Annotated in this window: 45 protein-coding genes and 1 tRNA gene (2 of these 46 only partly in view); 20 read left to right on the top strand and 26 right to left on the bottom strand. The window is 69.2% G+C overall.

Translation table 11 applies throughout. The features are described 5' to 3' along the window. Together xdhB and AC5WS7_RS25685 are read right to left on the bottom strand one after the other, a co-directional pair. Positions 1-1007 carry the beginning of a xanthine dehydrogenase molybdopterin binding subunit gene (gene xdhB, locus AC5WS7_RS25680; protein ID WP_495957123.1) on the bottom strand. Its footprint begins 1477 nt before the window's first position, so only the first 1007 of its 2484 coding nucleotides appear in the window; it begins with the start codon at positions 1005-1007; the stop codon falls past the left edge of the window. Positions 1008-1068: 61 nt separating this feature from the next. Beyond that, complete coding sequence (locus AC5WS7_RS25685; RefSeq protein ID WP_495957124.1) at positions 1069-2505, bottom strand: xanthine dehydrogenase small subunit; 1437 nt, start codon at positions 2503-2505, stop codon at positions 1069-1071. Between the two features lie 354 nt (positions 2506-2859). On the opposite strand from AC5WS7_RS25685, the gene AC5WS7_RS25690 reads away from it, so the two are divergent. Both AC5WS7_RS25690 and AC5WS7_RS25695 read left to right on the top strand, forming a co-directional pair. Then, on the top strand, positions 2860-4230 hold the full coding sequence (locus tag AC5WS7_RS25690) for a nucleobase:cation symporter-2 family protein (protein ID WP_495957125.1): 1371 nt from the start codon (positions 2860-2862) through the stop codon (positions 4228-4230). 131 nt (positions 4231-4361) lie between these two features. Beyond that, a complete protein-coding gene (locus AC5WS7_RS25695; RefSeq protein ID WP_495957126.1) occupies positions 4362-5246 on the top strand; it encodes a sterol desaturase family protein in 885 nt (294 codons plus the stop codon). 15 nt (positions 5247-5261) lie between these two features. Here AC5WS7_RS25695 and AC5WS7_RS25700 read toward each other — a convergent pair whose 3' ends face one another. The 3 genes from AC5WS7_RS25700 to AC5WS7_RS25710 form a co-directional block, all read right to left on the bottom strand. Then, on the bottom strand, positions 5262-5483 hold the full coding sequence (locus AC5WS7_RS25700) for a hypothetical protein (protein WP_495957127.1): 222 nt from the start codon (positions 5481-5483) through the stop codon (positions 5262-5264). Between the two features lie 20 nt (positions 5484-5503). Beyond that, a complete protein-coding gene (locus AC5WS7_RS25705; protein WP_495957128.1) occupies positions 5504-5968 on the bottom strand; it encodes a CinA family protein in 465 nt (154 codons plus the stop codon). A gap of 159 nt (positions 5969-6127) precedes the next feature. Next, positions 6128-6201: transfer RNA gene (locus tag AC5WS7_RS25710), tRNA-Met, on the bottom strand. Positions 6202-6739: 538 nt separating this feature from the next. Here AC5WS7_RS25710 and AC5WS7_RS25715 point away from each other — a divergent pair. Continuing rightward, a complete protein-coding gene (locus tag AC5WS7_RS25715; RefSeq protein ID WP_495957129.1) occupies positions 6740-7291 on the top strand; it encodes a transglycosylase family protein in 552 nt (183 codons plus the stop codon). Positions 7292-7380: 89 nt separating this feature from the next. Here AC5WS7_RS25715 and AC5WS7_RS25720 read toward each other — a convergent pair whose 3' ends face one another. Then, positions 7381-10383, bottom strand: coding sequence for a UPF0182 family protein (locus tag AC5WS7_RS25720; protein WP_495957130.1), 3003 nt, complete (start codon positions 10381-10383; stop codon positions 7381-7383). 323 nt (positions 10384-10706) lie between these two features. Here AC5WS7_RS25720 and AC5WS7_RS25725 point away from each other — a divergent pair, with 323 nt between their 5' ends. Then, on the top strand, positions 10707-11300 hold the full coding sequence (locus tag AC5WS7_RS25725) for a PPA1309 family protein (RefSeq protein ID WP_495957131.1): 594 nt from the start codon (positions 10707-10709) through the stop codon (positions 11298-11300). Between the two features lie 464 nt (positions 11301-11764). Here AC5WS7_RS25725 and AC5WS7_RS25730 read toward each other — a convergent pair whose 3' ends face one another. Then, complete coding sequence (locus AC5WS7_RS25730) at positions 11765-12790, bottom strand: YlbL family protein (RefSeq protein WP_495957132.1); 1026 nt, start codon at positions 12788-12790, stop codon at positions 11765-11767. 50 nt (positions 12791-12840) lie between these two features. Between AC5WS7_RS25730 and AC5WS7_RS25735 the strand changes: the two genes are divergently transcribed. Next, on the top strand, positions 12841-14244 hold the full coding sequence (locus AC5WS7_RS25735) for a zinc-dependent metalloprotease (RefSeq protein WP_495957133.1): 1404 nt from the start codon (positions 12841-12843) through the stop codon (positions 14242-14244). A gap of 14 nt (positions 14245-14258) precedes the next feature. On the opposite strand, the gene AC5WS7_RS25740 is transcribed toward AC5WS7_RS25735, so the two are convergent. Further along, entirely contained in the window at positions 14259-15704 is a 1446-nt protein-coding gene (locus AC5WS7_RS25740) for a carboxylesterase/lipase family protein (protein ID WP_495957134.1), read from the bottom strand. Between the two features lie 988 nt (positions 15705-16692). Here AC5WS7_RS25740 and AC5WS7_RS25745 point away from each other — a divergent pair. Further along, positions 16693-17775 carry a hypothetical protein gene (locus AC5WS7_RS25745; protein ID WP_495957135.1) on the top strand — a complete coding sequence of 361 codons (1083 nt, stop codon included), beginning with the start codon at positions 16693-16695 and terminating at the stop codon, positions 17773-17775. A gap of 320 nt (positions 17776-18095) precedes the next feature. Then, the gene (locus AC5WS7_RS25750) at positions 18096-19439 is read left to right on the top strand and encodes an ABC1 kinase family protein (RefSeq protein ID WP_495957136.1); all 1344 of its coding nucleotides are present in this window, start codon (positions 18096-18098) and stop codon (positions 19437-19439) included. An 87-nt stretch (positions 19440-19526) separates the two neighbouring features. On the opposite strand, the gene AC5WS7_RS25755 is transcribed toward AC5WS7_RS25750, so the two are convergent. The 3 genes from AC5WS7_RS25755 to AC5WS7_RS25765 all read right to left on the bottom strand — a co-directional run bounded on the left by AC5WS7_RS25755 (position 19527) and on the right by AC5WS7_RS25765 (position 22633). Further along, positions 19527-19811, bottom strand: coding sequence for a WhiB family transcriptional regulator (locus AC5WS7_RS25755; RefSeq protein WP_495957137.1), 285 nt, complete (start codon positions 19809-19811; stop codon positions 19527-19529). A 175-nt stretch (positions 19812-19986) separates the two neighbouring features. Beyond that, entirely contained in the window at positions 19987-20307 is a 321-nt protein-coding gene (locus AC5WS7_RS25760; RefSeq protein WP_495957138.1) for a hypothetical protein, read from the bottom strand. A 172-nt stretch (positions 20308-20479) separates the two neighbouring features. Next, positions 20480-22633, bottom strand: coding sequence for an ATP-dependent DNA helicase UvrD2 (locus AC5WS7_RS25765; RefSeq protein WP_495957192.1), 2154 nt, complete (start codon positions 22631-22633; stop codon positions 20480-20482). Between the two features lie 264 nt (positions 22634-22897). On the opposite strand from AC5WS7_RS25765, the gene AC5WS7_RS25770 reads away from it, so the two are divergent. Then, positions 22898-23917, top strand: a complete 1020-nt coding sequence (locus tag AC5WS7_RS25770; protein ID WP_495957139.1) for a DUF4189 domain-containing protein — start codon at positions 22898-22900, stop codon at positions 23915-23917. Positions 23918-23925: 8 nt separating this feature from the next. Here AC5WS7_RS25770 and AC5WS7_RS25775 read toward each other — a convergent pair whose 3' ends face one another. Continuing rightward, on the bottom strand, positions 23926-24378 hold the full coding sequence (locus AC5WS7_RS25775; protein WP_495957140.1) for a MarR family winged helix-turn-helix transcriptional regulator: 453 nt from the start codon (positions 24376-24378) through the stop codon (positions 23926-23928). Continuing rightward, entirely contained in the window at positions 24375-24857 is a 483-nt protein-coding gene (locus AC5WS7_RS25780; protein WP_495957141.1) for an EVE domain-containing protein, read from the bottom strand. Before AC5WS7_RS25780 ends, AC5WS7_RS25775 begins: the two co-directional genes overlap by 4 nt. A gap of 78 nt (positions 24858-24935) precedes the next feature. Between AC5WS7_RS25780 and AC5WS7_RS25785 the strand changes: the two genes are divergently transcribed. Continuing rightward, complete coding sequence (locus AC5WS7_RS25785; RefSeq protein WP_495957142.1) at positions 24936-25187, top strand: mycoredoxin; 252 nt, start codon at positions 24936-24938, stop codon at positions 25185-25187. Between the two features lie 46 nt (positions 25188-25233). Here the strand turns inward: AC5WS7_RS25785 and nudC are convergent, their stop codons facing one another. Continuing rightward, positions 25234-26163 carry an NAD(+) diphosphatase gene (gene nudC / locus AC5WS7_RS25790; protein WP_495957143.1) on the bottom strand — a complete coding sequence of 310 codons (930 nt, stop codon included), beginning with the start codon at positions 26161-26163 and terminating at the stop codon, positions 25234-25236. A 62-nt stretch (positions 26164-26225) separates the two neighbouring features. Further along, positions 26226-27287, bottom strand: a complete 1062-nt coding sequence (locus AC5WS7_RS25795) for a potassium channel family protein (protein ID WP_495957144.1) — start codon at positions 27285-27287, stop codon at positions 26226-26228. A 97-nt stretch (positions 27288-27384) separates the two neighbouring features. Here AC5WS7_RS25795 and AC5WS7_RS25800 point away from each other — a divergent pair, with 97 nt between their 5' ends. Further along, entirely contained in the window at positions 27385-27774 is a 390-nt protein-coding gene (locus tag AC5WS7_RS25800; protein ID WP_495957145.1) for a DoxX family protein, read from the top strand. A 178-nt stretch (positions 27775-27952) separates the two neighbouring features. On the opposite strand, the gene AC5WS7_RS25805 is transcribed toward AC5WS7_RS25800, so the two are convergent. Together AC5WS7_RS25805 and AC5WS7_RS25810 are read right to left on the bottom strand one after the other, a co-directional pair. Then, positions 27953-31729, bottom strand: coding sequence for an ATP-dependent helicase (locus AC5WS7_RS25805; RefSeq protein ID WP_495957146.1), 3777 nt, complete (start codon positions 31727-31729; stop codon positions 27953-27955). Then, positions 31726-35340, bottom strand: a complete 3615-nt coding sequence (locus tag AC5WS7_RS25810) for an ATP-dependent helicase (protein WP_495957193.1) — start codon at positions 35338-35340, stop codon at positions 31726-31728. Before AC5WS7_RS25810 ends, AC5WS7_RS25805 begins: the two co-directional genes overlap by 4 nt. A 534-nt stretch (positions 35341-35874) precedes the next feature. Between AC5WS7_RS25810 and AC5WS7_RS25815 the strand changes: the two genes are divergently transcribed. From AC5WS7_RS25815 to AC5WS7_RS25835, 5 genes are all read left to right on the top strand, one after another. Further along, complete coding sequence (locus tag AC5WS7_RS25815; protein WP_495957147.1) at positions 35875-36174, top strand: MGMT family protein; 300 nt, start codon at positions 35875-35877, stop codon at positions 36172-36174. A 73-nt stretch (positions 36175-36247) separates the two neighbouring features. Continuing rightward, positions 36248-36982, top strand: a complete 735-nt coding sequence (locus tag AC5WS7_RS25820) for a VOC family protein (protein WP_495957148.1) — start codon at positions 36248-36250, stop codon at positions 36980-36982. 264 nt (positions 36983-37246) lie between these two features. Further along, positions 37247-38980 (top strand): NTP transferase domain-containing protein, encoded by a 1734-nt coding sequence (locus AC5WS7_RS25825; RefSeq protein WP_495957149.1) that lies wholly within the window; start codon positions 37247-37249, stop codon positions 38978-38980. 97 nt (positions 38981-39077) lie between these two features. Then, entirely contained in the window at positions 39078-39959 is an 882-nt protein-coding gene (locus AC5WS7_RS25830) for a TIGR03854 family LLM class F420-dependent oxidoreductase (RefSeq protein ID WP_495957150.1), read from the top strand. Between the two features lie 81 nt (positions 39960-40040). Next, positions 40041-40544 carry an anthrone oxygenase family protein gene (locus AC5WS7_RS25835; protein WP_495957151.1) on the top strand — a complete coding sequence of 168 codons (504 nt, stop codon included), beginning with the start codon at positions 40041-40043 and terminating at the stop codon, positions 40542-40544. A 1-nt stretch (position 40545) separates the two neighbouring features. Here the strand turns inward: AC5WS7_RS25835 and casG are convergent, their stop codons facing one another. From casG to AC5WS7_RS25880, 9 genes are all read right to left on the bottom strand, one after another. Then, the gene (gene casG, locus AC5WS7_RS25840) at positions 40546-42195 is read right to left on the bottom strand and encodes a steroid-24-oyl-CoA synthetase (RefSeq protein WP_495957152.1); all 1650 of its coding nucleotides are present in this window, start codon (positions 42193-42195) and stop codon (positions 40546-40548) included. 35 nt (positions 42196-42230) lie between these two features. Next, positions 42231-43274, bottom strand: coding sequence for an NAD(P)-dependent alcohol dehydrogenase (locus AC5WS7_RS25845; protein ID WP_495957153.1), 1044 nt, complete (start codon positions 43272-43274; stop codon positions 42231-42233). 199 nt (positions 43275-43473) lie between these two features. After that, the gene (locus tag AC5WS7_RS25850) at positions 43474-43806 is read right to left on the bottom strand and encodes a TfoX/Sxy family protein (RefSeq protein ID WP_495957154.1); all 333 of its coding nucleotides are present in this window, start codon (positions 43804-43806) and stop codon (positions 43474-43476) included. Between the two features lie 43 nt (positions 43807-43849). Next, positions 43850-44755 carry a 2-hydroxyacid dehydrogenase gene (locus AC5WS7_RS25855; RefSeq protein WP_495957155.1) on the bottom strand — a complete coding sequence of 302 codons (906 nt, stop codon included), beginning with the start codon at positions 44753-44755 and terminating at the stop codon, positions 43850-43852. 20 nt (positions 44756-44775) lie between these two features. Further along, positions 44776-45714 carry an alpha/beta hydrolase gene (locus AC5WS7_RS25860; protein WP_495957156.1) on the bottom strand — a complete coding sequence of 313 codons (939 nt, stop codon included), beginning with the start codon at positions 45712-45714 and terminating at the stop codon, positions 44776-44778. 78 nt (positions 45715-45792) lie between these two features. Further along, a complete protein-coding gene (locus AC5WS7_RS25865; RefSeq protein ID WP_495957157.1) occupies positions 45793-46491 on the bottom strand; it encodes a DUF6875 domain-containing protein in 699 nt (232 codons plus the stop codon). A 71-nt stretch (positions 46492-46562) separates the two neighbouring features. After that, a complete protein-coding gene (locus AC5WS7_RS25870; RefSeq protein ID WP_495957158.1) occupies positions 46563-50453 on the bottom strand; it encodes an amino acid adenylation domain-containing protein in 3891 nt (1296 codons plus the stop codon). 161 nt (positions 50454-50614) lie between these two features. Beyond that, on the bottom strand, positions 50615-51061 hold the full coding sequence (locus tag AC5WS7_RS25875) for a VOC family protein (protein WP_495957159.1): 447 nt from the start codon (positions 51059-51061) through the stop codon (positions 50615-50617). A 10-nt stretch (positions 51062-51071) separates the two neighbouring features. Next, on the bottom strand, positions 51072-51905 hold the full coding sequence (locus AC5WS7_RS25880) for a helix-turn-helix transcriptional regulator (RefSeq protein ID WP_495957160.1): 834 nt from the start codon (positions 51903-51905) through the stop codon (positions 51072-51074). A 119-nt stretch (positions 51906-52024) separates the two neighbouring features. Here AC5WS7_RS25880 and AC5WS7_RS25885 point away from each other — a divergent pair, with 119 nt between their 5' ends. The 5 genes from AC5WS7_RS25885 to AC5WS7_RS25905 all read left to right on the top strand — a co-directional run. Then, positions 52025-53089, top strand: coding sequence for an aldo/keto reductase (locus AC5WS7_RS25885; protein ID WP_495957161.1), 1065 nt, complete (start codon positions 52025-52027; stop codon positions 53087-53089). Between the two features lie 341 nt (positions 53090-53430). After that, entirely contained in the window at positions 53431-54489 is a 1059-nt protein-coding gene (locus AC5WS7_RS25890; protein WP_495957162.1) for a GNAT family N-acetyltransferase, read from the top strand. Beyond that, a complete protein-coding gene (locus tag AC5WS7_RS25895; protein ID WP_495957163.1) occupies positions 54479-55762 on the top strand; it encodes an MFS transporter in 1284 nt (427 codons plus the stop codon). Before AC5WS7_RS25890 ends, AC5WS7_RS25895 begins: the two co-directional genes overlap by 11 nt. Next, entirely contained in the window at positions 55741-56940 is a 1200-nt protein-coding gene (locus tag AC5WS7_RS25900; RefSeq protein ID WP_495957164.1) for an ATP-grasp domain-containing protein, read from the top strand. The genes AC5WS7_RS25895 and AC5WS7_RS25900 overlap by 22 nt, the downstream gene beginning before the upstream one ends. Continuing rightward, a protein-coding gene (locus AC5WS7_RS25905) for a KamA family radical SAM protein (RefSeq protein ID WP_495957165.1) crosses the window boundary here: on the top strand, positions 56937-57671 show its 5' portion. It continues 555 nt past the right edge of the window; only the first 735 of its 1290 coding nucleotides appear in the window; the start codon lies at positions 56937-56939; its stop codon lies off the right edge, out of view. Before AC5WS7_RS25900 ends, AC5WS7_RS25905 begins: the two co-directional genes overlap by 4 nt.

Raw genomic sequence — 57671 nt, forward strand, 5'->3', positions numbered from 1 at the left:
CTGATCCGGGCGTTCGGAATCCAGTACAGGTTGTCGACGTGGCACAGCGCCCGGGCCAGCACCGGTTCGGACAGGTCCAGGCTCCAGCCGCCGTCCGCGGTGAGGGTCGTGTCCAGCGCGCGCAACCGGCCGTCGGCGTCGAATCCGGCCCGCCACGCGGCGTGGAAGCCGTGCCGTTTACCGGACATGGTCAGATCCTGAGTCCGGTTGAGCCGCAGTCGAACCGGACGGCCGGTGAGGGTCGCGCCGAGCGCCGCGACGGCCGCGAAACCGTGCGGCTGCATCTCCTTGCCGCCGAAACCGCCGCCCATCCGCAGGCACTGCACCGTCACCTCGTGGCTGCGCAACCCGAGCACGTGCGCGACGATCTCCTGCGTCTCGGCGGGGTGCTGGGTGCTGCACTGCACGAAGATCTGCCCGGACTCGTCCACCACGGCCAGCGACGCATGCGTCTCCAGATAGAAGTGCTCCTGCCCGGAGAACTCCAGTTCGCCGTCGAAGATCCGCGTCGACTCGGCGAATCCGGCCTCGATATCGCCGCAGCGTATCTGCGGCTGGGCCCCCTGGAAACTGCCCGCCCGAATCGCATCGGCGATGGTGATCAACGCCGGGAGCGGTTCGAACTCGACCTCGACGGCCGCCGCGCCGAGCCGGGCCGCCTCGAGCGTCTCCCCGAGCACCCAGCACACCGCGTGCCCGTGGAACATGACCTCGTTCGGGAACAGCGGTTCGTCCTGCTTCGTCCCGGCGTCGTTGACACCCGGCACGTCCTCGGCGGTCAGTACCCGGACCACACCGGGCACCGCCAACGCCGGCGCGGTGCGCAGCGCGAGGATTCGCGCGTGCGCGCACATGACCTGCACCGGATAGGCGTGTAGCACGTCCTTGGCGCGATATACCAGGTCATCGGTGTACAGCGCGGCCCCGGTAACGTGCAGAGCCGCGCTTTCGTGCGGCATCGGCAAGCCCACCGACGGCTTCTCGGGTCGCTGCGACAGCGCGCTCATCCGGCACCGCCGAGGTGCCGGGAACGAGCCGAAGCGGTTGCGGCCGAGGCGAATACCCGTGTCATACCGCCACCTCCTCGACACCTCGCGCGAACAGCTCCCGCAGGCTCTGCCCGAGCATCGCGCGGCGATACCCCGCGCTGGCGCGGTGGTCGTCCAGGGGTGTGCCCTCGCCTTCGAGCACTCGCGCGGCCGCCTCGACGGTCTCCGGCGACCACGAGCGGCCCCGCAGCGCGGCTTCGGCGGCATGGGCACGGAGGGGGGTCGCGGCCACTCCACCGAGTCCGATCCGCGCCGAACGCACCGTACCGCCGTCCACATCGATCGCGAAAGCGACTGCGACACTGGAGATATCGTCGAAACGCCGCTTGGCGACCTTGTGGAAGCCGGTCAGCGGGGCGAGCGGGCGGGGAATGCGCACGGCGCGGATCACCTCGTCGGGGCGGCGGACGCTGCGCCGGTACCCGGTGAAGTAGCCGGCCAACTCCACCTCGCGTTCTCCCGCCGGGCCGGCCAGCAGGACCGTCGCGTCCAGGGCCAGCAGCGCGGGGGCGGCATCGCCGATCGGAGAACCGGTGCCGAGATTGCCGCCGAGGGTCGCGCTGTTGCGGATCAGCCGGGAACCGAACTGCGGGAACAGCTCCGCCAGCAGCGGCACGCCGCCTGCCAGCCGTCGTTCGAGTTCGGTGAGGGTCAGGGCCGCGCCCACTTCGAAGTGATCGGGTTCGACCCGCAGAATCCGCAGTTCGGGCAGCCGATCGATGGCGATCACGTGGTCCGCGCGGCGGGCGCCGATATTCACTTCCACGCCCCAATCGGTGCACCCCGCGACGAGGGCGGCGTCGGGATGCGAGCGCAGCAGAGTCAGCGCGGCGGGAAGCGTCGCGGGCCGGACGAAGGTGCGACCGTCCCGCTCGAGCACGGTCGGGACCGGTTCGGGCGGCGCGGCCGCCAGGCGCCGGGCGAGCGGATCGTCGGGGGCCGGTGTGCCGATCGCGAAGGCGGCATCGCGGATCGGGCGGTAACCGGTGCAGCGGCAGAGGTTTCCGCTCAGCGCGTGCAGGTCGAATCCGTTCCGGCCGTGCTCGGGCTCGGCCGGACCATCGGTCGCCGCGCGGTCGGGGCGATAGTATTCCGCGGCCATACTGCATACGAAACCCGGTGTGCAGTAACCACATTGGGAGCCACCGCGGATCGCCAGCGCGCGCTGCACCGGATGGAGAGCCGCGGGCCCGCCCAGTCCCTCGGCGGTGACGACCTCCTGCCCGTCCAGCGCGGCGACCGGAATCAGGCAGGAATTCACCGCGGTCCATTCGGTGCGCCCGACGACGCCGGGACGGGCGAGCAGAACCGAGCACGCACCGCATTCACCCTCGGCGCAGCCCTCCTTACTGCCGGTGAATCCGCATCCGCGCAGGAATTCCAGCAGAGTCGTCGTCGGCGCGGCCGGAGAAATCGGCAGGAGTTCTCCGTTGACCGTTATCCGCGCCGCAACCATGGCAAACCCTCTTTTCACTGTCGATCGAACGAGCGTGCAGTCGGGTCGAGAACGACGATCACCATTTTAGGCAACTTTCCGCAACGCGTGCGCGAGGCGCACGACCACCGCATACCTTCGGGATGATCCTCCCAACGACACAACACATTTCATCGCTCCGATCGGATTATCCGCCGAACCGGCGCATCGGAAGTGTTACCTCCGGTAAACATATCGTTGCGGCACAACCGGGCATCGGCTTCCGACATTTACGCTTGCGCCGCGGGAGGTTCGCACCCGAATTCCCGCGACACTTTCGTGCCGGGAGTTCCGGTCGTCGTCGGCCGGTATATCCGCTCGCCCAGGAGGCTTGCCATGCCATTGCGCTTCCCGCGTCCCTCGCGCAATCCACACGCCGGGCCGGCCCACCCGGTCGACGAGGTGCCGCCTCCGGCCCGGCTCACCCTGCTGGGGCTGCAGCACCTGGCGATCATGTACGCTGGCGCGGTCGCGGTGCCGCTGCTGGTCGGGGGCGCGCTGAAATTGCCGCAGCATACGATCGGCGTCCTGGTGAACGCCGATCTGCTGGTCTCGGGGATCGTCACGATCGTGCAGTCGGCCGGGATCGGCAAGATCCTGGGCGTTCGGCTGCCGCTCGTGGCGGGTGCGACGTTCACGGTCGTCTCGCCGATGATTCTCATCGCCGAACAATTCGGCGGCGGCGAGGCGGGCCTGCCCGCGGTCTACGGCGCGATTCTGGTATCGGGTGTTTTCGGTCTGATCATCGCCCGCTTCTTCGCCACGGTGGTTCGTTTCTTCCCGCCGCTGGTGTCCGGTTGTGTGATCTGTGTGATCGGGCTGTCGCTGATCGGCGCGGACGCCGGACTGATCGCCGGTAACGACCCGAAATCGCCCGAGTACGGCCAGATTTCGCATATCGCCCTGGCCGGACTCGTGATTCTGATCATCGTATTGATCCACAGATTCTCCCGCGGCCTGATCAGTCAGCTGGCGGTCCTGCTGAGCATCGTGCTCGGGACGATTGTCGCGATACCGATGGGCCTGGTGGATCTGTCCGGGGTCGGCACGGCGGGCTGGTTCGGCATCTCGCGGCCGTTCCTCTTCGGTGCGCCCCAATTCCACGTCGCCGCAATCATTTCCATGTGTGTGGTGATGCTGGTGACGTTCACCGAGTCGACCGCGGACATCGTCGCGGTGGCCGAGATGGTCGACAAGCCGCTGCAACCGGGCGATCTGGCGCGCGGCCTGGCCGCCGACGGCCTGTCCGGGGTACTGGCCGGAGTGATGAACTCCTTCCCCGACACCGCGTTCGCCGAGAACGTCGGACTGGTCGGGCTCACCGGCGTGCGCAGCCGATGGGTGGTGTCGGTGTGCGGTGTGCTGCTGGTGGCGCTCGGGCTGGTGCCCAAAGTCGGGAGTCTCGTTGCGGCACTTCCGAATCCGGTGATCGGCGGGGCGGCGACGGTGATGTTCGCGATGGTCACCGCGGTCGGTCTGCGCGTACTGCACAAGGTGCGGTTCGACGGCACGCACAACATGCTCATCATCGCGGTGACCCTGTCGGTGGCGCTGTTGCCCTCGGTCGCCCCGAACTTCTACGCGAAGTTCCCCACCGACTTCCAGATGATCGCGAGCAGTCCGATCACCTCCGCGGTGATCGTGGTGTTCGTGCTGAATCTGTTGTTCAACCACTGGCGCAGCGATACCCGGGTCCCCGTGGGCTGAGCCGCGGTGCGGACGTCCCCTGTCCGGGGGACGGTCGATCACCTGTCGAGGTGACGATTTCACCCCCGGATCTTCCTACCGTGATCGGTACGGCAGCGCGTTCGCCGCCGCCGCTTCGCCAGGAGGTAGGGATGTCCAGCGGTCTGTTCCTGTACGCGTTACCCGCGTTCGTCGTGCTGATGCTCGTGGAGTGGGCGGGCTACCGGTTCGATCCGGATCGCCGGGGCGGCACGGTCCGCGATTCGGCCACCAGCATCTCGATCTATCTGCTGGGCCGGTTGGCCAAGGCGGTCGAGCGTTTCCTGGTGCCCTTCTCCATCCTCGGCGTGGCGGTCGCGCTGACGCCGTGGCACCTGAACCCGCACGATTGGTGGGTGTGGGCGCTGGGCCTGGTGGTCACCGACTTCTGTTACTACTGGGCGCATCGGGCCGATCACCGGATCCGGCTGCTGTGGGCCGGGCACAGCGTGCACCACTCCAGTCAGCAGTTCAATCTGACCACCGCGGTGCGCCTGCCGTGGCTGATCCCCGGGACGTTCATCCGCTCGGCCGCGTGGATTCCCGCGGCGGTGATCGGCCTGCCGCTGTGGATGATCTTCCTGTTGCAGTCGATCGGCCTGCTCTACCAGTTCCCGATCCACACGCAGCGGATCGGCACACTCCCCGCCCCGATCGAATACCTCTTCAACACACCGTCCCACCACCGGGTGCACCACGGCGCCAACAACCCGTACCTGGACAAGAACTACGCCGGCATCCTGATCATCTGGGACCGCATGTTCGGCAGTTACGCCGAGGAACTCGAACCCGTCCGCTACGGGCTCACCACGAACATCGACACGTACAACCCGCTCGTGGTGAACTATCACGAATTCGCCCGGATGATCTCCGACGTCCGCCACGCCCGCACCTGGCGGGCCCGGGTCGGCCACGTCTTCGCCCCTCCGGGCTGGACCCCCGAGCCCGCGGTGACCGGTCCGGCCCTCGAACGCGAACCCGTCCGGATCTCCGAGTAGCCGGGCCGGAGCGGGTCAGTCGGGTGCGTCGTCGCCGGTGTCGATCGGCTCCATCGCCTCGCGCTCGGCGCGGTTGCCCGGTACGCCCTTCGAGACTCGTTCCGCTTCGAGGTCCTCCTCGATATCGTCCACCAGCGCCGCGGTTTCCTCGCGATCGTCCAGGTCTTCCGGCGTTTGCCGGAAGGCCTGCTCTCGGCTCTCGGACCTGGGATCGCCGTTTCCAGAGTGGGAACTCATCGCTGTACTCCTTCGGGTGTTCACTCCGTGCGGGACCGGGCCGCCGACAGCAACAACTCGACCGCGTGCCGCACCGTTCGGTCGAGGACCTCGGCCGGCTCACCGTCGAACCGGCGATGCTCGGCCCGCGCGTCCCGGCGGGAGGCGACGGCGAACCACACCGAACCGGGCTCTTCGCCGTCCTGGGGACCGGGGCCTCCGACACCGGTGGTCGCCACGGCGAAGTCCGCGTCCATCAGCGAACGCACGCCCTGGGCCATGGCGATCGCCGCGTCCTCGGACACGACCGGAATATCGGGAACGCCGAGCACTCGCCGCTTGACCTCGGTGGAGTAGGCGACGACACCCCCGCGAAACCATTGCGCGGAATCCGCCGCGGCTCCCAATGCGGCCGCGAGGTTGCCCGCGGTCAGCGATTCCGCGACCGCCACCGTCAGTGTCCGGCGTTTGGCCAGCTCGGCGAGCTGCGTCACGATCTCGGCCATGATCTCCTCTCACCCTCGGCGGCGCGTTCGGGATGCCCGGGAAGGACGAGCCCAAACCCGGGACCAGCCCGAAGACCGTCGGCGACCGAAAGTGATCGCACCGATGCGGCGCAAACAGAAGAACGGCCCGGAACATATGTTCCGGGCCGTTCTTCGTAGTAGCGGGGACAGGATTTGAACCTGCGACCTCTGGGTTATGAGCCCAGCGAGCTACCGAGCTGCTCCACCCCGCGTCGGTGAACACAACATTACACACGGGTGGTTGACGATCGCAAATCGCCTGGTCGATAGCGGTTTTCGACGTTCCGGTCGGCAGCGTCGGATGATCTTGCGGCGCGAGCGCTGCTGTGACTGTGATCACATAGCGCTGTGTGCAGCCGGGCGGGACGGCCATTACTTCGCGCACGCACGCGTGCGTTTCCAGCGCAAGGGAAAAATAACGTGACTCACGACACAAATTGCCGGTGATTCGAGTCACAGCGCCACCGAATAACAGACCGACCGGAATTCATCATTACGGCATTGCCCACCTGCGCGGACAGCGATTTTCCAGTTATTCGCTTCATGCAATTCCGGTTGTTATCAAGACGTGATCTGCTGAGATTTGTTCGTTATGGTCGTCGACGACCCGGATCGACACCGTGACGGGCACCCATCCGAACCGCTGCACACCGGCAACCCTGCCCCGCGGTCCGGGAAACCCCGACCACCTGGGGGCAGGGACTCGGCGGATATTCGCCGCGCCGGCGGGCACGGGGAGGGACAAACCACATGAACAAGAACCGGAAGATCAGCAGTCGCGCCCTCGGCCTCGCCGCCGTGACCGGCGCCCTTGTTGCCGTCCCGTTCGGAATCGCCGGCTCCGCCTCGGCCGCGCCGACCCACGACTGGGACGGCGTCGCCCAGTGCGAGAGCGGCGGAAACTGGCACACCAACACCGGCAACGGCTACTACGGCGGCCTGCAGTTCACGCAGAGCACCTGGCGAGCCAACGGCGGATCCGGCCTGGCGAGCCAGGCCAGCAAGGAGGAGCAGGTCCGCGTCGCGGAGAACGTGCTCAACTCCCAGGGTGCGGGCGCCTGGCCCGTCTGCGGCAAGTACCTGCGCTGGGGCGCCACCACCTCACCCGAGGCCGTCGCCCCCAAGCCCGCCCCCGCGCCGGCCGCCCCCGCGCCCGCCGCACCGGCCCCCGGCAGCCGCGAGGCGATGATCGCCCAGGCCGAGGACACCGCATCCCAGGTCGCGAAGAAGCTCGGCTTCGATTCGCAGTACCAGCAGGTGCTGCAGCAGAACAGCGGGCTGATCCAGTCGCTGGGCCGCTGATCGGCGAAGACTCCTCCATACCGGAGACGCGAACGGCGTCGCCATCGTGAGTGATGGCGACGCCGTTCGCGTTTCGCGAGCCGGGCGGGCTACCCGCCGGACTTGTTGTAATCGTCGATGGCCTTCTGCAGATCCTGGAAGGCCGAGCCCAGCTTCCCGAGATCGCCGGACTTCTGAGCGTCCTGCACGCTCTTGAGCGCGGTGTTGAGCTCCTGCACCGCCGCGTCTCGCGCGGCCGGGGAACCGGTCGGCGGGATCACCGGCGGCGGCTGGGTGGCGCCCTGGTTCGGCGTGGTGCTCTGACTGGGCGACGGACTCGTCGCGGCCTGACCGGGTTGCTGTGTCGCGGCCGTGCCCAGGCCCGGTTGCATGCTGTTGAGCGCGTCACCGAGCGTGGCCTCGTAGCCCACATTGCCGCCGTAACTGGCCAGCACCTTCACCAACTGCGGGAACGACGCCGCACTGGCACTGTTGCGTTCCAGGTACCAGGGCTCGACGTACAGGATGCCGCCGTTGCCGATGGGCAGGGTCAGCAGATTCCCATATCTGATCTTGTTGGTATTGCCACCGGTCAACGTGGTCCGCTCGTTCGATACGCGGGCATCGGTCGTCATCGACGTCTGCACCTGCTGCGGCCCCTGGGTCTGCGAATCGGTCGGCAGTTGCAACACCGTGAACTTGCCGTAATCGGCCGGGTCCGAACTCACCGAGATGTACGCGGCCAGGAACTGACGTTTGTAACCGACCATCGCACTGGTCAGATCGAAGGACGGCTGCCCGGTGGCCGGATTGCCCTTCAACACGTAGTACGGCGGCTGATTGGCACTGGTCGGAGTGTCCGATGTCGGATCGCTGGGCACCGACCAGAACGCGTTGTTGGTGAAGAACTCGCGCGGATCATCGACGTGGTACCGGCCCAGCATGTCGCGCTGCACCTTGAACAGATCCTCCGGATAGCGGAAGTGCGCGCGCAGCTCCGGGGTGATCGCGCCGGCGGGCTTCACCGTGCCCGGGAACACGCCCTGCCACGCCTTCAACACCGGGTCGGCCGGATCGACGGCGTAGAGATTGACCGTGCCGTCGTAGGCGTCGACGGTCGCCTTGACCGAGTTGCGGATGTAGCTGACCTCCTTGCGCGGCAGCACCCGCCCGGTGTTCTGGTCGATGCTGTCCTGGGTCAGCCCGTCCAGCGAGGAATGCTGTGCGTAGGGGTAGTTGTCCAGCGTGGTGTAGGCGTCCACGATCCACTGGATGCGGCCGTCCACCACCGCCGGATAGACATCGTTGTCGGTGGTCAGCCACGGGGCCACCTGCTGTACCCGGTCGCGGGGATCGCGGTTGTAGATGATCTTCGAATCCGACCCGATCGCACCGGAGAACAGAATGTTGCGCTGGGCGTACTTGGCGGCGAAGGCCAGGCGGTTGAACCAGTTGCCGATCGGCACACCGCCCTTGCCGTCGTAGGTGAATTGCTTTGTGCCGGTGTCATATTCGCGCGCCGGCTGGTTGTTGCCGCCGACGATGGCGTAATCGTCGTCGGATTTGGCGATCATCTCGCCGTAGTAGATCCGGGGCTGATCGACCTGGATCGCTTCCTTGTCCTTCTGCGAGAACAGGTCGCTGACGGTCGACTTGTCACCGACGTTGAACACCGGATAGCCGTAGGTGCCCGAACTCGTGTTGGTCCCGTTGGCCACGCCCGTGGCCGCCTGCGAGGTCTCCTTGGGCGGCGCGACGTTGACGCGGTTGGCCGGGGAGGCGACGAATCCGTCGCCGTGGGTGTAGACGGTGTGCTTGTTGATCCAGTCGGTCTGGTTGCCGGACAGGTTCTGCGGCACCAACTCTCGCGCGGCGACGATGTAGTCCTGGACCTGGCCGTCGATCGTGTAGCGGTCGATGTCGAGCGGATCCGGGAAGCCGTAGAAGTTCTGCAGCTGCTGCTTCTGGATGAACGTCTGGGTCAGCAGATTCGGGTCCAGCAGCCGGATGTTCGAGATGGTCTGCTGATCGGCCGGGATGGTGGTCGGATCCTTGGTCTGGTTGCCGGAGTAGTCGACGTAATGGACCTTGTCGCCGTCCAGACCGTACGCGTGCCGGGTGGCCTGGATATTGCGCTCGATGTAGGCGGACTCCTTGGTGGCCGCGTTCGGCCGCACCTCGAACTGCTCCACGATCAGCGGCCACACCGCGCCGACCAGAATCGAAGACAGCACCAGCAGCGCCGCGGCCATCGCCGGAACGCGCAAGTCCCGCAACACGACTCCGGCGAAGAAGGCCAGCGCGCAGATGATCGCAATGGACAGCAGGATCAGTTTGGCGGGCAGCACCGCGTTGATATCGGTGTACGAGCCGCCGGTGAACGTGGGCTCCTTACGAGTGCTGGACAGCAGCGAGTACCGGTCGAACCAGTAGGCGATCGCCTTGAGCAGCACGAAGACTCCGGCGATGATCGCGAGCTGGATGCGCGCCGGGCGGGTCAGCGTGCCCTCGCGCCCGGCCAGGCGCAGGCCGCCGAAGATGTAGTGCGTCACCAGATTCGCGAAGAACGCGATCACCGTGGCGACGAACAGCCAGTTCAGCATCATCTTGTAGAAGGGCAGATTGAACGCGTAGAAGCTGACGTCCAGATGGAACTGCGGATCCTTGATGCCGAACGCACCGCCGTGCAGGAACAGCTGCACCGTCACCCAGCTCGACTGCGCCACCAGCCCGCACAGCAGGCCCACCAGCAGCGGCAGGCCGATGCCGAACAGCCGCAGCCGGCCCATCACCGTCGTGCGGTACCGCGCGATCGGATCGTTGGGGCCCGAGACCGGGACGAACACCGGCCGGGCCCGGTAGGCCCCGAGCAGCGCCAGCCAGATGATCAGGCCTACCACCAGGGCCACCACCACGAACAACATGATCCGGGTGAACAGCACGGTGGTGTACACGTTGCGGAACCCCACCTCGCCGAACCACAGCCAGTTGGTATAGGCGTCGGTCAGCCTCGGCCCCACCAGGAGCAGTGCCGCTATGACGAGGGCCGTCACCAGCAGCACGCGGCTGCGGCGGGACAGCGAAGGTAAGCCTGTCGGGGGGCGCACGCCCACGATGCCACTCTCCCAGGTCCGGCGGAGGCGCGGACCCGAGTTCGAGACCGGCGCACCGCAGTTGCTTGCGTTGCATGTGGTCCTTACGGACCATTCGGGCCCCACTCTACGTAAATCCTGTGTTCTTTGGCCTCCGCCCGCTGCGGCGGGTGTTGGCCTTGTCGAGCCTTTCGCTTCGCGGGCGACTCCCAGCCGGACGCCGGACGCTTCGCCGCTGGGCGCGATCGAGATGGTTGCGGTTCGGAAGACGCGAGACGTGGGTGCGTTCCGGCTGTTCGGGCCGACTCGTGGGGGCGTTCCGGTCCCACCTAGACTCAGCGCGCGTGACCGTAGACAACCCGGCCTCCGCCCTCTACCGCTGTATTCGCGAAGTGGCGGAGTTCGCCGATGCCGAGGGGTGGGACCGGCCGCCACAGATGTTCGCCCTGGTGCCGACCGCGGATCTGGTGGCGGCCGAACCGGCCCTGCAGGATCAGCTCGACGACGGCGCGGAGCTGACCCCCATCGCACAGGAACCGCTTCCCGACGATGTGACGGGTGAACTGGCCCTCGACGAATTCCTGGCCACCACGAGCTGGCCCGAGGCCGTGCGGGGTTGTGTGCTGGTGCAGCAGATCGTGGTGCTGCCGCCCGATGCCGAGAAGACCCTGGACGACGCGATCGCCCCGCTGCTGGCCGACCGCGACGCGGCCGACCGCGCCGGTCGCGACGCCGCCATCACCCACCCGGGCCGCCGCGACGCGCGCCTGTTCGCCGGCGTGCTGCGCGAGGGCGTCTCGCTGTGCCTGCTGCAGGTCCGCCCCGACGAGGACGACGAAGACGACCCCTTCGGCACCGACCTCGACCTCCGCACCGCCCCCAACCTCGCCCCGAACCTGGTCGAGGCCCTGGCCCACACCTTGGAGAACGAGAACTGAGCTGTGTTTTGGCCTCCGCTTCGCTGCGGCGGGTTTTCGGCGCTGTAAGGCTCGTCGTTCAGCCCTCGAGACTCGGCTGTGTCTTTGGCCTCCGCTTCGCTCCGGCGGGTTTTCGGCGCTTTAAGGCTCGTCGTTCAGCCCTCGAGACTCGGCCTTCGGCCATGCGCTTCGAGGGCTGAACGACGAGCCCGCGCCGAAAACCTTCGGGGTTGGCGTTGCTGAACCTATCGCTTCGCGGGCGACTCCCAGCCATATAGAGACGCTTCGCCGCTGGGCACGTTGGTCGTGGCCTCGCTCCGCTTCGGCGGTCGTTCGTGTGATTCGCGCCGGAACGCGCGTTGGGGTTGGTGCTGCGGAACCTATCGCTTCGCGGGCGACTCCCAGCGAGACAGAGACGCTTCGCCGCTGGGCACGTCGCGAAGTGGACGCGCCAGGTGGTGGTGGGTTACTGCACTTGGCTGCCCTCACCCGCAGCTCGGGGCCGGCTTTCCCGCGTTGAGGTCGTTGAGGGCTTCGACTGCGGTGGTGAGGGTGTCGACCTTGATCAGTTGCAGGCCCTTCGGGGTGCGCTGCCGGGCCTCGTTGCAGTTGTCGGCGGGGACCAGGAAGGTCTGCGCGCCCGCGTTGTGTGCGGCGATCATCTTGTACTGGATGCCGCCGATCGGGCCGACCTTGCCGTCCGGCTCGATGGTGCCGGTGCCCGCGACGAACTTGCCGCCGTTGAGTTTTCCGGTGCTGAGCTTGTCCACCAGACCGAGGCTGAACATCAGCCCGGCCGACGGGCCACCGATATCGGCCAGATTGAAGTCGACCTGGATCGGCCCCTGGGCGACCTCGCTGGGCGTCACGCCGAGATAACCCTTGGCCGAATCGTCCGGCCGCGCGGCCAATTTCACCTCTACGGTCTGCTCGGCCCCGCCGCGCCGCACCACGATCGGCACCACCGCACCTGGCTTGGCGCCTTGGATCGCACTGATCACATCCGCTGAGGTGGCGACCGGCTTACCACCGATGGTGACGATCCGATCGCCCTTGTTCAGCAGACCTTTCGCCGGGCCGTTGTCGGCGACGCCGCCCACTTCCACCTCGGTCGGATACCTCAGGAAGTGCAGTGCGGCCAGTTCCGCGTTGTCCTCGGAGTTCTTGAAATCCTGCTGATTGGACTTGTCGACTTGATCACGCGGCACGCCCGGGGGATAGACCTCCGCACGCGGCACCAGACCGTAGTTCCCATCGGCCCACAGCCCGAACGCCTCGAAGATATTCAGCCCGTCGCGAACGGACACGGTGGTCATGTTGAGGTTGCCCGACGTCGGATTCACCGCCGCACCACGCACGTCGACGACCTGTTTGCCCTCCACGACGCCCAGCGTGTTGAAGGTGGGACCAGGGCCGAGTGCGACGAAGGGCACCGTCACGGCGCTGCCGACGATACCGAGCACCAGAACGGGTATCAGGGCGGCCAACAGGGTGAGGATCCGACGATTCACCCGGCCCACAGTAGCGGCTCGGCTTCCAGCACCCGCGTAGCCTTGGGGGCATGAGCGACGTGCCCTTCGGATTCTCGAACCGCGATGACGACGACGACCGCAAACGCGGCGACGAGCATGGCGGCGCCGGGGCGAACAACCCGTTCGAATTCGCCATGGGCGGTTCGGGCGCGGCCTTCGATCCGTCGCAGCTCGGACAGATGCTGACCTCGCTCGGTCAGATGTTCTCCAATATGGGTCAGCCCGGCTCGCCGCAGGACGGCCCGGTGAACTACGAGATCGCCAAACGCCTGGCCCGCCAGCAGCTCGGTTCGAGTGTGCCGCCGGTGTCCGCGGGCTCGCAGAGCGCCGTGAACGATGCCGCGCACCTGGCCGAACTGTGGCTCGACGCGGCGACCACATTCCCGGCCGGCGCGACCCGGACCGTGGCCTGGACGGCGAACGACTGGATCGAGCAGACGGTGCCGACCTGGAAGCGGCTGTGCGATCCGGTGGCCGAGCAGGTCTCGGGCATGTGGACCACGACGATGCCCGAGGAGGCACGCGAGTTCGCCGGCCCGATGCTCGGCATGCTGGGGCAGATGGGCGGGCTGGCGTTCGGCTCGCAGCTCGGTCAGGCCCTCGGCCAGCTCGCCGGTGAGGTGCTGACCTCCACCGATATCGGCCTGCCGCTGGGTCCGGACGGCACCGCGGCGCTGCTGCCCGCCGCGATCACCGAGTTCAGCAAGGGGCTGGAGCGTCCCGAGAGCGAGATCCTGGTCTATCTGGCCGCCCGTGAGGCCGCCCATCAGCGGTTGTTCGCGCATGTGCCGTGGCTGCGCCAGCAGGTGCTCGGCGCGGTCGAGGACTACGCACGCGGTATCCGGATGGACTTCTCGGCCATCGAGGAGGCCGCGCAGGACATCGATCCGATGATGCTGGCCGATCCGTCCAAACTCGAAGAGCTGCTGTCGCAGGGGACGTTCGAGCCGCAGACCACGCCGGAGCAGAAGGCCGCGCTCGAGCGGCTGGAGACGATGCTCGCGCTGATCGAGGGCTGGGTTCAGGTGGTCGTCGCCGACGCGGTCGGTGATCGGCTGCCCGGTGCGGGCGCGCTGGCCGAAACGCTGCGCCGCCGCCGCGCGACCGGCGGACCGGCCGAACAGACCTTCGCCACGCTGGTCGGCCTGGAGCTGCGCCCGCGCAAGCTGCGCGAGGCGGCCGAACTGTGGCGCCGGTTGACCACCGACGCCGGGATGCAGCCCCGCGACGCGGTCTGGGCCCACCCGGATCTGCTGCCCGGCTCCACCGACCTGGACAATCCGGCAGCTTTCATCGACGGCGTGATCGGCGGTGGCACAGGCGAATTCGACGATCCGCTGGCGCAGCTCGCCGAGACCGAGGCGCGTGAACGGCAGGAGCGCGAGGGTGGGCCGGACAAGCCCGGGTCCGGAGCGGACGGCACCGGCAAGTAGCCGGCTCGACGAGTTCAGCGGGTCCACACCGGCCGTTGCGCGGCGAACGGGTCCGCCGCCACGTACGACGCGTCGTTCCAGATCCGCACCTGCCGGGTGGCCGGGTCGTAGCGCGGCCACTTCGGTCCCGGATCGCCGTCGCGCACGAACGCCACCCAGGCCGAATGCATTTCGGAGGCCAGGGCCTGCGGCGGATTGTCGCCCTCGACGTCGGTGACGCCCTTCGCGTCCAGCAGGTCGAAGGCGAACGGAATGTCCAGGCAGTGCGCGGCCATTCCGCGATAGCCGCCGGAAGCCGTTGACATGCGGTCGAATTCGTACAGCCAGGTCGGGCGTCCGCGTCGGGCGTGCTCCTCCGCGAGCCGGTAGGACGGAGCGCGGATGGCCAGATCGCTGGCGATCTGGCCGACCAGGTGCGCGGCGGTGCAGCCGGGATAGGCTGCGCGATAAGCCTTTTCGGCGATCGCATCGATGTTCATCCGCGCCAGGGCGGCGGGGGCGGTCGCATCGGTCACCTTCGCCGAGCCCATGGTGAACTCGTCCCGGGTGAATCCGATCAGCAGCGGGATATCGGCACTGTGCCCCGAAACCAGCAGTTGCGCGGAGGATTCCGGGATGAGCGTGCCATCCGCGACCGGAGCGAGGTGCAGCACAGCGGGATCGGCGGTGCCGGGCCCCGGTTTGGGCACCATGTTCTGGAGCTTGTGCAGGCGCTCGGGGGACAGATCCCGCAGTGCCGCAACGGTTGCGGGCACCCCGGTCCGTTTCGTGAACACCTCGGCGCCCGCCTCGGCGGCGGCACGGTCGTGCGGCTGGGCGACCACGCCGGACTGGCAGATTCCGGCCCGGAACAGCGAGCGCGCGGACGGTGCGGCCATGAGCGCCCACACCGCGCCGCCGCCCGCGGACTGCCCGGCCACGGTCACCCGGGCCGGATCGCCGCCGAAGGCCGCGATATTGTCCCGGACCCAGGTCAGTCCGGCGATCCAGTCGAGTACCGCACGGTTGTCGGGTGCGCCGTCCAGGTGCAGGAAGCCCTCGACGCCCAGCCGATAGCCGAGCGAGACCAGCACCACGCCGTCGCGGTTGAACGCCGCACCGTCGTACCACGGGCTGGCCGGGGAGCCGCCGACGAATCCGCCGCCGTGAATCCATACCAGCACAGGCAATTTCGCGTTCGGCGACGGGTCGGGCGTGAAGACGTTCAGGTTCAGGTAATCCGTGCCGGCGATACTCGGCTCCGGAATCGTGGTCACCGCCGCGACCGGGTGCAGCTGCGCCGTGGGCCCGTACGCGGTGCAGTCCCGGACCTCGGTCCACGGCGCGGGCGGGACCGGCGCGGCGAACCGCAGCTCGCCCACCGGCGGCCGGGCGTACGGAATCCCCAGGAAGGCGAATCCGGTCGGCCGGCGGGCCCCGCGCACCGGTCCGAGTGCGGTGCGAACGGTATCGTGCGGCATCGACTCAGAATGCCCGGCCGAACAAGCACCCGCCAACGCCAGGGCTCCCGCCCCGAGAATCAGCGATCGGCGAGTGAGTCGGTCCGCGGGCACGGCGATCGAGCCTAGCGCGGCCACCGCCCGCAACGTCCCACCGGAACCGGATCGGCGACCGATCGTCCCCGCCGCCGCTACTGTGACGCGACTCACTCGATGGGCCGGGACATGCGCGGAGCACCGAACCATGCCGACACGCGGCCGCCGACCCCGGAATGGACTGCGTACTCAGCGTGCGGCTGCCGGCCCCGGAGCGCCACTGCCGGGCTCACAGCGCGAGCCAGAACCGGAGGGCCACTGCCGTACTCGGAGAACGCCCACCAGAACCGGAGCGCGGCGCACTCACCTCACGCGGTCGCGCGCTGAGCGCGGCCGCATGAGGTGTGTGCGGTCGGCCGGCACAGTGTGCCGCTGCGGGACGCAATGGTCGTCTACTCGACTCGGAGTGCACACGGCTCCGCGCGTGGGTCCCCGCATCAATCATCCGGCGGTACGCCGGGATCGGCTGGCACAGGACGCTGCGGCGAGACGCAATTGATCACCTGGCCGACACCGAGTGCACACGGCTACGCGTGGGTTCCCGCATCAATCATCCGGCGGTACGCCGGGATCGGCTGGCACAGGACGCTGCGGCGAGACGCAATTGATCACCTGGCCGACGCGGAGTGCGAACGGGCTTTCGCGCGTCACGTTTTCCCGCATCGGGCATCGGGTGCGCGACGGGGCGAATCGAATCGGTCGAAGGCGTCATTTCGGGGTGCGCAAGGGGGTGGTGAAAAAGTTTGGGGTCCTGGGGATATCGCACGTGACCGAGGTGCGATAGGACAGGGGTGAGCGGGGTGGGGACACGGGGTCGTCCTGGGTGGATGTCCTGTGGATCAGTGCTCGATTCTGTGGATAACCAGGGGTTTCGGCGATCTCGGCGCAGAGCCGTGCCGGGACACTGGTGCGCATGAACGTCTTTCGCCCACGCGGGCCGATGCTGCATCCGCGAGTGACGGTGCTGCGCCGGCCGTCGGGGACGGTGCAGTTGGGCTGGGATCCGGAGCATGCCGTGGTGCTCGAGCCGCCGGATGTCGCCGCCGATACCGTCGCGGAGTTCCTGCGCTTGCTGGACGGGCTGCGCAGTCATCCGCACATCGTCTGGCAGGCCGACGGTTTGGGGATCGGCGCGGACGAAACCCTCCGGATGCTGGCCGAACTCGATGCAGCCGGGTTGCTCGTGCACCCGCGATCGCTGCCCGCGCGGGTGCACCGGATCCATGTGCACGGCCGCGGGCCGCTGTCCGAGGCCGTCGCCACCGGCGTGCGTCGCCTGGGTCTGCGCCCCACCCGTTCGCGCGAATATCCCACGGCCACGGCGGCATCGAGCTGGCCCGCCGACGTCGTGGTGCTCGCGGACACGCTCGTCCCCGATCCGATTCTGGTGAACGACCTTGTGCTGTACCGGATTCCACATCTGCAGGTGCGCATGCGCGACGGTCGCGGCATCGTCGGCCCGCTGGTGCTGCCCGGCGGCACCAGCTGTCTGCGTTGCGCGGACCTCACTCGGCGCGATCTCGACCCGGAATGGCCGCATTTGGCAGCCCAATTGCTGGGCCGGATCGGCCACGGTTCGGCCGCCGCCATCACCGCGACCACCGCACTGGTGCTACGCGATCTGGAGGCGGTGGTCGACTGCGCGGCCGAACGCCCGCCCCGAACCCTGGACACGACACTGGAATTGGACCCCGACACCCATCACATCGCCCGCCGCCAGTGGCCGATCCACCCGGCCTGCGGCTGCCGCCTGCTCCGCGCACCGGCCTGCCCGCCACCGAACTGCCCTGTCCCGGCCCCTCCCCCGCCTCGGCCTCGCAGCACCGGCTCGGGTCGCAGCACCGATACCCACGCCAACTCCAGCCGCGAAATCCCTGCGGCCGGCGACGAACGAACGCCGCGTGACCGGACGCTCGCCGACCGCCGCACCGCGGCGCGGCCGCCACGCGCCGACGCCTGTTCGCGGGCCCGCGACGACCGAAGCGGCCCGAGATGAGCGCATCGAATCCAGCGCCCGGCCCGCACTGCGCGCGCGGCCGGGCGGCATCCGGCCGCATGCTCGCGCGATGTGTGATCGCGCACAGCCGGGACCGCCAACCTGCCGCCGACGAAATACCGCTGCTCGCAGCGACTCGGCTGCGTCACGTGATCGATCCTGCCCGTCGACGGCGGATTCGCGGCCGGCGGACCGGACCGTTACCGCGAACGCGGGACGGTTGCCGCACCGGTTTGCCGAGCACTGTGACACATGCCACGTACAGGCCTTTTACCCAATTCTCATGGCACGGCGCGTGCCGAGTCGGGAATGATGGGGTTGTGTCTGAGATTGTGAGCCGCCGCTCGTCCCGTAATGCCAAGCTGGCCCGGATTCCGCTGGGAATCGCGGGCCGGGCTGCCGTGGGATTCGGTCGCAAGCTGGCCGGGGGCGACAAGCAGGAGATCAACGCGGAGCTGAATCAGAAGGCCGCCGAACAGCTGTTCTCCGTCCTGGGCGAACTCAAGGGCGGGGCAATGAAGTTCGGACAGGCGCTGTCGGTGATGGAGGCCGCGGTGCCCGAGGAGTTCGGCGAGCACTACCGCGACGCGCTCACCCGGCTGCAGGCCGCCGCGCCCCCGATGCCCGCCAATGCCGTCCATCGCATGCTCGACCAGCAACTCGGCACCGCATGGCGGCAGCGTTTCAAGGAATTCGACGACACTCCGGCGGCCTCGGCGAGTATCGGACAGGTGCACAAGGCGGTCTGGTCCGACGGCCGGGTCGTCGCGGTCAAGGTGCAGTATCCCGGCGCCGACGAAGCCCTGCGCGCGGATCTGAAAACGCTCAACCGGATGGCCGGAATGATGGGTTCGGTCATCCCCGGCGCGGATGTGAAACCGATCCTCGCCGAAATCACCGAGCGCACCGAGGAAGAACTCGACTACCGGCACGAGGCCGCGAATCAACGCCAGTTCGCCAAGGCCTTCGACGGCCACCCGCGTTTCCGGGTGCCCAAGGTGGTGGCCAGCGCGCCGAAGGTGATCGTCACCGAATGGCTCGATGCCACACCGGTTTCCGCGATCATCAAGCGCGGCGCCGAGGATCCGGCGGGCACTGTCGCGGAGCGCAACGCCGTCGGCGCGCTGATGGGCGAATTCCATTTCTCCTCCCCCGCGATCGTCGGCCTGCTGCACGCCGATCCGCATCCGGGCAACTTCATGATGCTGCCGGACGGCCGGCTGTCCGTGATCGACTACGGCGCGTGCGCACCGCTGCCCAACGGTTTCCCGCCGTTGCTGGGGCAGATGGTGGCCATGGCGGTGGACGAGCGCTTCGACGAGCTGACCGCGCTGATGTACGACAACGGCTGGGTCATTCCGGGCCGCACGGTGACTCATCAGGAGATCGCCGACTATCTGCGGCCGTTCACCGATCCGATCCAGGCCGAATCGTTCCACTTCACGCGCAAGTGGATGCAGCGCGTCGCGGGCAAGGCCACCGACATCAACCGGCCGGAGATGAAAACCGGTATGGCCCTGCAACTTCCGGCCGAACATCTGATGGTGTTCCGGGTGCTGGCCGGATCCATCGGCATCTGCGCGCAACTCGACGCGGAGATCCCGTTCATGAAGCTGATGCAGGACTGGGTGCCCGGTTACGTCGAACACCGTTCCGCCAGTTGATAATTCAATCAATGGACAGATAAGGGCGAGCCCCGCATCTCCGGTCGAGATGCGGGGCTCGGTGCCGTCCCCCGGAAGTCGTCCGGCTCACGCCAGAGCGACCTTGCGCGGGCGGCCACGGGGCCGCTTGCGGGCGATCACGACGCCTTGGTCGAAGATCTCGCCGCCCCAGACCCCCCAGGGCTCACCACGATCCAGGGCAGCGCTCAGGCAGCCCTTACGGATCGGGCAGGAAGCGCACAGCGCCTTCGCCTCCTCCAGTTGCGCGGGGCTCTCGGCGAACCAGAGATCGGGGTTGCCGACCCGGCAAGGCAGGCTCAGGGAGACTCCCCGAGTGCGGGCAGCCGGGGCCACGGGTGTACGGCATGTCACGCGAAATGCGGTCGCGGTGGACACGTCTTGCTCCTTCAGCTCGTGCAGCGGTCATATGTTGTGGAAGCAACTGCGTTGTCTTCCGCGAAACCGGGGCCGTGGCTGAGGGCCGGTAAAACAATGGCCACGGTTTCGCTCGGTGCGATCCGTGGCCAGGAGGCTGGGGAGAGTTTCCCTACCTGAGTCGACTTCGGTGTCGACTCCTGATCACGGTCGCTGGGTGGGCCTGGCGGAGGTGGAATGCCTGCAGCAGATAGGCCGCCACGGGTGCGGCATCGACTGCGTAGGCACCGGCATTGGTGAATGCCGGGCGCCAGCTCCGCTCGAGCTTGTCCGTTTCGATTTCACGCTGCGGCGCTTGCAATTCGGCACCGAAAACGCTTGCAACGGAATGCCCGGTCCCCTGCATGGCGAGGACCCCCCGGGAGACGGACGCACCGGGAATCACCGACACGGCAATGCCGATCGGGGCGAAGTCGTTCGCGATTCCGTTCATTTCGTCTGCCTCCCTCCATAACTCGTTGTCCGTCGATGTACTGTGCGCGCGGGAAGTATCCTCCCGTTGCGTAGAACCCACCCTACGGGCGCGTTACATACCCGCACAACCCATTTTCTACCTGCAGTTTCAGGGGCTTGCAGCGGCGCGCGGAACGTGGTTTCGTCGGCGGTTACCGCGCTGCCATCCGGGAGCGCACGATCGCCAGCAACTCCGGGCCGAACTGCTCCCGGCGCAGTTGCCCCATACCGGGCACCGCGGCCAGGGCGTCGTCGGTCGTCGGCCACTGCTCCGCGATCGCGGTCAGGATATTGACGCTGAGCACCGCGAACGGCTTGATCTCCAGCTCTTCGGCCTTGTCCCGGCGCCAATCCTGGAGCGCGGCCAGCAGCGCCGGATCGACCTCGCCCGGACACCCCGCACATCGTCCGAGCAACGTGTCGCGGGAGGCGAGCAGGGAGCGGCCGCATACTCGGCAGACCGGCAGCCGCTTGCCGCGCTCGCCACGGGGATCCGCGCGGCGAGCTACCAGGGAGGCCGGGGAATCCTCGGGGACCAGGCCGTTCAGGAAGCGGCTGCGCCGCCGGGAGCCGCGCGCGCCCTCGCTGCGGGCCAGCGCCCAGGTCAACCGCAGATACTCCCGGGCCCGGGTGACGCCCACGTAGAGCAACCGGCGCTCCTCCTCGAGCGCCGCCTCATCGGCGACCGTGCCGCCCTCGCCCAGCACGTGCGAGATCGGCAACGTGCCATCGGCCAGGCCGACCAGGAAAACCGCATCCCATTCCAGTCCCTTGGCCGCGTGCAGCGAGGCCAGGGTGACGCCCTGCACGGTCGGTGGATGGCGGGCCTCGGCGCGAGCGGCGAGTTCGCGCAGCAGCCCCGCCAGGGCCAGTTCCGGATCGGCCGCGGTGAGTTCCTCGGTGAGGCGGACCAGCGCGTTCAACGAGGCCCAGCGTTCCCGGGCCTGCGCACCGCTGGGCTCGATGGCGGTCAGGCCCAGACGGGCCAGGGCCGCGCGCACCAGAGTGACCAGTTCCGGCCCGCGCGCGTCCGGCAAGTCCTCGCGAGATGCGTTCTGGCGCAACGCTTGTACGGCTTGGCGAACCTCCGTACGCTGGAAGAAGCCCGCGCCCCCGCGCACCTGATACGGAATGCCCGCCTCGGTCAAGGCCTGCTCATAGGCCTCGGACTGGGCGTTGATCCGGTACAGCACGGCGATCTCCGCGGCCGGCACGCCCTTGCCCAGCAGTCGCGCGATGGCCTTGGCGACGCCGATCGCTTCCGCTGCCTCGTGCTCGTATTCGCCGAAGGTCGGTTCCGGGCCGTCGGGCCGCTGGCCGATCAGCTGTAGCCGGGTGCCCGCGATCCGGCCGTGGGCCGCACCGATCACCCGGTTCGCCAGCGCCACGACCTGCGGAGTCGACCGGTAGTCGCGTTCGAGCCGGACCACCGTCGCGTCCGGGAAGCGGCGGGAGAAATCGAGCAGATATCCCGGACTGGCGCCGGTGAAGGAATAGATGGTCTGATTCGCGTCGCCGACGACGGTCAGATCGTCGCGGCCGCCCAGCCAGGCATCCAGCACCCGCTGCTGCAACGGCGTGACGTCCTGATATTCGTCGACGACGAAACATCGGTAGCGTCCGCGGAACTCCTCGGCAACGGCCGGGTAGTCCTCGAGCGCGGCCGCGGTGTGCAGCAGCAGATCGTCGAAGTCCAGCAGCATGCCCTCGGGCGCGGTCTTGAGCGATTCGTAGCCGGTGTACACCTCGGCGACCCGCTGCGGGTCGTACGGCGTCTCGCGCCGATGCCGCGCCGCGGCGGCGGCATAGTCCTCGGGAGCGATCAAAGATGCTTTGGCCCACTCGATTTCACCGAGCAGATCGCGCACGCTCTCGGTCGCGGTGGACAGGCCCGCCCGGTTCGCCGCCTGCGCGACGATCGGGAACTTGCTGTCCACCAGCCGCCACGGCACCTCGCCGACGACCTGTGGCCAGAAATAGCGCAGCTGACGCAGGGCCGCGGCGTGAAAGGTGCGGGCCTGCACGGTATTCGACGCACCGCCCAGTCCCAGCGACCGCAAGCGCCCGCGCAGCTCACCGGCCGCGCGCGCGGTGAAGGTGACCGCGAGCACCTGATCGGCCCGCACGTGACCGGCCGAGACCAGATGGGCGATGCGATGGGTGATGGTTCGGGTCTTGCCGGTGCCCGCACCCGCCAGCACACATACCGGCCCGCGGGGCGCCCGGACGGCGGCGGCCTGCTCGGGGTCGAGTCCGTCGAGCGGGCCTGCGGGCGGGGCGGGTGGAGCGGGCACGGGCTCCATCATGACAGCGCGGTCCGACAGATTCGCCGGGTGCCCGGCGGCCCGGTCGCCCAAGTCGCGCACCCGGCGAAATCTTCGGTAGAAAATGTGGTGACATGCCGATTTCGCCGGTGGCACACTGAATTCCTGGAGCGGACGACCATCAGCCCGGCGTGCGCTACAGTGACGAGCCGATGTGGCTCGAGAGTACAGACGGGGGTGTGCGGCGGTGATTCCGAATGCAGCACGGCACCTTTCGTCCACGAATGACACCAAGGCGGTCGACCGGTGAGTTATCCCCCGCAATCACCCCAGCCGGACGGCGAGGCGGCCAAACCGACCATCCACTATTCGGGACCGCCGGATCAGACGCCGGGAGGGGCGTACCCGCCCGCCGGGCAGTCCGCACCGGACAATCCGACCCAGCAGCTCAACCAGTCCGCACCGGACAATCCCACCCAGCAACCCGGCCAGTCCGCACCGGGCATCCCGTACCCCGCCGACCAGGCCACGCAGATGTTCGCGGGTCAGCAACAACCGCCCTACACCGCGCAACCGCAGCCCTATATCCCGGAACAGCCGTACGGCGCGCCCGCCCAGCCCTATACGGGTGACCAGGGGTATCCGCAGGCTCAGTATCCGGGCGGCCAGGGGTACCCGCAGGGCCAGTACCCGAGCGGGCAAGCGTATCCGCAGTACAACCCCGAACAGCAGTACCCGCCGACCCAGGGCTATCCGCCGGGGCAGATTCCGCCCGGTCAGATCCCGCCCTACGGCACCGGCGGCGCGCCCGGTTCGGGCGGCGGCGGAGGCACCAATATTCCGCTGGTCATCGCCGCGGTCGTGATCGCGCTGATCGTCGTCGGCGTCGGCGGGTATTTCCTGCTCCGGCCGCATCACAGCGATAACAACGTCGCGACCGGCACCTCCACCACGACGGAGTCGACGACGACGACCGAGACGACCACCACCGCGCCCGAGACCACGACGACCGTCCCCGCCCCCGCGGACGAGTGGATCGCCGCTACCTACAACGCCGACACCCATCAGGTCTCGTGGGCCAAGAGTTCGGTCGGCTCCGACGACGCCAGCTCGCGCGCCAACTCCCAGTGCGGAACCAACTGCCAACCGGCGACCTGGGCGAAGAACGGCTGCGTCGCGATCGCCGTCGGCGAGCGCGACGGCTGGGCGGGGTCCTGGGGCGCGACCGCATCGGAGGCCGAATCCAAGGCCATCTCCTCGGCGCAGACGAACTTCAAGGTCAGCGGGCCGTTCCACACCTGGTCCAAGTGCGCAAGCGACAGCTGACCCAACGGCTAGCGATCGCGTAAGCGCCGCAGGTCGCGGGCGAAACCGGCGGCGTCGGCCCCGAGCGGGCCGAAGAATTCCCGGTCGCAGGCTTCCACGGCGGTGATGGCCCGGTTCACCAGCGTCACGCCCGCCTCGGTGGGGATCAGTGCCTTGGCGCGGCGGTCGCTGGGGTGATCGCGGCGCTCGAGCAGTTTCTTGTGTTCGAGGGTGCGCAGCACCTGGGAGGTCATCATCGGATCGGCGGCCGCGTGATCGGCCAGCTCCCGCTGCGTGACCGGCTCGCCGGCGGCGGCGCCGGCGAGCCAGGTGACCGCCGCGAGCAGCACGAACTGCACATGGGTGAGATCGAAGGGGGCCAGCGCCGCGCGCTGGGCGGCCTGCCAGCGATTGGTCACCTGCCACAGCAGCAGCCCGGGGCTGTCGTCGGCGCGGGCGAATTCGGTGTGCAGTGCGTTCACGCGGCGGCCATTGCCCGCGAGATCACCTCGAAGTCGTGCGCGCTGAGCTGGACCAGCCCGCGCCGGAGCACCACACCCCAGTTGGGTGCGCTGGTCAACTCGAGTTCCCCGCGCAACGTGTCGATCGGCACCTCCCGGACGCCGGTGTCGTAACTCACCGCGCGCCGCCACGGCCGGAAGCAACCGTCCTGATCCCCGGCCTGCCAGACCGGGCGATCGTCGATCACGCCGAGCGCGGTGAAGGCCTTGACCACCGCGCCTTCGCGCATCCCGGTGCGCGGCGAGTAGTAGACCAGGCCGTCGCCGGGCCGCATCCGTTCGACCGGCGCGCGTTTACCGTGATTGGCCTGTGCCACACGGAATTCCACGGCCCGGCGGACGTGGTCACGAGAGACCACCGCCAGCCAGTATCTGGTCGTTTCCACCGGATCGGGCGTGAGCTGCCACTGTGTTCGGTCCGCCCGAGTCGCTTGCGTCATGAATATAGTATGCGCGCTTACTATATTCCCCCGCAACCCCGCGGGAACACCTCCGATCCGCACGATGTTGAATGAGCCGTGACTGGAACCGATCTGACCATGTACTCCACGACCTGGTGCGGCTACTGCCGCCGGCTCGAGAAGCAACTCGACGAGGCGGGCATCACCTACACCAAGGTCGATATCGAGCAGGACCCCGAGGCGGCCGAGTTCGTCGGCAGCGTCAACAACGGCAACCACGTGGTGCCGACCGTCAAGTACCGCGACGGATCCACCGCCACCAACCCCAGCCTGGTCCAGGTCAAGCAGGCTCTGGCGGCGATCGCCTGATCACCCCGCGCGACCGGCCGGTGCACCGGCCGGTCCCATTCTCGAATCAGACTGCGGCAGCCCAGGATTCGACGATGGTGCGGGCGATGGAGATCGAGCCGGGCAGCAGCAGGCGATGCTGTTCCGCGTCGCCGGCGGTCGTCCCGGTCACCGATCCCCAGGCTCCCGCGGCCAGCGCGGCCCGCACCTCGTCCCGGGTGAACCAGTGCGCCTCGGTGATCTCGCCGTCGGAGAAGACCAGCGGCTGCTCCGGATCGCCGATCGCGGCGAAACCGAGCATCAGCGAACGCGGCAGCGGCCACGGCTGGCTGCCCAGATAACGGATATCGCGGACGTCGAGGCCGACCTCCTCGTGCAGCTCACGCTGCACACACCGTTCCAGCGACTCCCCCGCCTCCACGAATCCGGCCAGGATCGAGAACATCCGGTCCGGCCAGGTGTGCTGCCGAGCCAGCAGCACCCGGTCGCCGCCGTCGTGAACGAGGCAGATCACGGCCGGATCGATCCGCGGGAACTCCTCGTGCCCGGCCTCGGTGAAGCGCGACCAGCCGCCCTTGGCCGGAGTGGTCGCGGTGCCGTCGACCGCACTGAAACCGGCACGGTCGTGCCAGTTCAGCAGCGCCAGGGCGGTGGTGAGCACGCCGAGGGTGGCGTTGTCGAGTGTCACCGGCCCCATACCGACCGCGCGCAGGTCCATCAGCTGTCCGTCGATGTCGTTGTCGCGCACCGCCCAGATGTGGTCGCCGTCGACACCCAGGAACACCGCCTCCGGGACCGGTTCGGCCGCCAGTGAAGTCGCCGGTTCCAGCACCACCGTGGCCCCGTCGACGCGGACCTGTCCGCGCCGGTTCATGCGCAGCAGGCGCGCGGTGCCCCAGCCCTGTTTCAGCGCCTGCTCGTCCGAACGCAGCTCCTCGGCGCGGTCGAGCCCGGAACGGGACAGCAGCGGAACTTCATTCAATTCGAAACCAGCCACCCGTCGAGACTATCCGCCGGAAATGACGAGCCCGGAGGCGGCAGCGAACAGCTCGGCGACCGCTACTTGTGCGCGCGGTGGATGTACAGCAGTTTGTCGCCGGCCTCGAGCGCGTCCACCTCCGGCTCGTCGGCGCGGATGAGCCGATCCTCGCGCACCACACCGAGCACGGTGTCCCGCAGATGACGTGGTGAACCGCCGACCTCTTCCGCCTCGACCTCGCGTTCGGCGACCGTGAAACCCACCTCCGGGGTCAGCAGATCCTCGATCATGTCGACCACGCTCGGGGTGATCGTGGCGACGCCGAGCAGACGCCCCGCCGTCTCCGAGGACACCACGACCGAATCCGCGCCGGACTGCCGCAGCAGGTGCGCGTTCTCCGACTCGCGGATCGAGGCGATGATCTTGCCCGTCTTGTTGAGTTCGCGGGCGGTGAGCGTGACCAGGACCGAGGTATCGTCACGATTGGCGGCGACCACCACCGCGGACGCGTGCTGAACTCCGGCCAGCCGCAACACATCCGAGCGCGTGGCCGACCCGGCGACCGTTACCAGCCCCGCGTTCGAGGCGGCTTCGAGCGCCGCCGGGTCGACGTCGACGACCACGATCTGCCCGGCGGGAACCCCGTCCCCGAGGATCGCGTCCACCGCGGTGCGGCCCTTGGTCCCATATCCGACGACCACGGTGTGATTGCGCACCCTGTGCCTCCATCGCTGAATCTTGAACGCCTGCCGGGATCGTTCGGTCAGAACCTGCAGGGTGGTGCCGACCAGCACGATCAGAAAGAGGATGCGCAGCGGCGTGATGACGATCGTATTGATCAGCCGCGCGTTCGCGGTATAGGGCGTGATGTCGCCGTAGCCCGTGGTCGACAGCGACACCGTCGAGTAGTACGCCGCGTCCAGCAGGGACAGCCGGGTGCCGCGACTGTCGTGATAACCGTCACGGCCGAGATAGACCACCGCGGTCGCGATCACCAGCAGACTCAACGCCAGCAACACCCGTCGCACCAGCGCGGACGAGGGGCTGGACTGCAGTTCCGGGATACGCAGAATACCTACGAGCTTGTAATCGGGCCGGTCGTTCAGCCGCGGCAACCCAGGCGTGGACTGCTCACCGAACATCTGATTCACCGTCCCCTCGCGCGCGCCACACGCACCGCAGCGTACCGCCCGGAGACCCGCTCGACGGGACCGGCGCACAGATGGAACAGTGGTTCACATGAACGAGCAATCCCCAGCGCGGCCCGGCCGCCTGTATCTGCTGACGGCGCTGCTGTTCGGTGTGGGCACACTGCATTTCGTCGTACCCGGCCCGTTCGACTCGATCGTGCCCGGCGCACTGCCCGGTAAGGCCCGCACGTACACCTATCTGTCGGGTGTCGCCGAGCTGCTGGTCGGTCTGGCCCTGGCCCTGCCGCGCACCCGCCGCCTGGGCGGGCTGCTCGCGGCCGCGTTGTTCGTCGCGGTGTTCCCGGCCAACGTCAAGTTCACCGCCGACTCACTGGGCAACCCGAAGGCGCCGCTGCTGCTCAAGATCGTCTCGGTGCTCCGCCTGCCGATGCAGGTTCCGATGGTGACCACGGCCCTGAAGATCAGCCGCACCGCCTGAGCGGGCACGCCGCCGAGCATGCGCGGCGACGCGGTCGGCTCGCTCCGGACGGCCGGCCTCGCCGGGCAACTTTCGGCGCGACGCGGCCGCGGACCCGTCCGGACTCGAATCCGTCGATGCAGCGCGGAACAGCTTGCCGCGCAAGGTCAATGCGCGCCGGGTACGGCACCCGGGCGGGTCAATCCACGGTACCGTCCTCGTCGAACGTTCCGGCCAGCGGCGTGGCGGTGATCAGGGCGGCGAGTTCGTCGGGGCCGGGGAGGTCCGGCGGGGCGATGGTTCGGCCCGTGCGGACGTAATGGAATGCGGCGCTGATTCTTTCGAGCATCTCGGCTTCGGTGGCACCGGTGCGGGCCGCCATCAGGCGGGCCCAGGCCAGCCGGTAGACCGCCAGCTGCATCGCCACCGACTGCTCCTGCGCGCGAGTCGGTTCCGCGCCGGTCTTCCAGTCCACCACCAGCCAGCGACCGCCGGGTTCGGAGAAGACCGCGTCCATCCGGCCCCGGATGAGCGTTCCCGCAACCGATGTCTCGAAGGCCACCTCGACCTCGACCGGATTGCGGTTGGCCCACGACGATGACAGGAACGCCTCCTGTAGCCGGGTGAGTTCGGCGTCGGCCTCGTCCGGATCCTCCGCGCCGGACAGCACGTCCAGGTCCAGCAGTTGACCGGCCCCGAACCATCGTTGCAACCAGGCGTGGAAGGCGGTGCCCCGGCGCGCGAACGGGCTGGGCGGATACGGCAGCGGACGCCGCAGCCGCGCGGCCAGTTTCGCCGGATCGGCACGCAGCTCGACCAGCGATGTGGCGGGCAGCTGTGCGGGCAGTTCCACCTCGCTGATCGGGTCGGCGGCGGCGAAATACTCGGCGAGCAAAGCGTCCACGTCGGCGGACCAGCCTTCGGGGTCCTCGTCGGGGTCGTCCGCGTCGGCGAAATCCGCATCGCCGGTGTGGAATTCGGGCGATTCCGGTTCCTCCGGAAGGACATCCGGGTCAGCGAAGAGCGCCAATTGCCGTGCAGCACCGCCGGATTCGGGGACGGCGTCGGCACCGGCCGCGACCGCTGCAGGTCCGGCGCCGGATCCGCGCACATCCTCGTCGGCGCTTGCCGAGATCCGGGTACCAGCCGTCACATCTCCGGAATCCGATCGTCCGCCGGGCGATCCGGCAACGCCGCCCTTGCCGGTCGAGAGGTCACGCGGGCCCGCGGCGGTGCGGTGATCCACGATCGTCGCTGCGGTGAACTCCCCTTCGGGTGGCAGGTCGGCGAGCGCGGCGCGCACCAGCGCCGCGCCGGATTCCAGGGCGGGGCGGCGTTTGCCGAGGGGGTCGCGGGGCCAGGTCGCGCTGGGTGGGTCGTCGGTGAACGGGTTGGCCGCGTCGGGCGGCGGGGCCTGGTCCCAGCGGTCGACGCGGACCGCGGTGGCCAGATCGCTGCCGGGAACCTCGGTGGCGTGCTTCAGCTCGAGCATGAAGTCCGAGGGCCCCTTCGGCGTGGAACCGGTCTCGGCCCAGTGGTGCGCCGAAACGAACAGGGCGCGTTCGGTTCTGGTGAGCGCGACGTAGAACAGCCGGCGTTCCTCGTCGGTCCGGCGACGAGCCAGCGCGTCCTTGTGCTCCTTGATGGCGCGTTCCAGTTCCGCCCGGTCGTACAGGCCGGACAGATCCAGGACCGGCACGCCGTCGCGGGCGTCCTCGCGCTGCCGGTCACCGCGCAGCGAGGTGGGCAGTTCGGCGAGCGCGCCGAGCCAGGTTCCGGCCGCGGCGCCCGAGGGGAAGACCGAGCGCACGACGTGCGGAACGGCCACCACCTCCCACTCCAGCCCCTTGGCGGCGTGCACGGTCAGCACCTGCACCCGGTCGCGGGCGACCTCGACTTCGCCGGGCTCCAAACCGTTCTCGACCTCCTCGGCCGCGGCGAGAAAGGTCAGCAGGCCGGTGAGGTTCGCTCGGTGATCGCCGGCATAGCCCGCGACGACCTCGGCGAAGGCATCCAGATGTTCGCGCCCCGCACCGCCGCCCGCCGCCGCGCGACGCGCCTGGGTCTCCACGCCGACCCCGATCGTGCGCTCCACATCGGCGACCAGTTCGGGCAGCGATTGACCAGCGCGCTCGCGCAGGGCGGCCAGCTCCTGCCCCAATGCCTCGATCCGCCGGTATCCGGACTCCGAATAATGTTCCGGCGCACCGGGATCGGCGATCGCGTCGGCCAGCCCGGCACGTTCGGCGGGTTCGGGTGCGACGGTGTGCAATGCCTCGGCCAGGGCCGCGGAATCGGTGATCGCGGCGGCCTGTTCCGGCGGGCGGGTGATGGACAGCTCGCGGGCGCGACGTGCCAGTGCGGCCAGATCGGTGACTCCGATCCGCCAGCGGGCCCCGGTCAGAATGCGCATGGCCGCACTTCCGGCCGCGGGATCGGCGATCAGCCGGAGTGTCGCGACCACATCGGCGACCTCGGGCGTGGCCAGCAATCCGCCCAGGCCCACGATCTCCACCGGCAATCCGCGCTCGCGCAACGCTTCCGCCAGCCCGGGCGCGTCGGCGTTGCGGCGCACCAGCACCGCCGAGGTCGGCGGTGCGGCACCGGCGTCGGCGTGGGCCTGCCATTCCGCGGCGATCCGCTCGGCGATCCATTCCCGTTCGCCGGCAATGGTTTCGGTGAGCGCGAGGGCCACCGCACCAGGGGCCGCGCCGGGTCTGGGTCGCAACGCGTCGACGTTCACCCCGCCCTCGGTGTGCCGGAGCGGTTCGGCGACCAGATTCGCCAGGTCCAACGCCTCGGGCGGATTGCGCCAGCTGGTCAGCAGCGGCAGGATCGGCGCGGGAACGCCTGGCGCACTGGGGAAATCGGTCGCGAACCGAGGCAGATTCGCCGCCGACGCGCCACGCCAGCCGTAGATGGACTGCATCGGATCGCCCACCGCGGTCACGGCCAGCCGCCGCTTCGTCTCCGATTGATCCGAATCATGCTCAGCGCCAACGGTGTTCGTATCCGACGCGGTGGGCGCACCGGCCGCGTCGGGATCTCCGAACAGCGCGGCGAGCAGAATGCGCTGCGCGTGACCGGTGTCCTGGTACTCGTCGAGCAGCACGACACCGAGCCGGCCGCGTTCGGCCGCGCCGACCTCCGGATGTTCGGCGGCCAGGCGGGCGGCCAGCGACATCTGGGAACCGAAATCCAATGCGCCCCTGCGCCGCAACTCCTCGGCCAGGCGTCGCACCAGCGGCAGCAGGGCCACGCGTTCGGTCTGCACGGCGATGATGTTCTGCAGGTCCTGGCTCGGCCCGCCGCGCTGTCGCGGCCCCTTCGGCAGGGTGTAGACCAGCTTCTCCAGTTCGGTGTGCGCCTGCACGAGTTGCTCGGGCTCCACCAGATGTTCGGCCAGTTGCCCGGCGAGCGCGAGCACGGCCTCGGTGACCGAGACGGGGGTGCGCTGCGTTTCCAGATCCCCGTCCCAGGTGGTGACCACCCGGTGGGCCAGCTGCCAGAGCTGAGTCTCGGTCAGCAATGTCGCGGACGGCTCGACCGGCAGCAGCAGTCCGTACTCGCCCAGCAGGCGTCCCGCATACGAGTGATAGGTGCTGATCTCCGGTTCCGACCCGGTCAGCAGGCCGCGCAACCGTCCGGTCGGATCGATCTCGCGCAGCAGCGGCGATCCGGCCAGCCGCGCGAGCCGGGTGCGGATGCGCGTGGTCAACTGCTGCGCGGCCTTACGGGTGAAGGTCAGGCCGAGAACGGCGTCGGGGACCACCAGACCGTTGGCGACCATCCACACCACGCGCGCGGCCATCGTCTCGGTCTTACCGGCGCCCGCGCCCGCGACCACCAGCGTCGGGCCGGGCGGCGCGGAGATCACCGCGGCCTGCTCGTCGGTCGGCGGCGGCAGCCCGAGCGCGTCGGCCAGCTGCCACGGCGTGACGCCGCGACGACCGGTGCGCTCGCCGGGACCGCTCACTCCTCGGTCACCTGGCGCCCCGCATCCTGAACCGGGCAGCTGCCCGCGACCGTGCAGTGCCGGCAGCCGTCGTTGCGGACGGCCAGATAGCCGGGACCGCGCGTGGCCGCCGCGGCATCGTGAATGGTGTTGCGCCACTGCTGGATCGACTCGTCGTCCAGCGCGGTCTGCAGCCGCTGCGCGGCGCCCTCCTTGGCGCTGGGTTTGGCGACGTACACCAGGCGCGCGCCGCCGGGCTGCGGATCGGCGCCGGAGTCGTCCAGCGCGCCCGCGGCGGCCGCCACCTGGTAGGTCGCCAGCTGGGCGTGGTCCTGTGCGGCCTGTTTGGAGATGGGCGTCTTACCGGTCTTCACGTCGACGATCACGAAGCGCCCCAACGCGTCCCGCTCCACCCGGTCCACCCGGCCGCGGATGCGCACCGGATATTCGTCGGCGGTGCGGGCGGGCAGCACGCAGTCCACGGGCACCTCCACCCCCAGCTGCGTGAGCTCGGCGCGGGTGTTGCGCAGCCACTCCAGGAAGGTGTCCAGCATGCTCTCGGTGCGGCGCAGATCCAGGCGGGAATGCCAGCTGTGCGGGCCGTCCTCGCCGGAACTCGGATCCACCGCCTTCCAGGCCCGCACCAGCGCCGCCTTGACCTCGGTCTCGGTGACCTGTCCGGCCAGCGCCTGCACCAGGGTGTGCACCAGATTCCCCTTCACCGCATAGGGATTCTCCCCGTCGTTGCCGCCGTGCCGTTCCAGTGCCCAGCGCAGCGGGCAGGTCTTCAGCAGTTCCACGGTGGACGGGGACAACGCGACCGGGCCCTCGTCCTGACCCCACAGCGGCAGTTGGGAACTGAGTTCGGCGGTGCCGTACCAGTCGTCGGGGTGTGCGCCGCGAACCCGGGCGCGGGCCAGCCGGGCGAGCTGACGCGCGGCACGGTCGCGACGCTGCGAGGTGTCCTCGGGATCGCAGGCCACCGTGCGCAATTCGGCGATCAGCGCCTGCATGACCAGGGCCCGCCCGGGATCCACCGGCGGCGGGATGCGGCCCGGCTCACCGGATGCGGCGTCCGCGTCGAGTTCGGCCAGGAAACGCGACGGCACCAGATCGCGGTCGCCAGTGACGGATTCGACGGCCGTCACCAGCAGCGAGCGACGCGCCCGGCTGCACGCGAGCAGCAACAGCCGCCGCTCCTCGGCCAGGATCGGCGCGGACCTGCTGAGCTGCTCTCCCGGAAAACCCACTCCGGCAAGCAGATCCACCAGATCCTCGACGCCGAGCAGGGTTCCGCGCGGACGCAGATTCGGCCAGATCCCCTCCTGCACACCGGCGACGGCGACCACATCCCATTCCCGGCCCGCGGCGGCGTGCGCGCTGATGATCGCGACCGCGCCGCCGGGATCGGTGAGCGGCGCCGAATCCTGCGGAATCTCCTGCTGCTCGAGGTATTCGACGAACCCCTCGACGGTCGCGCGGGGCAGCCGATCCACATAGGCCGCGGCGGCGTCGAACAATCCCACCGCGGCGTCCAGATCACGATCGGCCTGCAGCGCTCCCGCGCCGCCGCGCTCGGACTGCCCGACCCAGCGGCGCTCCAGACGCGAGGCCGTCCACAGCGCCCACAGCACGTCCTCGAGCCCCGCGCCGCGCCGCAATGCCTTGTCCGCCCGGCGCACCGCGGCCAGCACTCGCCGCAGTGGCGCGGATTCCACCTCGGTCAGTCGCTCCAGGATCGAAGCGTCTCCGGTCCCGACGATCAGATCCCGCAGCACCTGCGCCGAGGACCGATCCAGCTCCGCGAAACGGTCGGAATCCAATTGCCCGGCCGGATCGCCGTCTCCCGCGACGGCAGCGGAATCCGGTTCGCCCGGGGCTTGCGAATCCGCGGGCTCCAGCCGCCGATCGGCGGCCCAGGGATCGGACGGGTCGTCGCGACGGGCGCGCTCGAGGATGGTGCGGCGCACGCCGCGGCGCAAGCGGCGCAGGCTGATCTGGTCGGCTCCGCCCAGGGGCCCGGTGAGCAGATCGAGCGCGTCGTCCTCGGTGAACAGATCGGAACGGTCCCGGGTCTCGGCGAGCAGGGCACGCAAGGCCAGCAGCATCCATCCGGCCCCACGTCGGCGAGCCAGTGGCACATCCGGTTTCGGTTGCTGCACGGGGACTCCCGCGGCAAGTAGCGCACGCCGCAGCGGAGCCAGCGACAACGGCACCGACCGCACCACGACCGCCATCCGCGACCAGGGCACCCCATCGGTCAGATGTGCGCGCCGCAGGTGGTCGGCGATCAGCGCCGCCTCCTTCGCCGGAGTCGTCAGAACCCGGACAGCGAAATTCGCGTCGTCGTGGCCGGCGGCCACGGGGCCCGGCTGCGCGGTGCCGAACCCGGTATCCGGGGCACCGGCCTGCCCATCCTCCGAGCCCTCGCAACCAGCCGCCTCCCCGGCCCGCTGCCCGAATTCCGCGGTACCAAAAGGCTTCTCGGCGTCCGGCACTCGGACGGGCGCATCGGGACGCCGGGCGGCCGCGCCCGGTATGCGGCTGCGGATCCGAGCGACCGCGGCGTCGATGACCGGGGCGGCCCTGTGGTTGTCCCGCAACAGGATTCGACGCTCCGGCCGGGCCTGGAGATCGGTGAGGAACTGCGGGTCCGCACCGCGGAACGTATAGACGGCCTGATCCGGATCTCCGGCCACGACGGTCGTCGCACCACCACCCCCGACGACACGAATCAATTGCGCCGCAAGCGGATCCAGGTGCTGAGCATCGTCCACGAGCAGGCAGCGGATGCGGGCTCGCTCGGCGTCGAGCAGCCGGGGTTCCATCGCGAGCGCATCCAGGGCCGCGCCGACCAGTTCCGCGGCGTCCAGGGCGGGCGCGCTCGCCTCGGGGGCCTCGACGCCGACCGACCAGCGCAGTAGCATGGCCTGCTCATATCGTTCGGCGAAACGTCCGGCGGCCTCCCATTCGGGGCGATCGTGCAGGCGGCCCAGATCGATCAGATCCTCGGGGCCCAGGCCGCGTTCGGTGGCGCGCAACATCAAATCGCGGAGCTGCTCGGCGAAACCGAGGGTGCCCAGCGCCGGATGCAGCCGCTGCGGCCACAGATCCATCGCACCGCCGTACGGGCCGCCGGGCCCGGCCTGGATGTCCGCCAGTTCACCGCGCAACATCTCGCGCAGTACGACGTCCTGTTCGACGCCGGTCAGCAGGCGGGGCGGCGGATTGCCGTTCGCCTCGGCCTGCATGCGCACGACCGCGAAGGCGTAGGAGTGCACCGTGCGCACCAACGGCTCGCGGGTCGCACCCGGCACGCCGCCGACGACCTCGTCGGCGGCGGCCGAGACCTGCCGGGTGATGGCGTTGCGCACGCGCAGCGCGGCCTGTTTCGAATGGGTCAGCAGCAGGATCGATTCCGGGTCCGCACCCGCGGCGATCCGATCGGCGGCGAGATCGATCAGCAGCGAGGTCTTACCCGTGCCCGGCCCGCCCAGGACCTGCCAGGGCCGCCAGCCCGGATCGGCCCCCGCACCCCGGGCGAACAGCATCCGGACGTCGGCGCCCCATTCCCGCGGACGGGGAGCCGTCTCGCCGCGGCGCACCAATCGCACCGGGCTATCCGATCGCATCACGACCGCTATTTCAACAGACGAGGCCGACAGAAATTATTTCGCCACAGCAAATCGCCAGGTCGCAAGCAGGTGTATCCGTCCTGTGATCGGTCCTGCGAGTTCGCGCGAACCCGTGCCCGGCCCGAATTCGCGCGACCGCCGCGCACGCCGCCCGAGACCCGAAAGACCAGCGCATATCCCGTTCACGTGTCCCACGCGCGGCCGGCATTCCGGTATTCGACGTACCGGTGACCGATCGCATCCCATGTTCGGCCATGCCGTCGAACCGTGATTCACGCCCGCTGCGGGGAGCAACCATCCGGCGCGCGGCTCGGTCACGGCGAAGTGAACCGTGCGCGTGGGCGGCGCGTCCCACCGTCGCGACGTCGCCGAGGCGATCTTCGCGAGGGTGCCGCCGAGGTATCCGGCTCGTCGGTGCCACCGGGCACAATGGGGCCGTGATCCTGCCGCAGACTCATCGCACCGGCCTCGATCGGCGGATGCCCGTCCCGGTCGAGTCGGTGCTCGCGACACCCGGGCCGGTGTGCTGACATGCCGACCACCGACGCGCAGATCGAGCGGGTACGCGAGCTGGTCGCGGCGATTCCGCCGGGCCGGGTGAGTACCTACGGCGATATCGCGGCCGCGGCCGGACTGTCCACGCCGCGCACGGTCGGATGGATCATGCGCACCGACGCCGCCGACCTGCCCTGGCACCGGGTGCTGCGGGCCGACGGTTCACCCGCACCGCATCTGGCGCATCGGCAACTGGCCCGGCTGGCCCTGGAAGGCTGCCCGATCCGCGGGGATCGGGTGGATCTGACGTCCGCGCGACATCGATTTCAGGACTGAACGACGCGCCCGGACACCGCGCGGACCGGACGAATCCACCCGTGCGGCGTGGCGCGGCGGTTACCGTGGAGTCATGTCCACCCGTTTGGCGTGCGTGGTGTTCGACGCGGCGCGACCGCGTCGGATCGCCCGGTTCTGGGCCGAGCTGCTCGGGTGGGAGGTCACCCTGGACCGGCCCGAGCAGGTCGACGTCGCGGCATCCGATCCGGACGCTCTCGATATCGCGCTGAGCTTCCTGCCCGCCCGGACGCACAAGTCCGGGAAGAACCGCATTCACCTCGACCTGGCCAGCCGGTCGCTGGATCATCAAGGCGTACAGGTGGATCGGGCGTTGTCCCTGGGCGCGCGGCGGGTCGACATCGGACAGGGCGCGGTGCCGTGGGTGGTCCTGGCCGATCCGGAGGACAACGAATTCTGCGTGCTGGAACCGCGCGAGGAATATGTCGACACCGGCGCGGTCGCGGCCATCGTCGTCGACACCACGGATCCGTCGCGGTTGGCGGCATTCTGGTCGACCGCCTCCGGTTGGCCGATCGCCCACGAGCGCAACCGCTACACGGGGATCCGCTCGGCGACCGCGCAGGGCCCATGGCTGGAATTCCTTCGGACACAAGATATTCCGAAGGATCCGGGCCGTCTGCACCTGGACCTGATCCCCTTCCCCGCCGACGACCCCGCGCACGAGATCGAGCGACTGTGCGCCGCCGGAGCGCGCACGTCCCGCCCCGCCGACTCCCCCGCCCCGCCGATCACACTGGCCGATCCGGAAACCTACGAGTTCCGCCTTCTGCGTCCGCACCGGGATTGAACGTCGGTTGCCAGGACACCCACCCGCCCAGCGCACGCACCGCGGACCCCGCACAGCCCGCCGAACCTTGACGCTCGCAAACTCGAGGATTCCACCCCTGTGTCCTCCGGACCGAGCGCCGGCCATCAGGGCGGACACCGTTCGGAACGCGCACACAGCGGCCACACGCGGCCTTGCTCCCGACGAGTGAGCGTCGCTGCGACGTAGTCGTCTCGGCCGGACGAACTACGATCGGCGCATGAGCTACCGCGCGGGTGAACGATCGTGACCACGGTGGACGCGATCGTGCTGGCCGGGGGCCGGGCCAGTCGGTTGGGCGGGGTGGACAAACCGGCGATCGTCGTAGGCGGGCAGTCGATGCTGGAGGCCGCCATCGGTGCGGTGGCCGCGTGTGTGCGCACCGTGGTGGTGGGGCCGCATCGGCCCGATCTGGGGCCGGGCATCCGACAGGTGCAGGAGGTACCGGCCGGGGCGGGTCCGGTGGCCGCGATCTCGGCGGGGCTGAAAGCGTTGGCGGACTGCGACTTTCCCGCCGATCTGGTGGTGGTGCTGGCCGCGGATATGCCGTTCCTGACCGCCGCGGCCATCGATACGCTGATTTCCCGCGCCGTCGAATCCGGGGCCGATGCGGTATTCGCCGCGGACGAGTCCGGACGCCCGCAATATCTGGTCGGGGTGTGGCGGCACATCGCGCTGCGAACCGGAATCGAGCGGCTCGACGCACCGGTCAATCAGCCGATGAAGGCGTTGATTCCCGAACGCTCCCTGCTGGTGCCGCTGACCGATATCGCCGACTGCGACACCCTGGACGATATCGCCCGAGCCCGCGCACAGGCCGCGCCGCTCTCGCTCGGTCAGGCGCGAAATACCGTGCGCCACAAGCTATCCCGGCTTCCAGCCCGACAGGTAACGCTGCGCCGGGCCCCGGGCGCGGTGCTGGCCGAGCCGTTGACCGCGGCCGAGGCGCTACCTCGATTCGATGTCTCGGCGATGGACGGCTACGCGGTGTGCGGACCCGGGCCGTGGCGGGTGCGGCGCGATATCGGATTCGCCGGCGGGGAACGTCCCGCGGGGCTGCGCGCCGGGGAGGCGGTCCGCATCGCCACCGGCGCGCACATTCCCGAGGGCACCGAGGCGGTGGTGCGGGACGAATTCGTCCGATCCGATGCCGACGGCTTGCATCGCTTGCCGGACACGCCGATTCGCGACGATATCCGCCGCCGCGGCGAGGACTGGCACCCCGGCGACACCCTGGCTCCCGCGGGCACACCGATATCGGCGGCACTGCTGTCGGTGGCCGCGGCGGCCGAGGTGCCCGAGGGGCTGGTGCACGGACCCGTAACCGCGCGAATCGTCATGACCGGCGACGAGATTCGCAGCGAAGGCCCGCTGCACACCGGACAGACCCGCGACTCGATCGGTCCCGTGCTGCCGGAATTGTTGGCCTGGTGCGGAATTCAACCTCTGGACCGAGTTCACCTGCGCGACACCGCGAACGGTTTCGACGAGGTGCTGGCCCAGGCCGTCGACTGCGAACTGCTGGTGATCGTCGGCGCGACCGGTGGCGGCGCGGCCGATCAGTTGCGCGCCTCGCTGGATCGCACCGGAGCCCAACTGCCCGTGCACCGCTTGCGACTACGTCCGGGCGGATCCACCGTCGTGGCCGAAACCCGAAGCGGAACAGCAGTTCTGGGACTTCCCGGAAATCCGTTCGCGGCAGTCGCGACGCTGCTCGCGCTGGCCCCCGCCATCGTCGAGGGCCTGACCGGACGCCCGGCCCGTCGCGCGATCCTCGGACCGCTGCACAACGCCGCCGACATCTCCGGCCCCGTCCCGCGCATCGTGCCCGCCCGCGCCGCCCCCGAGGGCGGCTGGATCGGCGATCGGGGCGTCCGCACCGCCCACCTGGCGGGCCTGCTCGACCGCGACGGCCTGGTGATAGTCCCCGCCCACGCCGAGAACGGCACCCCGGTCGAATTCCTCCCCCTGCCGGCGTGACCTCGAGCAGCACGATCCGCGGATCCGGGCGCTGCCATGGGGAATGGACAGGGGCCGGTTTCGGGTTGGCACCGAGTGAACTCGTCAGGAGGCGCGAATGAAGGTCCGGTTCGGGGTGGCCGCGGGTGTGGGAAGCGATCCGGCGCGGTTCGCCGGGTTCGTGGACCGGTTGGAGCAGGCCGGGGTGGATTCGCTGTGGCTGCCCGAGCTCGTGTACTCGAAAGCCGTGGATCCCATGGTGGGGATGGCGTTCGCGCTCTCCCGGACGACTCGGCTGAAGGTGGGGACCTCGGTGGCGATCCTGCCCGGGCGGCATCCGGTCCTGGTGGCCAAACAGCTCGCCACGCTGGCGGCGCTCGCACCCAAACGGGTGTTGCCGGTCTTCGGCCTGCGCCCGGCGCAACCCGCGGAACACGAGCTGTTCCCGGTGCCGCAGGGCAAGCGGGCGGCGGTATTCGACGAGTCGCTGCGGCTGCTGCGCGAGGTGCTGGACAAGGAGCGGGTGGACTTCGCGGGCGAGTACTTCACAGTCGACGGCGCGGGGCTCGAGACGCGCCCGGACCGGCCGCTGGACATCTGGCTCGGCGGTTCGGCGCCTGCCGGATTGCGCCGGGTTGGCCGCCTGGCCGACGGCTGGCTCGGCAGCTTCCTGACCCCGGCCGAGGCCGGGCGCGCCCGAGACACCATCCGCACCGCCGCCGCGCAGGCCGGACGCGAGATCGAGGACGACCACTACGGCATCACCCTGTTCCTCGCCGAGGACGGCATCGCCCCGGAACGAGCCGCGCTGATCCGCAGCCGCCGCCCCGATATCGATCCGGGCGAACTGATCGCGAACGGCTGGTCCGGTCTGCACCGCCTGATCGACGGATATCTGGCGGCGGGATTGAGCAAATTCGTCATCAGCACGACCGGCGATCGTCCCTACGACGAGTTCATCGATCGTTTCGCGGCCGAGCTGCTGCCGCGGCAGAACTGACCGTCCCCGCGTAGACGCTCGCACATGTTTGTGCGTGTCCGGGCCATGGGCACGCGCGCCCCGGGCCGCTGTACTGGTTCCATGACGACGACAGCACCTGCCACATCATCGACCTTCGGCGCGATTTCCCTTGCGGCGGCGACTATTACGACCGGCCTGCTGGCCGGAGTGTTCTACGCGTACGCCTGCTCGGTGATGCTCGCGCTGCACCAACTCGACGACCGCACGTTCGTGGATGTGATGAACCGGATCAACACGGTCATCGTCAATCCGGTGTTCATGCTGAGCTTTCTCGGCTCGGTGGCCTTCACCGCCCTGGCCGCGCTCGGGCATCTGCGCGGCGACCAGCGCACCGTGCTGTGGTGGATCCTGGGCGCGGTGGCGCTGAACGTCCTGAGCTTCCTGATCACCTCCGGCGGCAACATCCCGCTGAACAATCGCCTGGCCGACGTGCACACCGGCGACTTCGCAACGCTGCGAGCGCAATTCGAGACGCCGTGGGTGCGATTGAACATCCTGCGCGCCCTGGCCAACACCGGCGCGCTGGGCGCACTGGCCTGGGCGGCGCACCTGCGGCGGGGCTGAGTCAGAGCCGGATCTCGCGGCGAACAACCTTGCCGGTGGCGTTGCGCGGCAACGGTTCCGTGGTGATCACCCAGCGGGACGGCACCTTGAAATAGGCCAGGCGCTCGGCGACGAAGGCACGCAACTGCTCCCGGGTCACCGCATCGGTCTCGGCGACGACCACCACCGCGGCCACCTCCTGTCCGAGATCCTCGTGCGGGACGCCGAGCACCGCCGACTCGACCACTGCCGGATGCTCGTCCAGGGCGTTCTCGATCTCGACCGGGTAGACGTTCTCCCCGCCGCGCAGGATGAGATCGCCGCGCCGGCCCGACAGATGCAGCCGCCCCTCGGCAAGTACGCCGAAATCTCCGGTGCGCAACCATCGTTGCGCATCGATCGCCGCGGCGGTGGCGGTCTCGTCGTGCCAATAGCCGAGCATCACGTACGGGCTGCGCACGCAGATCTCGCCTTCCTCGCCGTCGGGAACGGCCCTGCCCGCGGGATCCCGGATCTCCAGCTCGACGCCGAGGATCGGCCGCCCCACCGTCTCCGGATACGCGGCCAGCTCGGCCGGCGTGGCAACCGTTGCGGCCGTGCCGCTTTCGGTGAGGCCGTAACTGGTGGTCAAGGCGACCTCCGCGACCGGGAGGCGGTCACGCAGCCGCTGATGGAACGCCGGCGAGGAGGGCGCAGCATTGAGCGAGAAGGCCGCGAGCGAGGACAGATCGAAACCGCTCAGATCGTGTTCGAGGATGCGCGCTGCCATGGTCGGCACCGCGCCCCAGTTGCTGACCCGTTCGCGTTCGATCAACCGCAGCACCCGCTCCACCTCGAACGAGCCCTGATGCATCACCACGGCCGCGCCGGTCGCCAGTCGCGGAACGACCAGATTGTGCAGGCTGGCGATATGGAACAGCGGTGAGGTGAGCAGGAAGCGCTTATCGCTGGGCTCGATGCACTCCTGTCCGCGCATCGCGGCCACCATGGCGTCGGTGAAGCGGTGATAGTCGGTGACCGCCAACAGGTTTCGATGCGAATGCAGCACGCCCTTGGGCCGTCCGCTGGTGCCGCTGGTGTACAGCACCACCGCCGGATCGTCCTCGGCGACCGGCGTTCGGGGCTCGGCTCCCCGGTGCGCCTCGATCAGAGCGGGCACCTCGCGCTCCATCGTCAGCACCGGCCCGCCGAAGCCCGAATCACCCAGCAGGGCTGCTCTTTTCGCATCCGCCACGACGACCTTGGGCGCGGTGTGCTCGAGTCCGTAGGCGATCTCGCGCGGCGCCCACCAGGCGTTGTAACCGACCGCGATCGCCCCGAGACACTGCGCCGCCCAGAAGGTCACGACCCACTCCGGGGTGTTCGCGGCCAGGATCGCGACCCGATCGCCCTTGCCCACGCCGTACCGCTGCGCCAGCGCGGTGGCCAGAGCGCCTGCGGCAGAGGCATGTTCGGCGAAGGACAGTCGCCGGTCCGCGGTCACCAGATAGTCGCGATCACCCCAGGCCGCCGAGGCGTCGAGCAGTTCGGACAGTGAGCCGCGGCGATTGCGCAGCACCGTCAGGGGGGCGCCGAGCACCTCCTCGACGGTCGTCTCGAAGGGGCCGCCCGGCCCGGTGAGGGTGGCGGTGATCTGCGCGGCGGCGGCGCGGGGGTCGGCGGATGCGGTCATGGGCTCCCTGTCTGTCACGGAATCGGCACGGCCTGTCACGGAATCAGCACGGCACGACCGCGAATGTCGCCGCGATCGAGCCGCTCGAACGCGGTGCGGCCCGCCTCCAGCGCGAAGCGCTCCACCTCGACCCGGATCTTGCCCTGCTGCGCCAGCGCGACCGAGGCGTACAGGTCACTCCTGGTGCCCGCGTAGGACTTTCGCACCGTGGCACCCCAGGGCAGACCCGGCCCTCCGGCGGGGCCTGCGTCGATGCCGGGTACCCCGCCGCCCAGACCCACCATCCGGTACGCGCCGTCCGGGGCCACCACCTGCACGGCCAGCGCCGCGGTCGCATCGGTGCCGACGAAGTCGAACACCGCCTCGGCGCCGCGGCCGGCGGTGTGTTCGAGGATCTGCGGGGCGGCGTTCTCGCCGGCCGCAATGCCCAGCTCGGCACCGCAATCCGCGGCCAGAGCCAGTTTCTCCGGGGCGATGTCGACGGCGATGACACGGGTCGCGGTGATCGCCGTGAGGATCTGCACGGCCACATGCCCGAGCCCGCCGATACCGATCGCCACGGCGGTGGAACCGGGCTGCAGTTGATCCATCGCGCCGCGGATCGCGTGATACGGGGTCAGCGCGGCGTCGGCGAGCGGTGCGGCCTCGGCGAAATCCAGCCCGTCGCCGATCGGAACGAACGAATTCGCCGGTATCGCAACATATTCCGCCATTCCCCCGGCCGGCCCCAGCCCCGGGCAAGGCGGCATCGCGGTGCGGCCCGCGGCCAGGCAGACATTCTCCCTGCCCCGCGCGCATTCCCGGCATACCCCGCAGGACCAGCACAGGTAGACGATTCCCCGATCGCCGACGGCTCGCCCGTCGACCTCGGAACCGATCGCCTCGATGGTGCCCGCGATCTCGTGTCCCATGGTCAGCGGGTCCTCGCGCAGCGCGAACGGCAGGCTCAGCACATACGAATCCGAATGGCAGATACCGGCCGCGCCGACGCGCAGCAGCAGCTCGCCCGGACCGATCTCGGGGATCGGGATATCCCGCAGTTCCAGTGTGCCCGGCCCGGTCAGTTGCAGCGCACGCATCATCCGGCTCCGTTCACCGCACAGGGCAGTTCATCGTGTCCAACTCGTCCTCCCGCTCGGCCATGCGTGAGGTGAGGCACACGCTAACACTCACGGGCGTCGCTGCCGCGCGACCCGAGGCAGGCTTCCCGCTGAGCGGGACAGCCCGGCGAACGGACCACCGGCACGCCACGCGGCCCCGACGGCGAGCCGGGCGGCGCTATTTCGCCGGGAGCGTGCGGGCGTACTCGACGCCGCGATCGATCCATCGCTGCAGTTCGGCATCGTCGTGGACGATATTCGTGTCCACCCGCAGCCAGTTCTTCATCTCCCGGCCGCCCATGACCATGGGAGCCACGCCCGCACCGATGAGCGAAGCCGCCCGATCCGGATCGACCCGCACCATCAGCCCGCCCTGACCACTGGCCGCGACCGCCATATTGCCGCCGATCAGGAAGGCCAGACCGCCGAACATCTTCTTCTCGGTCGCCTCGGGCAGCGCGGGACCGAGCAGGTCCCGAATCCGGTCGGCCAACTCCTCGTCGTACGCCATACCGCATTGTGGCACCGGCCACCGACAGATTCCGGGAAGGCGCTCAGGGCCGGGCGGCCCACTCCCGCAGCCGGGTGACCAGGGCCGACTGCATGAGCGCGCGGGACTGGTCGGTCAGGTAGACCAGGGGTGGATCGACGAAGCCGGGGCACCCCTCGAAATAGGCGATCGTCTCGGGCAGGGCGTGATTGAGCACCGCGCGGACCTCGGCGGTCTCGGTGCGGGCGCGCAGCGCCGGAAGGTCGATCAGTTCCAGGGGCGCGGTGCAGACGAGCACTGTGCCGGGGGCGAGTGAGGCGATCCGGGCAGCGTCGATCACACCGCGGGTTCGGTCGGTCAGCGCCAGGTTGACCGAGACGAAATCGGCCTCGCGCAACAGCGCGTCGAGATCCTGGTATCGAAAACCGCTGTCCTCCTTGCGATGTCGTGACCAGTACCGAACCTCCGCGCCGAGTCCCGCGGCCAGCTCGGCCACCCGGCGGCCGATGGCGCCGAGCCCGACCACCGCGACCCGGCTGCCGCGAAACTGCTTGGCGGGGAACGCGAGCGGAAACAGGTTTCCCTCCCGCCGGAACGCACGGCCCGCCGACAGACCGCTGGCCTGCTCGAGCAGGACCGCGATGACGAACTGGGCCACCGGCTCGGTCATGTATTCCGGCAGGGTGGCCACGGCGATACCGCGCGCACGCGCGTAGTCCACGTCCACGGCATCGAATGCGGTCGCGGCGACCTGCAGATACCGCAGCCGTGGCGCGGCATCGACGGCGTTGCGGCCGAAGGGAATCGCGAACGCGAGCACGGCCGCGTCGGCATCGGCGAGTTCCGGGCCCGGATCGGTCCCGCGAGGAACGGTGACGAGGGTGTCGGCCAGTTCTTCCAGGATCGCGCGATGCGGCGCGTCCAGCACCGCTTCCACGCCGCCGACGACCACCAGCTTGCGGAAGGTCACCGCCGCACTCTACCGAACGCTCACACCCCCAGGGCGGCGGCGAACACCGGCCAGGAATTGTGCAGATCATCCTGCCAGTACGGCCAGGCGTGGGTTCCGGGGTGGAATACCTCGGTGGCCGGAATACGCAGTGCCGCAAGACGTCCGGTGAGGGCGCGAGTACAGCCGTTCACCACGTTCTCCATCGCGCCGCCGATCGAGAGGCGGTTGGCGAGGGTGAGCGGATTGCCGCCGACGGACGGGTCGGCCAGGGTGTCGTGCACACCCGCACTGCCGTTGCCGGAGGAGATGTACAGCGACACCCCGCGCAACCGCGCGGCATTCACCACCGGGTCGTGGGCCGGCCAGGCGGCACTCGTCGGCCCGCCCCACATGTTCGCGGCGTTGGCGCCGAATGTCGCCAGCTGCGAGTACACCAGCGCCCGCGAGGCCGGATCGCTCGTACTGGGGCATCCGCTGTAAATACCGGCGGCCTGGTACAGCCCGGGCGCCTCGATCGCCAGATCCAGTGCCGATGTCCCCGACATCGATACTCCCGCAACGGCATTGCGGCCGGTGGTGTGGAAACGCGCGTTCAGCAGCGGCGGCAGTTCGCGAATCAGGAAGGTGGACCATTCGTTACGGCCCAGCACGGGATCGTTCGAGACCCAATCGGTGTAGTAGCTGGCCCGGCCGCCGATCGGCACGACCACGTTGACCGGCTTGTCGGCGAAGAACCGCGCGGCATCGGTGCGCACGTTCCAGGGCCCGCCGTCCTCGCCCCCGTCGACGGCATTGAGCAGGTACAGCGTGGGCGCCGGCCGATCCGGGTGCGACACCCACAGGGTGATCGGCCGATTCATCGCCACGGAGTACACAACCACCTGGTACTGCTGGCCGCCCAGCGGCCGCACGTCCAGGATGCCGGGCTCCCTGCCGGTATCGGCCGCCGCGCTGATCGGAACGAACGTGGCGAACACGGCAAACAGGACGAAGAGGCAACGCAGAAGCCGGTGCATCATTGGAGTATGCCTCGAGCGGGCGACTCTTCGGGCATATCAGCGAGTATGTTCATCGTCGGAGTGCACCCGCAGCGCGGTGATGTCCGCCACCGCCGCGCCCTCGACCAGCATCCGTTGGGCTATCGCCCAGCGCAGCCGCCTGGGCAGATCGGGTGCGAGATGGGTGAAATAGGCGTACAGCCATTCCGCGCGCCCGGCGAGAAACGGGAAGTCGGTGCTCATCATCGGACGCAGCACCAGCATCGGCACCGGGGAGTCCAGCGGGCGGAAGTCCCGATTCCACAGCCCCGGAACGTCGCATCCGGGATAGAACTGGCCCAGCATGAAGCCCTGCCGGACCGCATCGGATTTGCACGCCTCGTGCGCCGCGTCGATGCGCTCGTAGCGGGTCAGTCCCGGAAAGAGGGTAACCAGCGTGAGCTGCTTTGCTCCGTCCGGATCTTCCGCGCGCAGGCCGCGATACACGTCGAGCGCATCGCCCACGACGCACCGCAGCTCCGCCGGGTCCAGCCGATCGCCGCCCGTGGCAAGACCCGCCCAGAACAGGTCGTGCGCGACGCCCGCACGCACGAACGGGCAGACCGGCCCCTCGCGGCCGAGGTCGGGATGCGGTCGCATCAGATGTTCGTCCACCCACCGGGTGAAGGCCGCAGCGTCGGGGTCCGATCGCTCCCAATCCGCCCGGTCCCGATACACCTGTCGCCACCGCACGCCGGTGCGGCTCCCGGTCCGCACCGCCCGGCCCGGACCTTCCTCCGGCGATTGCCGACTGGAATTCCGCTGCGCCGCAGGCTCTTCGGCCGCGCTCACGGGCGCGTCCCGGACAGCTGCGCGGCCAGTAGCGGGCCGATGATCGGCACCACATCGGAATTGGTGAGCTGGGCGTGCACGGCCGGTACGGGGTGCTCGGTCAGCGTGCCGGTCACATACGGCCGCCACAGCTCCGCACCGAGCGATGCGGTCACCCCGCGGGTGGCCGAGAAGTACAGCAGGTCGCCGTCGTATACGTCCGGACGGTAGCCGTGGGACAGACGCACGCATTCGACGTAGCCGCGATGCAGCCGGGTCAGTTGCGCCGCGGTCAGGCCCGCGCCGAAACTCGATCCGGCGCAGAACAATTCGGCCGCGGCCTCGGCGGCGGTGAGATCGGGGAGCGCAGCACCGTCCTCGGGCTCGTCACCGAGCAGATGCGTGAGCAGATCACGCATCCGGGGCGTCGGCGGAGGTGGCGTGCCCTCCGGCAGGACGATGCTGTCCAACATGGCCAGAACCGCTACGGCACAGCCGCGTTCACGCAATCGCACGGCGACGGCATGGGCGATCTGGCCACCGAGTGACCAACCGAGCAGATGGTACGGGCCCCGCGGTTGAATCCGGAGGATGTGCGCCACATATCGTTCGGCGAGATCGTCGATCGTGACGGCCGCGGCCGGTTCCCCCTGCGGGGGCAGGCCCTGGATGCCGAAGACCGGACGATCGGTGACGTATCGCGCCAGCCCGGCATAACACCAAGCCAGCGGCACCGCGGAATGGATACAGAACAACGGCGGCGCAGTGCCGCCGCGGCGCAGCTCGAGGACCGCGTCGAGCCCGTCCTCGGTCTCCGGGCCGCCGCCATGACCGTCGATCCGCTCGGCCAGCTCGGCCACGGACGGGCAGGTGTACAACCACCGCACGGTCACCGGCGCACCCGTCGCCCCGGCCAGGTCGGCCGAAAGCGCCACGCCCAGCAGCGAATTGCCGCCCAATTCGAAGAAATCGTCATCCAGGCCGACATGTGCCACGTCCAGCGCGGCGGCGAAGCACTCCGCGATCTTCTGTTGCAGAGCGGTGTGCGGCGCGCGATAGGGACGGCTCACCGGATCGGGCGCCACGAGCGCGGCACGGTCCACCTTGCCGTGCGCGGTGACCGGGAGCCGGTCCAGGCGCACCAGCTGCGCGGGCACCATGGCCGGTGGCAACACCTCGCGCAGGTTCGCGATGATCGTCGCGGTGTCGGCGTCGTCTCCTCGGGGCACAACGATATAACCGATCAGCCGAGATCCCGTAGGTCCGTCGGCGACGGTCACCGCCGCCTGCGCCACCTGCGGCGAGGCGGCCAGCGCCGCCTCGACCTCCGCGGGTTCGATCCGCCGTCCGCGCACGCTGAGCTGTTCGTCGGCGCGGCCGATGAATTCCAGCGTCGAATCCACGTCCGCGCGGACGAGATCGCCTGTGCGATAGAGACGTTCACCCGAATGGAACGGGTCGGCGACGAACCGCTCGGCCGTCGCCCCCGGCCTGCCCAGATATCCCTGCGCGACACCCGGGCCGCCGAGATACAGCTCGCCGCGGGTCCCCGGCGGCACCGGCCGCAGCGCGGGATCGAGCACCAGCGCCCGCACGCCCGGCAGCGCCCGCCCGATCGTCACCGGACCGCTCGCCCGCAGCGGGTCGGACTGGGTCGCCATCACCGTGGTCTCGGTGGGGCCGTATCCGTTGAACAGACGCAACGGGGTAGCCCAGCGGCGCACGAGTTGGGGCGGGCAGCTCTCCCCGCCCACCACCGCCACGCACAGGTGGGGTACCTGATGCGGTTCGAGCGTCGCCAATACCGCCGGGGTGGTGAGGAAATGGGTGATCGCCGCGCTGTTCAGCAGCTCCGCCAGTTCCGGTCCGGCGATCACCGCCGGCGGTTCGATCACCAGCCGGGCGCCCGCCGCGAAGGCCGCGAGCAGTTCCAGCAGATGCGCGTCGAAGGAGGGCGCGTGCGCGTGCAGAACACGCGAATCGCGGTTCACCCCATAGTGTTCGACCACGTGGTCGGTCAGCGCGCCCAGGCCGCCGTGGCCGACGACGACGCCCTTCGGCGTTCCGCTCGTGCCCGAGGTGTAGATCAGATAGGCCGGATGCCGCGGGCGCAGCGGACGACGCCGATCGGCATCGGAGACCGGATGGCAGTCCCGTCGCTCGACGCGCGCCACGGTCGCGGGATCGTCCAGCACCAGCCAGTCCACCTCGGCGGGCAGCTCGTCGCGCACGGCTCGCACCGTAACGCCGAGGCGCGCACCGGAATCCGCCGCTATCGCCGCGATCCGCCGGGCCGGGTCGGCCGGATCGACCGGCACGAAGGCCGCGCCCGTGCGGGTCACCGCACAGACCGCGAGCACCGATTCGAACGACCGGGGCACGGCCGTCATGACGAAAACTCCCGGCCCCGCGCCGAATTCGATCAGCTCGCGCGTCCAGCGGTCGCACAGCCGCTCCCATTCGCGGCCGGTCCAGGTGCGCGCACCGGCCTGCACCGCGATCCGGTCCGGCGCTCCGCGGAAGCGCAGCAGATCCGCCAGTACGCGATCCGCGCGGACCGGCGGAACCTCCGGCGGCACCCGCGGCTGGTCCAGCGTGCGGACCACCCGATCCGGTCCGGCGGCCAGGAATCGGTCGAAATAGTCCAGGAATCGGTGATGATGCCAGGTGAGCGCCGCTTCGGAGTACAGCGCCGGATTGGCCTGCATGCCGATGGTGGCGCTGCGTTCGCCGGCTCCGAGCTGATAGCCGTTGACGAGCAGATCCTCCACCGGCCCCAGCGACAACAGCCGCACCCGACCGGTCACGCCGCTCATGCGCAGCGGTTCGACGAAGCCCAGCATGTTGAGCACCGGGCCGAAACCGCCTCGGACCACCTGTGATTCGCCACGATCGCGCTGCATGTCCTCGTACCGGTAGCGCTGATGGCGCAGCGCGCCGATCACCCGGGTGCGGACCTGCTCGAGCATCTCGTGCACCGTCAGGTCACCGATCCCGTCGAGCCGCAACGGCACCACGTTGGACACCGATCCCGCCGACCGGCGCAGCGCCGCGGTCGGCCGGGCCGCGACCGGCAGCGACACCATCACCTCGTCGACGCCGAGAGCAGCGGCCAGATAGCAGGAGAAGGCGGTGACTACCAGTTCGGCGAAACTCGCGCCGGTCCGCTCGCGCACGGCGACAAGGTGTTCCGCGGTCGCGTCGGGCAGCGTCGCGTCGACGCGATGCGGGCGCGGGGCGGGCGCGGCCGAACGTCCCGCCAGCCCGGCCGCGCACAGCGGTCCGGACAGTTGTTCACGCCAGTACTCGCGGTCCGCGTCGGCTCGCACGGAGTTCTGGTACGCGCGTTCGTCGGCCAGCAGTTCCGGTATGGTCAAGGGCCGCTGCCGGTCCGAGACAGGTTGCGCGGCAGAGCTTTTCCCGTCGCCATACAGTTCGGCCGTGCGGCGCAGGATCGCCGCGGCCCCGACGCCGTCCACGACCATGTGATGGCTGCGCAGATACAGCAGGTGCCGTCCCGCGCCCACCCGGAACACCTGCGCCACGGTGATCGGCCCCGCGATCAGATCGACCGGAGCGCAGTGGTCCTGCTCCATCGCCGCGCGAGCCTCACCGACCGGATCACGATGATCGACCAGGTCGTGCACGGCCACGGCGCCGAACGCGTCGGGGTCCAGAATCTGCCGCGGCCCGCCGGGCCCCGCAACGAATCGCACATGCGGGGACTGCAATTCCCAGGCGGCACGAGCTATGGCCGTGCGCAGCACCCCGAGATCGAGCGGCCCGGTCAGATCCAGGTACATCGCAACGGTATTGGGCACGTCCGGATACAACTGCTGAGCCACCCACCAGCGTAATTGGGCGGCCGACAACGGAAATTCACCGCTGCCGATCCCGGCTGACCGCACTCGTCGTCCTCCTGTCCGGATGCCTTGGACGATTTCGGGCAAACCTACGGCATTCGTCCCGGTCCGCGCGAGCGATCCGAGCGGGTCGTTCGTTTCCGGGACAGCGACGGCCGCATCCGGCGTACCGGATGCGGCCGGGCCGAATTCCGCTGCGCGCCTGCTCAGCCGCGCTCGTTCGCCGCCCGCAGGCCGTGCAGGTCGATCTTGGACATACCGTTCAGGGCTGCGCCCACCGCGGCGGCATTCGCACCGCCCAGCAGGACCGGCAATTCGGACGGGACGACCTGCCACGACAGTCCGTACCGATCGGTGAGCCACCCGCAGGGGCCCGGCTTGCCGCCCTCGGTCAGGGCCGCCCACAGCCGGTCGACCTCCTCCTGGCCGTCCACGATGACCTGGATGGACACCGCGTCGGTGTGCGGGTGCCCGGGACCGCCGTTCATCAGCGTGACCGCGTGACCGGCCAGCTCGAGCGTCACGACGAAGGCCGAACCGTCCTCGTGCCGGGTGATGCCGGTGGTACGCGAGCCCGGAACGGCCGCGGTGTAGAACTCGGCGGCCTGCTCGGCCTCGCTGTCGAACCAGATGAAGGTGTTGACGCTGGTCATGATGCGCTCCTCATTCCGCGCACAGGCGGTCCAACGCCGACTGACTTTCCTGGTCGACCGCCCGGTAGATCACCAGCCGCTGATCCGGATCCTGCAGCGGCATCAGCACCTCGAATTGCACGGCCATCCGGCCGACCTCCGGATGCCGCAGCACCTTGATGCCGCGCCCGTTCACCCGCACGTCGCGCTGCTCCCACAGGGTCGCGAATTCGGTATCCGCAGCGATGAATTCGGCGATCAGATCGGCCAGCACCTGGTCCTCGGGATGGGCGGCCCAGGCCGCGCGCAGATCCGCGATCCCTTCGCGCAGAATGGTTTCCCGGTCGACGTAGAACCCGTCCCGGATCCGGGGATGCATCAGGCACATCCACATCGAGTTGCGCTGCCCCGGCGGCAGCTTCTCGAAATCGACCAGCACCCGGGACATTTCGTGATTCCACGCCAGAATGTCGTAGCGGTGGTTGACCAGCATGGCCGGCAGCGGCGCGAGGTCCGCGACCAAACGGATCAGCGCCGGGTCGGCGGTGGTCGCGGGCTTGTCGATCACCGGTGCGCGCTGCTGGGCCAGGTCGAACAGATAGGCGCGTTCGTCGGGCGCCAACCGCAACGCACGGGCCAGCGCCTCGAGCACCTCGGCCGAGGGACGCAGGCCGCGACCCTGTTCCAGCCGCACCACATAGTCGGTGCTGACCCCGGCCAGTTCGGCGACCTCCTCGCGGCGCAGGCCAGGGGTTCGCCGGGACTGACGGCGCTGGGGCAGACCGAAATCGCGCGGGTCCAGACGTTCGCGCCGGGCGCGCAGAAATGCGGCCAGTTCCTGGGTGGTGTCCACGGTGTGCGTCATCGCCACCGATTTTACGGCCGGGTAGGACCGGCGTTCCTAGGCAAAACCTTCCCTTAACCACGCCCGTCCCAGGCAACAGACTGGTTCTCGACATCGGAACACGAGTACAGGAGAACAAGATGTCCCTCACCCTGGACACCTATCGACTGCTGGGACGTTCGGGTCTGCGGGTCTCCCCGCTGGCCCTGGGAACGATGACCTTCGGCGCGGACTGGGGCTGGGGCGCCGACACCGACGACGCCCGCAAGCTGTTCGACCGCTACGTCGAGTTGGGCGGCAACTTCATCGACACCGCCAGCGCCTACACCAACGGCAGCTCCGAACGTCTGCTGGGCGAGTTCACCCGCGACAACCGCGACAGCCTGGTGCTGGCGACCAAGTACACGATGCTGCGCGACTCGGCCGATCCCAATTCCGGCGGCAACCACCGCAAGAGCATGGTCACCTCGGTGGAATCCAGTCTGCGGCGGCTGAATACGGACTACATCGATCTGCTTTACCTGCACGCCTGGGATTTCACGACGCCGGTCGAGGAGATCCTGCGCGCGATGGACGATCTGGTGCGCCAGGGCAAGGTGCTCTACGTCGCGATCTCCGACGCCCCGGCCTGGCAGGTCTCGCGCATGCAGGCCATCGCCGACCTGCGCGGCTGGTCACCGCTGATCGGGTTGCAGATCGAATACAGCCTCGTCGAGCGCACCTCCGAACGCGATCTGATCCCGATGGCCGCGGAGCTGGGGCTGGGCGTGATTCCGTGGTCGCCGCTGGCCAACGGCGTGCTCACCGGTAAGTACAGCGCCGCGGACCTGCGAGGCGAGGCGATCACCTCACCGGAAGGCTCGCGCAAGAGCGTCGCACTGGCGCAGGGTTCGCTGACCGAGCGCAGCCTGCGCATCGCGCAGGTCGTCCGGGAGGTCGCCGCGGATCTCGGCCGCACTCCCGCCCAGGTCGCCCTCGCCTGGACGTTGCGGAACCCGGCGGTCACCGCCCCGATCATCGGCGCCCGCACACCCGACCAGCTCGAGGACAACTTCGGCGCGCTGAACGTCGAATTCGACGCCGTCCACCTGGCCCGGCTCGACCAGGTCAGCGCCATCGACCTCGGTTTCCCGCACAACATGCTCACTCGCGATATGACCCGCACCGTCATCCACGGCGACCTGAAGATCCAGGCCCGCGCCTGACGGTCGAGCACCTGGGCGACCCTGCGCAGGTTCGGCTCCCGCAGATCTCACGCCTCAGGAGGCTGTACACGACGGTACTTAACGAGTCGTTACTCAGCGTACCGCTGTTAGATTTCGAGGTGTTCGGCCGTCGCCTTCCCTCGACGCGGCCGAAACCCCGTTGTCCGGCGTGTTCGCCTACGCGAAGCAGTTTCTCAGATCATTCCCACCGCTACCGCCCGATTTCGGCGGTTCGATGATACGCTGTACAGCGGTACGTTAAGTGCAGAGCCGTTATATAAGGTCATATAAGATGCGGGTGGCTCCTCGGTTCACCCTTCCTCGTGATGTGCAGGTGAGCTATGCGTGTCGACTCGAGAGCGACAACAACCCGGCCGCCCGAATGGGCCGAGCTCGCCGCAGAGGTGCCCGAATACACCGTCTCGATCCGATGGCTCGAGACCATGGGGCCACTGCTCCCCGGTGAGCCCCGATGGCTGGTCATCTCGGTCGACGGACAAGCCCGGGTCGGATTGCATGCCCGCTGGTTACCGTCCCCGCCCGCGGATGCGCGGTTCGATATCGCGGCCGTCCTGCGCGGTGACCTCCCGTCACCGGTGCCGCGAACGCCTCCCTCCGCGGCACCGGGCGGCATCGCACCGTATCCGTCCGTACTGGTGACGCTGCCCGGATATTCCTGCGCGGCAGCGGGTTCCGGCTCCACCGAACCGGCGCTGCTGCGCGAAACCCTGACCGCGGTGGATATCTGGGCCGCGGAGCAGGGGGCGCGGTCGGTCTCGTTCCTGTACATACCCGAGCGGCAGCAGCCGCTGCGGCGGGCGCTGATCGAGTTCGGCGCCGAACCGGTGCAGTTGTACCCGACCTGCGTCCTGCCGATGTCCTTCGGCAGCATGGACGAATATCTGCGGCAACTGCCGCGCCCACGCCGCAAGGGTATCGGCCGAATCCTTCGCCGCCTCGCGGAGCGGGACATGACGGTCGGTGAGGTCGATCTGGCCGAGGTTCGCGACGACGTGCTCGACCTGCGCCTGGATCTGCTGCGCAAGTACAACTCCGCCGCCGATCGCGCGACGCAGTCCGCGGCGCTGGATCGGATGCTCACGCACTACCGCCCCGAGGACATCGTGGTGACGGCGGTGCAGCGCGCCGGCCGGGTGGTCGGCTTCACGCACGGCCTGCGGAACGGAAATACGTTGCGGCAGTTGTGGTGCGGGCATTTGCCCGAAGCGTACGGCGCCTATTTCGTGACGTGCTTCTACGCGCAGGTACGTGCCGCGCTGGAGCGGGGCATCGAACGCATCGACTACGGCACCCTCGAATGGGCCCTGAAAACCGATCACGGCTCCCGGCTGGAAGAGCTGGCCGGCTACACGTGGACGGTCACGGGCGATGGGCGGTAGCAGGCTGTTCCTCCTCGGCCAATCCATCTCGCTGCTCGGCGACGGCCTGGCCGGGCTCGCCATTCCGTTACTGGTGTTACAGCTCACCGGCAGTCCGGTACTGTCCGCGCTCGCGGCGGCTCCGCGGGTGATCGGCTACCTGATCGCCGGGCTGCCCGCGGGTCCGCTGGTGGATCGCGCCGATCCGTGGCGGGTGCTCATCGCCGCCGATACGGTGCGAATGGCGGTATTCTTGCTGCTGGCCGCGGCGGTGACCGCAGGCGGATGCCCGGTCGCGGTGATCCTCGGACTCGCCTGTGTCGCTGGGGTGGCCGGGGTGTTCTTCGAGACCGCACTGGCCGTCGCCGTGCGGGACCTGTGCACCGGACCTCGGTTGATGCGCGCCAACGGATTCTTGGAGACGTCCGGTCAGCTGTCGCTCGTGCTCGGACCGGCGGCGGTGGGCGTGCTGGTGGCAGTGGCGGGCCGGCAGGCGGCGCTGCTGACCGATGCCGGTACCTTCGCGGTGTCACTGATCACCGTGTGGCGGACCCACAATCGGCTGCTGGCGGCCGAAAAGTCCGACGCCGCAACGACTTCGAGTTCGAAACGCCCGGTGGCTCTCGGCACGGAGGTGCTCCGGTCCGTCGGCTCCGAGTTCCGGGCCGGACTGCGCTACCTGGTGACCTCGCCGGTCGTCGCGGGCATCACGCTGCTGCAGACGGTGACCGCCCTCGGTCTCGGGGCCGAGACGCTGATTCCGTTCTTCGCCCGCGAACGCCTCGGGGCCTCCGCCGTCCTGGTGGGCATCGCGGTCGCCGGAGGCGGAGTCGGCGGGGCACTCGGCGCGCTCATCGCGGCCGCCGCCGGGCCGCGCCGATCACCGATTCCGCTGTGCCTGACCGGCATGCTGCTCACAGCCGTCGGTCTGGCGCTGGTGGGGTTCGCGCCCGGCGTGCCGTGGCTGGCCGTCGCCAACGCGCTGCTCGCCGGGGCGAGCATGGTCGTGGTCGTCGTGGTCCGCACATTGCGCCAGCAGGTGGTGCCGCGAGCGCTGCTCGGCCGGGTCACCAGCACGGCTCGATCGCTCGTGCTCGCCGCCGCGGCGGCGGGTACGACGCTCGCCGGACTGCTCACCGGGCTCAGCGGTGAGAATCCCCGTCCGGTGTTCGTCGGCGCCGCGGTGTTCGTCGCGGTGGCCACCGCATCGGTGTGGGCGGGCGTGCTCGGCCGTACCGCTCGCCGGCTCGACGTATTCGACAGGAGTGACCGATGCGCCCCCATATCCTCGTGATTCACCGCTCACGCGGTCCCGTCGCCCCGTATCTCGAACGCATCGATCACTCCGCCAACACCGTGACCTACGTATGCGCCGCACAGGTTCTGCACCGCATCCCGCGCCACGCGGCGGCCGAGGTCGTGGTCTTCGACGGCGCCGAACCGGTGGACGACGCGGTCCGCGGGCTCGCCGGCCGGCACGGTGTGCCCGACCGCATCATCGCGATCAGTGAGACGGACCAGCTGACGGCCGCGCAGCTCCGGTCGGAGTTCGGTATCGCCGGCGACCCGCCCGAGCACGCACTGCCGTTCCGGGACAAGCTGGTGATGTACGAGCGGACCGCGGCGGCGGGGATCGCGGTACCCGCGTTCGCCGACGCACCGGACCACGCGGCGATCTCGGCCTTCACCCGGCGCCACGGCTTTCCGGCGCTGGTCAAACCCAGGCTGGGCGCGGCCAGCCGCGACATCGTCACACTGTGGTCCGCCGCCGACCTCACCGATCTACCCGATCTGCGCGCCGAACCCTTTCTCGTGCAACGCTTCTGCCCCGACGAGACGGGCTCGGTCGACGGCGTCTGGACCGGCACCGAACTCGGGCCCTGGCGCGGTTCGCGGTACTTTCACAACTGCCTGGACTTCGCCACCGGTGAGAACAGCTGGGGGACAGTCGAAATCGATGACCCGGCATTCGGCGAACAACTGGCGTCGTTCGCGAGCGCGGTGCTGACGGCACTCAGCAAGGGCGTCGCGACGGTCTTCCACCTCGAACTGTTCCTGGGCACGGCCGACGCGCCACGTCTGCAGTTGCTGGAAATCGCCGGACGGATGCCCGGCGCCGAGGCCACCCACCTCTGGCGCGAGGTGCACGGCTACGACCTGGTCGGCGCGGCGCTGGACATCCAGATGGGACGTGACCCGGACGCCCGGCCGCTGCGGGACGGGCAGGTCGCCGGTCAGCTGCTGGTCCGTCCTCCGATACCGCCACCATGCGTGGTGACGGCCACGCGGCTCGAGGTCACGCCCGGCTACGCGCCCTATCACCGTGCTATCCCGGCCGTCGGACAGGCCATCACCGAAGCGGACGGATATGTCGGAATCGGCGCGAGCTTCCGGTTCCGCGCCGGAACCTCGCGGGCTGTCACGGAGGCCATCGGACACACCCTGTCCGGTTTCCGAATGGACTGCGCGTGAGACTGTTCACCGGCGACCGGCTGGCGGAATTGGCCCGGCGCCGCGGGCTGCCCGACGATTACCTGCGGGACCTGCGAGTCGTGTCCACCGTGCTGCCTTTCCGGGTCAACGACTATGTCGCCGACGAACTCATCGACTGGTCGGCCGCACCCGACGATCCGATCTTCCGGCTGACCTTCCCGCATCGGGACATGTTGCCGCCCAGCCTATTCGCCACCATCGCGAAGCTGCTGGAGGCCGGCGCCCCGCGCGATGTGCTCGCCGATGCGGCAGCGGCCGCACGGCAGGCACTGAATCCGCATCCCGGCGGGCAGATCGAGGACAACGTGCCACTGCTGGACGGACATCCGGTGCTCGGCCTGCAGCACAAGTACCGGGAGACGGTGCTCGTGTTCCCGTCGCAGGGGCAGACCTGCCATTCCTATTGCGGATACTGCTTTCGCTGGGCACAATTCGTCGGCTCGGAAACCCGGCAAGCGTTGTCGGCCCCGAACCACATGGTCGCATATCTGCGCGAGCATCCGGAGGTGACGGACCTGCTCTTCACCGGTGGCGACCCGATGATAATGCGCACCAGTGTGTTACGCCGCTGGGTGGAACCGTTTCTCGCGAACGACCTCGAGCACATCGCAACTCTGCGGTTCGGAACCAAGTCGCTGTCGTACTGGCCGGCCCGCTTCACCGAAGACCCCGATGCGGACGACCTGCTGCGGCTGCTGGAGCAGTGTGTC

Source organism: Nocardia sp. PLKS1-43 (assembly GCF_059510335.1).

Coding starts and splice junctions, on each gene's coding strand:
- AC5WS7_RS25685 (WP_495957124.1), bottom strand. CDS start 2,505: ATGGTTGCGGCGCGGATAACGGTCAACGGAGAACTCCTGCCGATTTCT.
- AC5WS7_RS25690 (WP_495957125.1), top strand. CDS start 2,860: ATGCCATTGCGCTTCCCGCGTCCCTCGCGCAATCCACACGCCGGGCCG.
- AC5WS7_RS25695 (WP_495957126.1), top strand. CDS start 4,362: ATGTCCAGCGGTCTGTTCCTGTACGCGTTACCCGCGTTCGTCGTGCTG.
- AC5WS7_RS25700 (WP_495957127.1), bottom strand. CDS start 5,483: ATGAGTTCCCACTCTGGAAACGGCGATCCCAGGTCCGAGAGCCGAGAG.
- AC5WS7_RS25705 (WP_495957128.1), bottom strand. CDS start 5,968: ATGGCCGAGATCGTGACGCAGCTCGCCGAGCTGGCCAAACGCCGGACA.
- AC5WS7_RS25715 (WP_495957129.1), top strand. CDS start 6,740: ATGAACAAGAACCGGAAGATCAGCAGTCGCGCCCTCGGCCTCGCCGCC.
- AC5WS7_RS25735 (WP_495957133.1), top strand. CDS start 12,841: ATGAGCGACGTGCCCTTCGGATTCTCGAACCGCGATGACGACGACGAC.
- AC5WS7_RS25740 (WP_495957134.1), bottom strand. CDS start 15,704: ATGCCGCACGATACCGTTCGCACCGCACTCGGACCGGTGCGCGGGGCC.
- AC5WS7_RS25745 (WP_495957135.1), top strand. CDS start 16,693: ATGAACGTCTTTCGCCCACGCGGGCCGATGCTGCATCCGCGAGTGACG.
- AC5WS7_RS25760 (WP_495957138.1), bottom strand. CDS start 20,307: ATGAACGGAATCGCGAACGACTTCGCCCCGATCGGCATTGCCGTGTCG.
- AC5WS7_RS25765 (WP_495957192.1), bottom strand. CDS start 22,633: ATGATGGAGCCCGTGCCCGCTCCACCCGCCCCGCCCGCAGGCCCGCTC.
- AC5WS7_RS25780 (WP_495957141.1), bottom strand. CDS start 24,857: ATGACGCAAGCGACTCGGGCGGACCGAACACAGTGGCAGCTCACGCCC.
- AC5WS7_RS25795 (WP_495957144.1), bottom strand. CDS start 27,287: ATGTTCGGTGAGCAGTCCACGCCTGGGTTGCCGCGGCTGAACGACCGG.
- AC5WS7_RS25800 (WP_495957145.1), top strand. CDS start 27,385: ATGAACGAGCAATCCCCAGCGCGGCCCGGCCGCCTGTATCTGCTGACG.
- AC5WS7_RS25810 (WP_495957193.1), bottom strand. CDS start 35,340: ATGCGATCGGATAGCCCGGTGCGATTGGTGCGCCGCGGCGAGACGGCT.
- AC5WS7_RS25815 (WP_495957147.1), top strand. CDS start 35,875: ATGCCGACCACCGACGCGCAGATCGAGCGGGTACGCGAGCTGGTCGCG.
- AC5WS7_RS25820 (WP_495957148.1), top strand. CDS start 36,248: ATGTCCACCCGTTTGGCGTGCGTGGTGTTCGACGCGGCGCGACCGCGT.
- AC5WS7_RS25830 (WP_495957150.1), top strand. CDS start 39,078: ATGAAGGTCCGGTTCGGGGTGGCCGCGGGTGTGGGAAGCGATCCGGCG.
- AC5WS7_RS25835 (WP_495957151.1), top strand. CDS start 40,041: ATGACGACGACAGCACCTGCCACATCATCGACCTTCGGCGCGATTTCC.
- casG (WP_495957152.1), bottom strand. CDS start 42,195: ATGACCGCATCCGCCGACCCCCGCGCCGCCGCCGCGCAGATCACCGCC.
- AC5WS7_RS25845 (WP_495957153.1), bottom strand. CDS start 43,274: ATGCGTGCGCTGCAACTGACCGGGCCGGGCACACTGGAACTGCGGGAT.
- AC5WS7_RS25850 (WP_495957154.1), bottom strand. CDS start 43,806: ATGGCGTACGACGAGGAGTTGGCCGACCGGATTCGGGACCTGCTCGGT.
- AC5WS7_RS25875 (WP_495957159.1), bottom strand. CDS start 51,061: ATGACCAGCGTCAACACCTTCATCTGGTTCGACAGCGAGGCCGAGCAG.
- AC5WS7_RS25880 (WP_495957160.1), bottom strand. CDS start 51,905: ATGACGCACACCGTGGACACCACCCAGGAACTGGCCGCATTTCTGCGC.
- AC5WS7_RS25885 (WP_495957161.1), top strand. CDS start 52,025: ATGTCCCTCACCCTGGACACCTATCGACTGCTGGGACGTTCGGGTCTG.
- AC5WS7_RS25890 (WP_495957162.1), top strand. CDS start 53,431: ATGCGTGTCGACTCGAGAGCGACAACAACCCGGCCGCCCGAATGGGCC.
- AC5WS7_RS25895 (WP_495957163.1), top strand. CDS start 54,479: ATGGGCGGTAGCAGGCTGTTCCTCCTCGGCCAATCCATCTCGCTGCTC.
- AC5WS7_RS25900 (WP_495957164.1), top strand. CDS start 55,741: ATGCGCCCCCATATCCTCGTGATTCACCGCTCACGCGGTCCCGTCGCC.